The 56412-nt window shown below is 65.3% G+C and carries 53 protein-coding genes and 1 pseudogene (1 of these 54 only partly in view); 13 read left to right on the top strand and 41 right to left on the bottom strand.

The genetic code is table 11. From position 1 onward, the window contains the following. Window positions 1-2: 2 nt before the first annotated feature. From GPL20_RS19600 to GPL20_RS19635, 8 genes are all read right to left on the bottom strand, one after another. Complete coding sequence (locus tag GPL20_RS19600; protein ID WP_157331150.1) at window positions 3-1172, bottom strand: Gfo/Idh/MocA family protein; 1170 nt, start codon at window positions 1170-1172, stop codon at window positions 3-5. Between the two features lie 47 nt (window positions 1173-1219). Continuing rightward, entirely contained in the window at window positions 1220-1534 is a 315-nt protein-coding gene (locus GPL20_RS19605) for a septal ring lytic transglycosylase RlpA family protein (RefSeq protein ID WP_254125370.1), read from the bottom strand. 102 nt (window positions 1535-1636) lie between these two features. Beyond that, window positions 1637-2482 carry a CmcJ/NvfI family oxidoreductase gene (locus GPL20_RS19610; protein ID WP_157331151.1) on the bottom strand — a complete coding sequence of 282 codons (846 nt, stop codon included), beginning with the start codon at window positions 2480-2482 and terminating at the stop codon, window positions 1637-1639. Window positions 2483-2680: 198 nt separating this feature from the next. Further along, window positions 2681-3781 (bottom strand): LLM class flavin-dependent oxidoreductase, encoded by a 1101-nt coding sequence (locus tag GPL20_RS19615; protein WP_157331152.1) that lies wholly within the window; start codon window positions 3779-3781, stop codon window positions 2681-2683. A 30-nt stretch (window positions 3782-3811) separates the two neighbouring features. Beyond that, on the bottom strand, window positions 3812-4984 hold the full coding sequence (locus GPL20_RS19620) for an acyl-CoA dehydrogenase family protein (RefSeq protein WP_157331153.1): 1173 nt from the start codon (window positions 4982-4984) through the stop codon (window positions 3812-3814). Further along, window positions 4978-5778 carry an ABC transporter ATP-binding protein gene (locus GPL20_RS19625; RefSeq protein ID WP_157331154.1) on the bottom strand — a complete coding sequence of 267 codons (801 nt, stop codon included), beginning with the start codon at window positions 5776-5778 and terminating at the stop codon, window positions 4978-4980. The genes GPL20_RS19620 and GPL20_RS19625 overlap by 7 nt, the downstream gene beginning before the upstream one ends. Further along, on the bottom strand, window positions 5772-6794 hold the full coding sequence (locus GPL20_RS19630; RefSeq protein WP_157331155.1) for an ABC transporter permease: 1023 nt from the start codon (window positions 6792-6794) through the stop codon (window positions 5772-5774). Before GPL20_RS19630 ends, GPL20_RS19625 begins: the two co-directional genes overlap by 7 nt. Continuing rightward, complete coding sequence (locus tag GPL20_RS19635) at window positions 6772-7872, bottom strand: ABC transporter substrate-binding protein (RefSeq protein ID WP_157331156.1); 1101 nt, start codon at window positions 7870-7872, stop codon at window positions 6772-6774. The genes GPL20_RS19630 and GPL20_RS19635 overlap by 23 nt, the downstream gene beginning before the upstream one ends. A 134-nt stretch (window positions 7873-8006) precedes the next feature. Here GPL20_RS19635 and GPL20_RS19640 point away from each other — a divergent pair, with 134 nt between their 5' ends. Continuing rightward, window positions 8007-8216, top strand: a complete 210-nt coding sequence (locus GPL20_RS19640) for a hypothetical protein (protein ID WP_157331157.1) — start codon at window positions 8007-8009, stop codon at window positions 8214-8216. A gap of 130 nt (window positions 8217-8346) precedes the next feature. Then, complete coding sequence (locus GPL20_RS19645; protein WP_157331158.1) at window positions 8347-9327, top strand: ABC transporter substrate-binding protein; 981 nt, start codon at window positions 8347-8349, stop codon at window positions 9325-9327. A 134-nt stretch (window positions 9328-9461) separates the two neighbouring features. On the opposite strand, the gene GPL20_RS19650 is transcribed toward GPL20_RS19645, so the two are convergent. After that, a complete protein-coding gene (locus GPL20_RS19650; RefSeq protein WP_157331159.1) occupies window positions 9462-9902 on the bottom strand; it encodes a hypothetical protein in 441 nt (146 codons plus the stop codon). Between the two features lie 335 nt (window positions 9903-10237). Between GPL20_RS19650 and glgC the strand changes: the two genes are divergently transcribed. From glgC to GPL20_RS19665, 3 genes are all read left to right on the top strand, one after another. Further along, entirely contained in the window at window positions 10238-11500 is a 1263-nt protein-coding gene (gene glgC, locus GPL20_RS19655) for a glucose-1-phosphate adenylyltransferase (protein ID WP_157331160.1), read from the top strand. Further along, window positions 11497-12954 (top strand): glycogen synthase GlgA, encoded by a 1458-nt coding sequence (gene glgA, locus GPL20_RS19660; RefSeq protein ID WP_157331161.1) that lies wholly within the window; start codon window positions 11497-11499, stop codon window positions 12952-12954. The genes glgC and glgA overlap by 4 nt, the downstream gene beginning before the upstream one ends. 114 nt (window positions 12955-13068) lie before the next feature. Beyond that, window positions 13069-13329, top strand: a complete 261-nt coding sequence (locus GPL20_RS19665; protein ID WP_157331162.1) for a SemiSWEET transporter — start codon at window positions 13069-13071, stop codon at window positions 13327-13329. Between the two features lie 256 nt (window positions 13330-13585). Here the strand turns inward: GPL20_RS19665 and GPL20_RS19670 are convergent, their stop codons facing one another. Further along, a complete protein-coding gene (locus GPL20_RS19670; RefSeq protein ID WP_157331163.1) occupies window positions 13586-14383 on the bottom strand; it encodes a DODA-type extradiol aromatic ring-opening family dioxygenase in 798 nt (265 codons plus the stop codon). Between the two features lie 161 nt (window positions 14384-14544). Here GPL20_RS19670 and GPL20_RS19675 point away from each other — a divergent pair, with 161 nt between their 5' ends. Continuing rightward, window positions 14545-14724 carry a hypothetical protein gene (locus GPL20_RS19675; RefSeq protein WP_063688946.1) on the top strand — a complete coding sequence of 60 codons (180 nt, stop codon included), beginning with the start codon at window positions 14545-14547 and terminating at the stop codon, window positions 14722-14724. A gap of 118 nt (window positions 14725-14842) precedes the next feature. On the opposite strand, the gene GPL20_RS19680 is transcribed toward GPL20_RS19675, so the two are convergent. Both GPL20_RS19680 and GPL20_RS19685 read right to left on the bottom strand, forming a co-directional pair. After that, window positions 14843-16303 carry a carboxylesterase/lipase family protein gene (locus tag GPL20_RS19680; RefSeq protein WP_157331164.1) on the bottom strand — a complete coding sequence of 487 codons (1461 nt, stop codon included), beginning with the start codon at window positions 16301-16303 and terminating at the stop codon, window positions 14843-14845. Window positions 16304-16384: 81 nt separating this feature from the next. After that, window positions 16385-16633 carry a hypothetical protein gene (locus GPL20_RS19685; protein WP_157331165.1) on the bottom strand — a complete coding sequence of 83 codons (249 nt, stop codon included), beginning with the start codon at window positions 16631-16633 and terminating at the stop codon, window positions 16385-16387. 188 nt (window positions 16634-16821) lie between these two features. On the opposite strand from GPL20_RS19685, the gene GPL20_RS19690 reads away from it, so the two are divergent. From GPL20_RS19690 to GPL20_RS19700, 3 genes are all read left to right on the top strand, one after another. After that, window positions 16822-19512, top strand: a complete 2691-nt coding sequence (locus GPL20_RS19690) for a flavin-containing monooxygenase (RefSeq protein ID WP_157331166.1) — start codon at window positions 16822-16824, stop codon at window positions 19510-19512. Between the two features lie 131 nt (window positions 19513-19643). Further along, window positions 19644-19916 (top strand): hypothetical protein, encoded by a 273-nt coding sequence (locus tag GPL20_RS19695; protein WP_157331167.1) that lies wholly within the window; start codon window positions 19644-19646, stop codon window positions 19914-19916. An 83-nt stretch (window positions 19917-19999) separates the two neighbouring features. Next, the gene (locus tag GPL20_RS19700) at window positions 20000-20305 is read left to right on the top strand and encodes a hypothetical protein (protein ID WP_157331168.1); all 306 of its coding nucleotides are present in this window, start codon (window positions 20000-20002) and stop codon (window positions 20303-20305) included. A gap of 66 nt (window positions 20306-20371) precedes the next feature. Here the strand turns inward: GPL20_RS19700 and GPL20_RS38910 are convergent, their stop codons facing one another. From GPL20_RS38910 to GPL20_RS19785, 18 genes and pseudogenes are all read right to left on the bottom strand, one after another. Then, window positions 20372-20527: a hypothetical protein gene (locus GPL20_RS38910; RefSeq protein WP_164934324.1), complete on the bottom strand. Its 156-nt coding sequence runs from the start codon at window positions 20525-20527 to the stop codon at window positions 20372-20374. A gap of 102 nt (window positions 20528-20629) precedes the next feature. After that, the gene (locus tag GPL20_RS19705) at window positions 20630-21166 is read right to left on the bottom strand and encodes a septal ring lytic transglycosylase RlpA family protein (RefSeq protein WP_157331169.1); all 537 of its coding nucleotides are present in this window, start codon (window positions 21164-21166) and stop codon (window positions 20630-20632) included. A gap of 170 nt (window positions 21167-21336) precedes the next feature. Continuing rightward, window positions 21337-22329: a serine hydrolase domain-containing protein gene (locus GPL20_RS19710; protein ID WP_246250747.1), complete on the bottom strand. Its 993-nt coding sequence runs from the start codon at window positions 22327-22329 to the stop codon at window positions 21337-21339. 338 nt (window positions 22330-22667) lie between these two features. Beyond that, complete coding sequence (locus GPL20_RS19715) at window positions 22668-23918, bottom strand: DUF1501 domain-containing protein (RefSeq protein ID WP_157331171.1); 1251 nt, start codon at window positions 23916-23918, stop codon at window positions 22668-22670. A gap of 2 nt (window positions 23919-23920) precedes the next feature. Then, window positions 23921-25402, bottom strand: a complete 1482-nt coding sequence (locus GPL20_RS19720; protein ID WP_157331172.1) for a DUF1800 domain-containing protein — start codon at window positions 25400-25402, stop codon at window positions 23921-23923. A 171-nt stretch (window positions 25403-25573) separates the two neighbouring features. Continuing rightward, window positions 25574-28093 (bottom strand): M56 family metallopeptidase, encoded by a 2520-nt coding sequence (locus tag GPL20_RS19725; protein ID WP_157331173.1) that lies wholly within the window; start codon window positions 28091-28093, stop codon window positions 25574-25576. Then, on the bottom strand, window positions 28090-28482 hold the full coding sequence (locus tag GPL20_RS19730; protein WP_157331174.1) for a BlaI/MecI/CopY family transcriptional regulator: 393 nt from the start codon (window positions 28480-28482) through the stop codon (window positions 28090-28092). The genes GPL20_RS19725 and GPL20_RS19730 overlap by 4 nt, the downstream gene beginning before the upstream one ends. Window positions 28483-28800: 318 nt before the next feature. Next, entirely contained in the window at window positions 28801-30453 is a 1653-nt protein-coding gene (locus GPL20_RS19735) for an NAD-dependent malic enzyme (RefSeq protein ID WP_309143238.1), read from the bottom strand. A gap of 624 nt (window positions 30454-31077) precedes the next feature. After that, window positions 31078-33405: a mechanosensitive ion channel domain-containing protein gene (locus tag GPL20_RS19740; RefSeq protein WP_254126044.1), complete on the bottom strand. Its 2328-nt coding sequence runs from the start codon at window positions 33403-33405 to the stop codon at window positions 31078-31080. A gap of 855 nt (window positions 33406-34260) precedes the next feature. Then, a complete protein-coding gene (locus GPL20_RS19745; protein ID WP_254126046.1) occupies window positions 34261-35298 on the bottom strand; it encodes a patatin-like phospholipase family protein in 1038 nt (345 codons plus the stop codon). Beyond that, window positions 35295-36224 carry a polyphosphate kinase 2 family protein gene (locus GPL20_RS19750; protein ID WP_157331175.1) on the bottom strand — a complete coding sequence of 310 codons (930 nt, stop codon included), beginning with the start codon at window positions 36222-36224 and terminating at the stop codon, window positions 35295-35297. Before GPL20_RS19750 ends, GPL20_RS19745 begins: the two co-directional genes overlap by 4 nt. Continuing rightward, window positions 36184-37204, bottom strand: a pseudogene (locus GPL20_RS19755) (branched-chain amino acid ABC transporter permease). The gene GPL20_RS19750 and the pseudogene GPL20_RS19755 overlap by 41 nt, the downstream one beginning before the upstream one ends. Next, window positions 37201-38082, bottom strand: a complete 882-nt coding sequence (locus GPL20_RS19760) for a branched-chain amino acid ABC transporter permease (protein WP_157331176.1) — start codon at window positions 38080-38082, stop codon at window positions 37201-37203. The pseudogene GPL20_RS19755 and the gene GPL20_RS19760 overlap by 4 nt, the downstream one beginning before the upstream one ends. A gap of 13 nt (window positions 38083-38095) precedes the next feature. Continuing rightward, a complete protein-coding gene (locus tag GPL20_RS19765) occupies window positions 38096-38800 on the bottom strand; it encodes an ABC transporter ATP-binding protein (protein ID WP_157331177.1) in 705 nt (234 codons plus the stop codon). After that, complete coding sequence (locus GPL20_RS19770) at window positions 38800-39570, bottom strand: ABC transporter ATP-binding protein (protein WP_212434468.1); 771 nt, start codon at window positions 39568-39570, stop codon at window positions 38800-38802. The genes GPL20_RS19765 and GPL20_RS19770 overlap by 1 nt, the downstream gene beginning before the upstream one ends. Before the next feature lie 15 nt (window positions 39571-39585). Beyond that, on the bottom strand, window positions 39586-40908 hold the full coding sequence (locus tag GPL20_RS19775) for an ABC transporter substrate-binding protein (protein WP_157331178.1): 1323 nt from the start codon (window positions 40906-40908) through the stop codon (window positions 39586-39588). Between the two features lie 95 nt (window positions 40909-41003). Beyond that, the gene (locus GPL20_RS19780; protein WP_157331179.1) at window positions 41004-41708 is read right to left on the bottom strand and encodes an NUDIX hydrolase; all 705 of its coding nucleotides are present in this window, start codon (window positions 41706-41708) and stop codon (window positions 41004-41006) included. Window positions 41709-41737: 29 nt separating this feature from the next. After that, window positions 41738-42763: an ABC transporter substrate-binding protein gene (locus GPL20_RS19785; protein WP_167533114.1), complete on the bottom strand. Its 1026-nt coding sequence runs from the start codon at window positions 42761-42763 to the stop codon at window positions 41738-41740. Window positions 42764-42902: 139 nt separating this feature from the next. On the opposite strand from GPL20_RS19785, the gene GPL20_RS19790 reads away from it, so the two are divergent. Further along, on the top strand, window positions 42903-43352 hold the full coding sequence (locus GPL20_RS19790) for a cupin domain-containing protein (RefSeq protein ID WP_157331180.1): 450 nt from the start codon (window positions 42903-42905) through the stop codon (window positions 43350-43352). A gap of 47 nt (window positions 43353-43399) precedes the next feature. Here the strand turns inward: GPL20_RS19790 and GPL20_RS19795 are convergent, their stop codons facing one another. Next, window positions 43400-44188, bottom strand: coding sequence for an ABC transporter permease (locus GPL20_RS19795; protein WP_128918774.1), 789 nt, complete (start codon window positions 44186-44188; stop codon window positions 43400-43402). After that, window positions 44188-45006, bottom strand: a complete 819-nt coding sequence (locus tag GPL20_RS19800; RefSeq protein ID WP_157331181.1) for an ABC transporter ATP-binding protein — start codon at window positions 45004-45006, stop codon at window positions 44188-44190. The genes GPL20_RS19795 and GPL20_RS19800 overlap by 1 nt, the downstream gene beginning before the upstream one ends. A 142-nt stretch (window positions 45007-45148) precedes the next feature. Here GPL20_RS19800 and GPL20_RS19805 point away from each other — a divergent pair, with 142 nt between their 5' ends. Together GPL20_RS19805 and GPL20_RS19810 are read left to right on the top strand one after the other, a co-directional pair. Continuing rightward, on the top strand, window positions 45149-45931 hold the full coding sequence (locus GPL20_RS19805; RefSeq protein ID WP_157331182.1) for an ATP-binding cassette domain-containing protein: 783 nt from the start codon (window positions 45149-45151) through the stop codon (window positions 45929-45931). Continuing rightward, window positions 45928-47487: a glycine betaine ABC transporter substrate-binding protein gene (locus tag GPL20_RS19810; RefSeq protein ID WP_157331183.1), complete on the top strand. Its 1560-nt coding sequence runs from the start codon at window positions 45928-45930 to the stop codon at window positions 47485-47487. The genes GPL20_RS19805 and GPL20_RS19810 overlap by 4 nt, the downstream gene beginning before the upstream one ends. Window positions 47488-47657: 170 nt before the next feature. On the opposite strand, the gene GPL20_RS19815 is transcribed toward GPL20_RS19810, so the two are convergent. Continuing rightward, on the bottom strand, window positions 47658-49370 hold the full coding sequence (locus GPL20_RS19815) for a sulfatase-like hydrolase/transferase (protein WP_157331184.1): 1713 nt from the start codon (window positions 49368-49370) through the stop codon (window positions 47658-47660). Between the two features lie 215 nt (window positions 49371-49585). After that, window positions 49586-50236 (bottom strand): TetR/AcrR family transcriptional regulator, encoded by a 651-nt coding sequence (locus GPL20_RS19820; RefSeq protein WP_246250750.1) that lies wholly within the window; start codon window positions 50234-50236, stop codon window positions 49586-49588. A gap of 106 nt (window positions 50237-50342) precedes the next feature. On the opposite strand from GPL20_RS19820, the gene GPL20_RS19825 reads away from it, so the two are divergent. Continuing rightward, the gene (locus tag GPL20_RS19825) at window positions 50343-50963 is read left to right on the top strand and encodes a hypothetical protein (RefSeq protein ID WP_167533115.1); all 621 of its coding nucleotides are present in this window, start codon (window positions 50343-50345) and stop codon (window positions 50961-50963) included. Between the two features lie 10 nt (window positions 50964-50973). Here the strand turns inward: GPL20_RS19825 and GPL20_RS19830 are convergent, their stop codons facing one another. From GPL20_RS19830 to GPL20_RS19860, 7 genes are all read right to left on the bottom strand, one after another. Beyond that, a complete protein-coding gene (locus GPL20_RS19830) occupies window positions 50974-51822 on the bottom strand; it encodes an SDR family oxidoreductase (protein WP_157331187.1) in 849 nt (282 codons plus the stop codon). Window positions 51823-52408: 586 nt separating this feature from the next. Continuing rightward, window positions 52409-53428: a ketol-acid reductoisomerase gene (gene ilvC / locus GPL20_RS19835; protein ID WP_157331188.1), complete on the bottom strand. Its 1020-nt coding sequence runs from the start codon at window positions 53426-53428 to the stop codon at window positions 52409-52411. 132 nt (window positions 53429-53560) lie between these two features. Continuing rightward, on the bottom strand, window positions 53561-54163 hold the full coding sequence (locus tag GPL20_RS19840) for a LysE family translocator (RefSeq protein ID WP_157331189.1): 603 nt from the start codon (window positions 54161-54163) through the stop codon (window positions 53561-53563). Between the two features lie 7 nt (window positions 54164-54170). Then, a complete protein-coding gene (locus GPL20_RS19845; protein WP_157331190.1) occupies window positions 54171-55055 on the bottom strand; it encodes an EamA family transporter in 885 nt (294 codons plus the stop codon). Window positions 55056-55103: 48 nt separating this feature from the next. Beyond that, window positions 55104-55799, bottom strand: a complete 696-nt coding sequence (locus GPL20_RS19850; protein ID WP_157331191.1) for a class I SAM-dependent methyltransferase — start codon at window positions 55797-55799, stop codon at window positions 55104-55106. Between the two features lie 3 nt (window positions 55800-55802). Continuing rightward, window positions 55803-56345 carry an acetolactate synthase small subunit gene (gene ilvN / locus GPL20_RS19855; protein ID WP_130216172.1) on the bottom strand — a complete coding sequence of 181 codons (543 nt, stop codon included), beginning with the start codon at window positions 56343-56345 and terminating at the stop codon, window positions 55803-55805. A gap of 23 nt (window positions 56346-56368) precedes the next feature. After that, window positions 56369-56412: the 3' portion of a threonine dehydratase gene (locus tag GPL20_RS19860; RefSeq protein WP_157331192.1), read on the bottom strand. It continues 928 nt past the right edge of the window; only the last 44 of its 972 coding nucleotides appear in the window; the start codon falls outside the window, past its right edge — the gene reads right to left on this strand; the stop codon is at window positions 56369-56371.

Here is a 56412-nt window from a genome sequence, read left to right on the forward strand (position 1 = left end):
CCCTACAACACCACCCGCCGTCCCTCCTCCGCCGCCCAATACCCCGCGTAGTTCACCTTGATCGTCTCATAAGCCAGCGCGAGGTCCGAGAGCGGCTGGCGTCCGGTCGCGGCGCATTCCATGAAATCCTGGATCTCCTGCAAGTATCCGCGCGTCCATTCCTCCTCGAGGCAGACATATTGCCAGCCGGTCTTGCGATCGACTTTTTCGGTGATGTAGACGGAAGCGAGCTTCTCCTCGCTGGTCTGGTAGCTCATCAGATGTGTGTTCGGGGTGATGTTGGCGAACAACGAGCCGCCGGACGTGTACGTCTCGATCAGGTTGCGCACACCGCCCATGATCATGTCGCCGGAGAACACGGTGGCCTTGGTGCCATCGGAAAAGGTGGCCGTGAGCGTGCCCCAGTCTTCGACGTCGACGGGATTGGCTTTGATGTAAGTGCGCTCCTCGGGCTTCAGCACGGCGGTGACGTTGCCGACGTCGCAGGTCACGCTGGCGACGCGGATGCTCTCGCCGCGCGCCTTCGCCTCGACCTGCTTGAGATAGAGCACGGCCGAAAGCGGATGGCAGCCCATGCGGATCAACGAGCCGCCGCCGGTCATGGCCCATTGCGCGGCATGCGCCGCGTGCGATCCTGAATGGCTCTCCTCGCCTTTCATGAACAGGATCTTGTCCTTGGTCGCTCTTAGGATCTCGGCGGTCTTGGTCACCGCGGGCGCGTAGATCCAGTCCTCGGCATACATGAAGAGCTTGCCCGTGCGCTCGATCGCGGCCCGTGTCGCGTCCATCTCCTCCAGCACGCGCTCATACATCAGCGCCTTCGGCACGTGCTTGCCGATGGGTTGCGCATCACCCTCGCGGCCGAAATAGCCGGCGAACGGCTTTTCGCAGATGACATGCTTGCCGGCCTGCATGGCGCTAACGATCATCCCGGCATGAAGGTTGGGCGGCGTGCAGATGTCGATGATGTCGAGCTCGCCGTCCGCAATCGCTTCCGCGAAGCTGCGATAGACGCGCGGGATCTGGTGACGGGCGGCGAAGTCGACGACGCGATCGCCGCGCGCGGCCACCGCCGCGACCTCGACGTCCACACCATAGACGCGCCGGAACGCATACATATGCAGCTCCGACACGAAGCCGCAGCCGACGAGTCCCACCCTGATCCTTGCCATAGCGCCCTCACCCTTGCTTAGGGCGGCACTATAGCGCGCTGACGGACCTAATCCACCGAGACCGGCACCACGCCCGCGCTCATCATGCCGAGCGCGCGCGCGGCCGGCACCGACAGGTCGACGATACGCCCGCGGATGAACGGACCGCGATCATTGACGCGGCATTGAATCGTGCGCCCGCTGTAGGACACCTTGAGCACGCTCCCGAACGGACGCGTGCGGTGTGCGCAGGTCAACTCGCCGCCTTTGCCGGCTCTTCCATATCCGTAATAGGAGGCAAGCCCGCTCTCGGCATGTGCAACAGATAAAGCAGAAAGCGAGAAAATGGTCAGACAAACAAATAGCGTCGGCTGCGCTCGCACGGCTCCGCTCCCCGGTTGGCCCTGCCCGGCGCTGAAACGTCGCTTGTTCCCGCAAGTTCCAGGAACTGCGGGGCTGCAACCCGGCAGTTCCATCAAAGATTGTTACTGTTTGTGAAAGACCAGGGTGCGCATCTCGATGCTCTCGCGCGGCGGCGCGTCGGCCGGCGTGGTCGGATCGATGAAGGCGGTATGCGGCCCGAACCGCGTGCGGCCATCGGTTGCGGAATCATAGCACTTGAGCAGCAACGCCTCGTCCGGTGTCATCTCGGGGAAATAGAACCAGCGGTGGTTCGGATTGTACGTCACCGAATAGGTCTCACCGCGCCGGTTGGGATAGATCAGGTCGGAGGCGACGAGGTCGTCGGGCTTAACCGTCGTGCCGTCGGCCATCGCCAGCGGTGAATCGCGCAAGGGGCCGCGGATCGGCCGCCACAGATTGATCACCTGCACGCGGCCCTTGAGCAGTTCTTCGGCTTCATCCGGCAGGTGTTCGCGCACGCGGTTGGCGCCGGAGACGGCGGTCTGGTCGACATGGACGCGCGTTGCAGGCTGGCGCGGACCGCTCCCGCGAATATCGGCCGCGCCCTCGACGCGTCTGCGCACGGTGTGATCGAAGACGACGACGCGGTCGGCCTTCAGCATCGCCCGCAAGAAGACTTCGACGGCGGGATAGTAGACCGCCCTCACCTCCTCGTCGTTGTAGAAGTCCTTTACCTGCGTCGGGTGACGCACCAGTGCAAAGCCCTCGCGATCGAGCGAGAAATTATTGGCAATCAGGCGCGCGTCGAAGATCGGCACCTGATGCGGCTCGGGCAGCGCCGTGCTCTTCGGCTCGCCCGGCGGCGGATCGAAGGCGTAGGTGCGCGGCTTGCCCGCGGTCGGCGCGAGATAGTTGAGTTCGGCAGTGACGAAGGGAAGCGATTCGATTCTTGTTTCTTGCAGGCCCATGGCCGGTCTCCCGATGTGGTCGTCTACTTGATCTCTGACGGGGTGCGGTGCGCTGCAAGGGAGGCGCTGCAAATAGCAATGCGGATGTCGCGGAGTGCAGGAAATGCAGAACGAATGTTTTGGCGATGGCGATCGGGTTGGAAGCGTTCTTCTCGCCTCACGGATACTTGAGGTATCCGTGAGGTCTCGTGTCCCGGATTATTCAGCCGCCTCGCCGCGAACGGCCCGACGCTCGGCGATCAGCTTGCGCGTCAGCGGGATCAGCTCGCGACCGTATTCGATGGTGTCGATCAGCGGATCGAAACCGCGGATCAGGAAATGGGTGATGCCGAGGTCGTAATAGTCGCCGAAGACTTCGGCGACCTGCTCGGGCGTACCGACCAGCGCGGTGGTGTTGCTGTTGGCGCCGGTGAGCTTTGCGATCTCGGTCCACAGCCGCTTGTCGATGCGGCTGCCCTGGTCGGCGAGCGCGAGCAGGCGCCGCGCGCCGGCCGTGGCGTGGCCGTCGGCGGGCTTGCGATAGCCAGTCTTGTCCTGGAGCGCCGTGGCGCGTGCCAGAATCTCCTCCGCCTTCCCCCAGGCCTGCTTCTCGGTCGGGGCGATGATCGGCCGCACCGACAGGCTGAAGCGCGGCGTCGGCCGCCCCTGCCTGACGGCCGCGTTGTGAACGCGCGAGGTGACGTCGCGTACCTGCGCGTAGGATTCCCCCCATAGCGCAAACGTGTCGGCGTGCTTGCCGGCGACGTCGATCGCCGCGTCCGAGGCGCCGCCGAAATAGACGCGGATGCCCTCGGGGCGATACGGCTTCACCTGCGAGAAGGCGTTCTCGACCTGGTAGTACTTGCCTTTGTAGGTGAACGGCTGGTCGCTGGTCCATTCCAGCTTGAGCACATCGAGGAATTCGGAGGTCCGGGCATACCGCTCGTCCTTGTCGTCGAGCCTGTTGCCGTCCTGCCGCAGCTCGGTCGCATTGCCGCCAGTGATGACGTGAAGCGCGACGCGGCCGCGGGAGAACTGGTCGAGCGCCGCAAACTGGCGCGCCAGCAGCGTCGGCGCGGTGAAGCCGGGCCGCTGCGCGATCAGCACGTTGAGGCGGCTGGTCGTGTTGAGCACGTGCTGGGCAACCTGGAGCGCGTCCGGCGCCGTCGAATGAAACGCCAGCAGCGCGCGATCGAAGCCGGCGTTCTCATGCGCCTTCGCAACGGTCTCGATGTGGGTGGGGTTGAGAATCGGGCCTTCGCGGACGATCGTCTCGGACGAATTGTTGTTGCTGATGAAGCCGATGAACTCGATCGACATGACCGTCTCCCTGATTGTTTTCCGGAAAAGCTAGAGGCCCAATGCGGCGCGGCCGAGGCCGATGCGCGTGGAATCGTCCTGCGGCGTGTGCACGCGCCCGCACAGGACGTCGCGATAGTGCCGCTCCAACGGATTGGCGCGAGACAAGCCGTGATTGCCCGTCAGCGACAAGGCATCCTCGACTATCACCACCGCGTTGTTGGTCACCGTCAGTTTGATGACGTTGGATTCGCCGCTGGAGAGATCGACGCCGTCGTCGAAGTCGCGGGCGAACGTATCGATCAGCCGTGCATTGGCCGCGAGCCGCGCCTCGATCGCACCGACGATTTCCTGTGCGCGCGGCAAGCTCGCCAGCGGCGCGCCAAGGCTGGCCGGAACCCGCTGCTTCAGGAACGAGATCAGCCAATCGCGCGCGGCCCGCGCAACGCCGTCATAGATCGCGGCGACGAAGATCGTGTGGACGGCCGCCTGCGCGACGTCCGGTGCACGCCAATCGGCCGGCTTGCGCACGTCCACTTCGGCATCGAGCGGGATCACGACGTCGTCGAAGACGACGTCGTGGCTGCCGCTGGCACGCAGGCCGTGGTGATCCCAGGTCTCGACGATGCGGATGCCCGGCAGGCCCGCCCGCACCAGGAACTGTCCGACGCGCGGCTCGGCCTCGTCGGTCCGTGCCCAGACCAGATACCATTTCAGGATCGGCGAACCCGTCGAATAGATCTTGTGACCGGAAAGGCGCCAGCCAGTTTCGGTGCGCCGCGCGACCGTCGCCGGCAGGCCGCCGCGCGCTGGCGAGCCGAGCTCGGGCTCGACCCGCAGCGCGTTGACGAGCGCGACACCTTCGACGCTCTCGCGCGCAAGCTTGCGCGACAGCCGGGCCGGCCAGGTCGGGCTGCGCGCCATCACCAGGTGATTGATGGTGTGCATCGACAGCACGAGTGCGGTCGAGGAATCGGCCTTGGCGAGGATGCCGATGACGCGCGCGGCGTATCTTACGCCGGCGCCGGCCCCGCCGAAGGCCGCCGGTACCGTCAGCGACAACAGGCCCGCCTCGGAGAGCTCGCGAAAGTTTTCGAAGGGAAAGCTGCCGGTGCGGTCGTGCTCGGCCGCGCGCGCGGCAAAGCTCGTCGCAAGCGCCTCGGCACGCGCGATGTAGTCGGGCTCGCCATGGGCGGCCCGACCTTGGGCTGCGGAGGTCACCATGTCGCGTCGAGCCCCAGCAGGCCGAGAATCTGGCGGCGCAGGTCGGCGAGATATGGATCGCCGCGATGGCGCGGATACGGTCGGTCGACGCGGATGTCGGCCTTCACGCGTGCGGGGCGATCGCTGAAGACGATGACGCGGTTGGCGAGCACCAAGGCCTCCTCGGCGTCGTGCGTCACCAGCAGTGTGGTGAAGCCCTTGCGCTGCCACAGCGCGACGATCTCGGCCTGCATGGTGATGCGGGTGAGCGAGTCGAGCTTGCCCAATGGCTCGTCGAGGATGAGGATCTTCGGATCGTTGACCAGCGCCCGGGCCAGCGCGACGCGCTGCGCCATGCCGCCGGAGAGCTGGTGCGGATAGGCGTTGCGGAAGGACGTTAGACCAACGAGATCGAGGGCGTCGTCCACGCGATGCCGCTGGCTCTTCAGGATGCCCTGTGCTTCCAGCCCGAGCGCGACGTTGTCCCAGACCGTGCGCCAGGGAAACAGCGTCGGGTCCTGGAACACCACGACGCGCGAGGGATGCGGATTCCTGATACGGCGCTCGTCCTCGCGCAGCGTTCCGAAGCGGGGCTTGTCGAGCCCCGCGACGAGCCGCAGCAAGGTCGACTTGCCGCAACCGGAGGGGCCGAGCAGCGCGACGAACTCGCCCGGCTCGACCGCGATGTTGACCTCGCTCAGCACAGGAAGCTCGGCGCCGTCGATGTCGAAGGCGTGGCTGACCTGCTCGATGTCGAGGGCGGCACCGGCGGCGACCGGCGGGGCAATGTCGGCCAGTGCGACAGCTTCTACCATTTCACGGTTCCCTTCTGCCAGACCAGGAGACGGTCGCGAATGGTGAACAGCAGCGTGATCGCGCCGGAGCAGAGCAACGACATCACGATCAGCGCCGCATACATGTTGGCGTAGGCGGCCCAGCCCTGCGCCCATTGCAGGTACCAGCCGAGCCCGGCCTTGACGCCGATCATCTCGGCGACGACGAGCACGGCAAAGGACGAGCCGAGCCCCATGAACAGGCCCACGAACACATGCGGCAATGCCGCGGGGATCGCGACCTTCAGCACCAGGAACGAGGGCTTTGCCCCCAGCGTGCGCGCGACGTCGTAATACGCGTTGCTGACGCTTGCGACGCCCGACCAGGTCAGCACGGTCACGGGGAAGCCGGTCGCGAGCGCGATCAGGAAGGTCGAAGCGCTCCAGCTCGACGGGAAGGTGAAGAAAGCGATCGGCAGCCAGGCGGTCGCCGGCAGCGGGCCGATGAAACGCAGCACCGGATGCACCCAATAGCCGACCGCGCGCGACCAGCCGATCGAGACGCCGGTGAGGAAGCCGACCGTCGCGCCGATCAGGTAGCCGCCGAGCTGGAGCTTGACCGAGGCGAGCACGCTGTCGAGCAGCTTTGGCAGATCGTCGGTATAGACCTCGATGATCGCCTGCGGCGGTGGAAAGAACGGCAGCGGCAGCCAGGCGAACTTTGCGGTCGCGAGCTCCCACAAGGTCAGGAAGGCTCCGAGCGCGACGAGCCAGGGCGCGCGCTTGTGCAACGCCCTTCCCGCCGATCCCAGGTAGTCGGCACCGACGGTTCCGAACAGCGCGACGGCGGCGATGACGAAGGCGGCAATCCCCAGCGAATGGGTCCGCGACCAGTCGCCGACATCCTGCCACCACAGGCAGGAGAGACCAAAGGCGATCCACGCGATGCTGGCGAGAACCCCAACGCCGGACTCCCGAAGCCAGCTCGCAAGCAGCGGCGTGCGCGAGAGGCGCGGCGCGCCGGAGGCGAGGCCGTCAGACAGCGAATACGTCGACATAGATGCGCTCCGCGAATTTGGCCGTGTCAGTGCTCGGCTTGAAGACCTGCACGCTCTTCAGATCATCGGCATAGGCCTTCAGCTCGCGCTTCAGGACTTCGCCGACGGGATGATGATGATGGGTGTGGTAGCGCACCATGCCCTCGATGTCGGCAAGCGTTGCCGCCTTGGGCGCGTAGGGCTGGAACGACTTCGCCGCCACCGTCGCATTCTGCGCGGTGAACATCGCGGCATCGAGCAACGCCTGCGTAATGGCGCGCGCGACCTGCGGCTCCTCGCGCACCAGGCTGCCGCGCAGGCCGAGGATGCAGCAGCTCTTTTCGCGATATTCGCCGTCGAGATTGGAAGCGACCTCCTTGTACTGCGTATCCTTGAGCCAGAGATAGGCGAGCGGATCGGACGACAGGAAGGCCTGCACCTCGCCCTTCTCCACGGCGACGTTGAGCAAATTGCCGGGATAGGCGCGCCAGTCGACATCTTTGACCGGATCGATGCCGAGCTTTGCCAGCTGGATCGAGAAAAAATTCTTGTCGGGACCGGCGAGATCGCCGACCGCGACGATCTTGCCCTTGAGGTCCGCCAGCTTGCCGACGCCGGAATCGGCGCGCGACAGCACGCGCATGCAGCCGCCGTGGGTGCCGGCGGCGATCTTGACGTCAAACCCCTGCTCGAGCGGCTTCAGCCAGCGCAGCGCCATGCCGAGACCGGCGTCGCTCTTTCCCGTCGCAATCGCCTCGAGCAACTGGTCGGTCGAGCCGGAGTAATTGACGAGCTCGACGTCGAGATTGTGCTTCTGGAAGAAGCCGTGCTCGATGGCGACCGGCACGGGCGCGAGGCAGACCGCGCCGGCATTCCACGACAGCTTCAGCTTACGGGGCGCGCCGGCGAGCACGGGTGTATCGGACGCCGTCCGGCACAGCGGAAACTCCGAGAAGTCGACACCGGGCGCGATCCCGCGCGGCGCGAAGGCCTGCGCGCCCAGCGCGCCGAGCGGCGCGGCGAAAGCCGCCGCGAAGCCTGCCTGGAGCAGATGGCGCCGGTCGAGCCTCGATCCGGCGCTCTTGTTGTCGTTGTTCATCAGTCCCCGCTCCTGCGCTGGCACGGCTCCGCCATGCGCGCAACGTGTCGCGTTGCGCATGTTCCGTGCGGAGCTGCGTTGAGAGAATGTCTTCCTGCGGCGCTCACGCGCCGCGTTGATGCGATGCGCAAATCATGCGGCGCGCTCGCCGCATCGTCAATGAAATGGAATTTCGAATGTGGCGCGAAGCGAAGTCATTCTCTCCAGCGGCGCGTGCGGGAACGATGAAAGGATTTTCGCCGATGCATCTGTCGGCAGAGCGCGCCGCGCCTGCCGCTCCTGCTTCATTCCTGCGCAATTTCGCCTGCGCACACCGCTCGTTCTCGAAAGCGGCGCTTTGCTGAAACGCAATTGCCTGACGCATCTGTAATACGGATAGCCATTTCATTGACCGCGCGTCGCGCGATCATAGACTTGATCGTCTCGCTGCATCGTTCGCTCACGCGTCGTGAGCAAAGCAACAAGACAGGTCACATGCGCACCAACTCCCATCATCATCCCATCACCCGCCGTCTCGCCGCATCGCTGCTTGCCGCCGCGATCACCCTGTCGACGGCCGCCGCGTCGTTCGCGGCCGACACCGTCGTGCTGCGCGTCGGCGACCAGAAGGGCGGCAACCGCTCGCTGCTCGAAATCTCGGGCTATGCGAAGGACCTGCCCTACAAGATCGAGTGGTCGGAATTCCCCGCGGCCGCGCCGATCCTGGAAGCGCTCAACGCCGGCGCGCTCGACGTCGGTTACACCGGCGATCTCTCGTTCCTTTCGGTCTACGCGGCCGGCGCGCCGATCAAGGCGATCGGCGGCACGAGATCGGATGCGAAGACGCAAGCCATCCTCGTGCGCCAGGATTCACCGATCAAGTCGGCCGCCGACCTCAAGGGCAAGCGCCTCGCCGGCACCCGCGGCGGCTGGGGCCAGTTCCTGATCGACGCCACGCTGGAGAAGGCGCAGATCAAGCTGGAGGATGCGACCTTCGCGCCGCTCGGCCCTGTCGATGCCAAGATCGCGCTGGTCGCGGGTTCGATCGATGCATGGGCAGTGTGGGAGCCCTACGTCTCCTTCGCGACGCTGAAGGACAAGGCCCGCGTGATCGCCGACGGCGAAGGCCTGACGCCGACCATCACCTTCATCGTCGCTTCCGACAACGCCATCGCCACCAAGCGCGCGGCGGTGCAGGATCTCGTGCAGCGGCTGAACAAGGCGCGGCTATGGTCGCTTGATCACCTTGCCGAATATGCAAAGAATACGGCCGAACTGACCAAGCTGCCGGAAGACGTGCTGCTCTCGGCCTACACCGCGCAGCGCACCAGCCCGATCGTGATCGACGAGAATGTCGTGCAGGAGGTGCAGGCAGCCTCCGACCGCTCGACGCGCTACGGCATCCTGCCGAAGAAGCTTGACGTGAACAAGGCCGTTGACCGCAGCTTCACGGCCGCGGCCGCGGGATCGAACTAGAGCGTTTTCGAGAGAGCGGCGGCGGGATGCGCAAGTCCAGCCTCAAGGCCGGCCCGCTGCATCTCGCCGTGATCGTGCTCGCACATCTTGCCTGCATGAGCCTGATCGTATGGCTCTCGCTCTAGGCGCTGCGCTCACCAATAGGCGCGGTAGTACGGGCGCGCATACGGCCGATAATAGCCATAATATGGCCGGTAGTACCGGCGATAGCCATAGTAGCGGGGATAGGCGTAGGCCGGCCCGTAGCCGTAATAGGCCGGGGCGTAACCATAGCCATAGCCCGGATATCCATAGCCGCCATAGTATGGGCCGCCTCCATAATAGCCGTAGCCGTAAGGCGCACTGCTGGCGGCGATGGCGCCGCCGATGATCGCGCCGGCGGCAAGGCCGCCCAGGCCCCATCCCCAGCCGCCGCCCCAGCCGCCACGCCAGTGCACCTGCGTGACGTCATCGCCGACCGCGGCCTTCATGGTCGCGACATTGGTTGGCAGCGGCGCCGCTCCGGCCGGCTGCGTTTGGCTGGCCATGACCGCGCCCGCCAGCGAACAGGCAATTGCCACTTTCCAGATGCTCATCGTCTTTACTCCCTGTCTGACGTTTCACTTGGAAAAGGATCGCAGCGCCATGATCGGGCATCGTTGCGCCAAGTCAAAGCCTCGATTTAGCGTGCGACGCACAAGAGAGCCCGCGCATGCCTCCACCTTGGTCAGGCCGGCGCCGGCACGCGCCGATATGACACCGATGCGACGGCGCCACAGACCACGGGCAAAGCATTAAGCTTCCCGCGCGTTCGCAACCAACAACCACCTTTCCGATTTACTATTCGTACCGTTACTATCGGTTCCAATGATGCGCAGCCGAGAGATCTCTCGCGGAGACCCCGGCTTGCGCCAGAGCGTGGGAGGATGACATGAACGCCGTCGGTAGTGAGCCGCTTGCCCGCCAGGCACTGGCGTTCGTCCTCGCCGGTGGGCGCGGCAGCCGGCTCCTGGAACTGACCGACCGGCGCGCCAAGCCCGCGGTCTATTTCGGGGGCAAATCCCGCATCATCGATTTCGCGCTGTCCAACGCGGTGAACTCCGGCATCCGCCGCATCGCGGTCGCCACCCAGTACAAGGCGCACAGCCTGATCCGGCACCTCCAGATGGGCTGGAACTTCTTCCGCCCCGAACGCAACGAGAGCTTCGACATCCTCCCCGCCAGCCAGCGCGTCTCCGAGAACATGTGGTATGTCGGCACGGCGGATGCGGTCTACCAGAACATCGACATCATCGAATCCCACGCCTGCCGCTTCATCGTCGTGCTGGCCGGCGACCACATCTACAAGATGGACTACGAGGTGATGCTGCGCGAGCATGTCGAGAGCGGTGCCGACGTCACGGTCGGCTGCCTCGAAATGCCGCGCGCGGAATCCTCCGGCTTCGGCATCATGCATATCGACGAGAAGGGCTGGATCCAGTCGTTCCTGGAGAAGCCGAAGGATCCGCCGCCGATGCCCGGCAAGCCGGATGTATCGCTCGCCAGCATGGGCATCTACGTGTTCGACGCGAGATTCCTGTTCGACCAGCTCAAGCGCGACGCCGAGGATCCGAACTCGAACCACGATTTCGGCAAGGACATCATTCCGTATCTCGTCAAGAACGGCCGCGCGTTCGCGCACCAGTTCTCGACCTCCTGCGTGCGCTCCGGCAGTCACAATGGCTCCTATTGGCGCGACGTCGGCACCGTCGACGCCTATTGGTCCGCCAACATCGATCTCACTGACGTCGTGCCGGAACTCGACCTGTTCGACCGCGCCTGGCCGATCTGGTCCTATGCGGAGATCACGCCGCCGGCCAAATTCGTTCACGACGAGGAGAGCCGGCGCGGCCAGGCGGTGAGCTCGCTGGTTTCGGGCGGCTGCATCATCTCCGGTGCCGCGCTGCGACGCTCGCTGCTGTTCACCGGCGTGCGCATCAACTCCTACGCCAATGTCGAGAACGCCGTCATCATGCCTTACGTCAATGTCGGGCGCGGCGCGCGGCTGAAGAACGTCGTGATCGACCGCGGCGTCGAGATCCCCGAGGGTCTGGTCGTCGGCGAAGATCCCGAGTTCGACGCCAGGCACTTCCGCACCACCGAGCAGGGTATCTCGCTGATCACCCAACCGATGATCGACAGGCTCAATACATGACGCCTGTTCGCGTCCTCGCGGTCGCTTCTGAAGTCTATCCCATCGTCAAGACCGGCGGCCTCGCGGATGTCGCCGGCGCGCTGCCGATTGCGTTGAAGGCGCATGGCGTCGAGATGCGCACCTTGATGCCCGGCTATCCCGACGTGACGCGGATGCTCGCCGGCGCGGAGGAAATCCGGCGCTGGCCGGATTATTTCGGCGGGCCTGGACGCCTGCTCGCGGGCTCGCACGACGGGCTCGATCTGTTCGTGCTCGACGTGCCGCATCTCTATGCGCGCCCGGGCAACCCCTACGTCACCAGCGAGGGCGTCGATTGGCCGGACAACGGTCTCCGCTTCGCCGCGCTCTCCCGCGTGGCGGCCGATATCGGCCACGGCCTCGTTCCGGCCTTCGTGCCCGAAATCGTGCACGCCCATGACTGGCAGGCGGGGCTCGCGCCGGCCTATCTGCACTACGACAACCGTCCGCGGCCCGGCACCGTGATGACCATCCACAACATGGCCTATCAGGGCAAGTTCGCTCCAGATCTGATCGGCGCAATCGGCCTGCCCTGGGACTCCTACAACGTCCACGGCGTCGAATATTTCGGCGGCATCAGCTTCCTGAAAGCGGGGCTGCAACTCGCCGACCGCATCACCACGGTATCGCCGACCTACGCGCAGGAGATCCAGAGCGACGAGGGTGGCATGGGCCTCGGCGGCCTGCTGCGCGAACGCGCTGATGTCTTGAGCGGCATCCTCAACGGCATCGACATATCGGTGTGGAATCCGCAAGAAGATCCGCACATCGCCTACCGCTTCGGCGCCGAGGACCTGACGTTCCGGGCCGCGAACAAGGCCGTGCTTCAGCATCAGTTCAACCTCGATTCCTCGGACGAGGCGCCCCTGCTCGGCGTCATCAGCCGCCTGTCCTGGCAGAAGGGGCTCGATCTCCTGCTCGAGGCCATTCCTACCATGTTGGGCGAAGGCATGCAGCTCGCGCTGCTCGGCAGCGGCGATCGCGATCTCCAGGACCGCTACCAGGCCGCCGCACGCGCCAATCCCGGCCGGATCGGCGTCATGATCGGCTATGACGAGGTCCTGGCCCATCTCATGCAGGCCGGCTCGGACGCGCTCATCGTGCCCTCGCGCTTCGAGCCATGTGGACTGACCCAGCTCTGCGCGCTGCGCTATGGCGCCGTCCCGATCGTGTCGCGCGTCGGGGGGCTGGAGGACACCATCGTCGACATCGACGAGGCCGACGCGTCCGGCCGCGCTGCCACCGGCTTCAAGTTCGGCCCCGTGACGGCCGAGGCCCTCGCCGGCACGCTGCGCAAGGCCAACACCAGCTTCCACGACAAGCCGACCTGGCGCCGGCTGCAACGAAACGGCCTTGCGACCGACGTCTCCTGGCGCAACCGCGCCGGCGACTATGCCGCACTCTATCGCAACCTCATGGCATCCCGCCGCGTGTAGAGCGTTTTCGAGCGAAGTGGATACCGGTTCGCGCAGAGAAAACGCGCCAAAACCAGAATCTGGAGCCGCGTTCTCCAGGCATGGTTGTAACCGAATCCATGCTATAGAGCCGGCATGGACCCCTTCGCGATCAAGCTGCTCGGCTTTGCCGCCGCAACCTGCACCACCGTCGCCTACGCGCCGCAATTCATCAAGGTCTGGAAGACCCGCTCGGCACGAGACATCTCGCTCGGCATGTTTCTGGTCATGGTGCTGGGCCTCGCGCTCTGGCTCGTCTACGGCCTGCTCTCCGGCGACGCTCCGCTGGTCGCCGCCAATGCCGTGACCATGGTCCTCGCCGGCGGCATTTTGTTCATGAAGCTGAAATACGGGTGAGCTCTTCACCTCTCCCCTTGCAGCAGGGCTATCGCATTTGAGGGCGATTTCCCTGCGGCGCATCCTTCGAGACGCCCGCTTTGGGCGGGCTCCTCAGGATGAGGACGGAGCGTGCGGCAGCGGTTTCGACGGGCACCGATGTTGATTAGCCTCATCCTGAGGAGACCGCGAAGCGGTCGTCTCGAAGGACGAGGCGCGCGCTCAGGTCGCCCCAAAAGCCACATGCGATAACCGTACCGCGAGAGAGGGAGAAGACTCACCCGCCGAACACATACGACGCCATCGCCACATTGGCGACCTCGTCGACGAACAGGCGGCGGCCGACGTCGCTGCCGGCGGCACCCGCCGTCACCATCAGCGGCAGCAGATGGTCCTCGCGGGGATGCGCGAGCCGCGCGCTGGGAGCGCTCTCCCAGTTGACCAGCATCGCATTGCGGCGCGTCGCATCCTCGTGGCCGATCGCTTCGTTCAGATAGGCCTCGAAATCATACGAGACCGGCTTGGATTCCGACCGGCCGAAGCCGCGCATATTGTGATAGGTGAGCCCGCTGCCGACGATCAGGATGCCTTCGTCGCGGAGCGGCGCGATCGCCTGCCCCACCCGGATGTGCTCGGCCGGATCGTAGCTCGACTTCAACGACAACAGCACGATCGGCATGTCGGCGTCCGGATACATCAGGCCGAGCGGCACGAAGGTGCCGTGGTCGAAACCCTGATTGGCGTCCTCGCGGCAATCGAGACCGGCACGTGCGAGCAACGCCTTCACCTCGGCGGCCAGTTCGGGCTTGCCCGGCGCCGGATATTTCAGGTGGTAGGTGTGCTCGGGGAAACCGTAATAGTCGTACACCATCGGCGGATGCGCCGAGGTCGACACCGTGAATGCATCGGCCTCCCAATGTCCGGTGATGACGAGCACGGCCTTCGGCCTCTCGGGCAGAAGCTGCGGCAGGCGGCCGAACTCGGCGGCGGTCTTCGCATATTGCACCCGCCTGTCCTCCATGAACGGCCAGGGACCGCCGCCATGCGACAGGAAGAAGATCGGAAATCGCGTCATGGGCTCGTCTCGTTGGGCATGCGCGCGCAAGCTGCCCGCGCGACCGGCGGCGAGCATAGGCAAACCGCGATGGTTAGCAAGCCATTAACGATTCGCCTTCCAGAATCCCTGATGTGGCCGAAGGAGTCGGCCAGGAGACTAGTACGTGACGAGGACGTGAGATGAGGAAGTTTTCGCTGGGGGACGTCGTCAACAGTGACAAGGGCCGCCGCGGCGTCGTCCGCGCCGCCTACAGGTCCAGGGAAGGCCAGCAGTTCTATGCCGTCGAGAAGGACGGCGCGATGGACTATCTCGAGGAAGACCGGCTGAGCCCGGCGCCGCGCGTCGAACTCGCGGCTTGATCCAATTCATCCAGCTCTAGAGCATGATCCGGAAAAGTGTGAAGCGGTTTTCCGAAAAGATCATGCTCAAAACAACAACCTAAAGCGCGATGACGTTTCATCCCAATCTCATCGCGCTTTAGCGCGCAAGCCGGTCGAGACGCTCCGACCAGGGATCGTCGCCGCTCGCCATGCGATCGTTCGTGATCAGCAGCAGGCGATCGCGGCCTGCCGCGGCGTCCCAGCGTGGCAGGCCGGGACCGTTGGGATCGCCGCGCTTTGCAAAGTTGATCCAGTAGGCGCGCATGCGGTTGGCGACCTCGCGGTCGCCTCGTGAGAAGATGCCTGCACCGGGCACGCCCTCCACGCCGAAGATGAACTGCAATTCCCGCGCCTGACCGCCCTCGGGGTTTGCGCGCCGCGCTTCGGGCACATAGGCGAAGCGATAGCGATAGGTCGGCGCGCCGGTTGCTGCATGCAGGCGCGCCAGCAGCCTCACCGGCTCGGAGAAGACCTTGTCGGTGTAGAACCTCGCGGCGAGAGCCGACGGCCTGACGAGGTCGGGATAGAGCCTGCGCAACTCGTCGATGGTCACGCCCGAAGATGCAAGCTCAGCCTTGATGTCGAGCTCGCTGTCGAAGCCCGTCTCGTCATCGTTCGAACCGATGATCAGGGGAATTCGCCCTTGATGCCCGGATGCAAAGCCTGCGGCAACGTCCTCGGTCGCCAGGCCGTCATCCATCGTCGGTGCGAAGCGGCGCGGCGATTGATCCAGCAGATGTTGTTCGGCGGCAAGCAGACGCAGCGGCTCGGCTGCGCGCAAATCTGCCCGCTCTCCAAGCGCGGCCACGAATTGCCCGCCCACGGCTTCCGCCTCCTGCGCCGAACGCAGGCGCGCGCGACCGGGCACCGATTGCAGGATGGCCTTCTGAAACAGATCGCGCGATTGCGCCGACAGCATCAGGAGCGCGATCGAAGTCGCGCCCGAGCCGGCGCCGAACAGGGTGACGTTGCGCGGATCGCCGCCGAACGCTGCGATGTTGTCGTGCACCCAATGCAGCGCCGCGAGCTGGTCCATCAACCCGTAGTTTCCGGAGCCATCCGACAACGCAGGGTGAGCGAGCCAGCCGAGCGCGCCGAGGCGGTAATTGACGGTGACCACGATGAGGCCGGCCTGCGCGAGCTTCGCGCCGTCGAGCAGCGGATCGTTCGCGGTGCCGCTGACGAAGGCGCCGCCATGGATGAACACCATCACGGGCAGCGGGCCGTCGACCCCGAAGGGACGGAACACGTTCAGCGTGAGGCAGTCCTCACGCGCGTTTGGCATCGACGGCTGCAGGCACGGCGCACCGTACTCATAGGCCGTGTGCATCTCCGACGAGTTCTCTACCGTCGCCTGCGGCGGGCGCCAGCGCAGCGGGCCGACCGGCGCAGCCGCGTAGGCCAGTCCCTTGAAGGACGCCACCTCGCCTTCGACGGCGCCAAGCATCTGTCCTTCACGCGTCAGTGCGAATGGAAACTGCCCGACCGACTGCGCCTCGGCCGGGCCGGCGCAACACAGGGCTGCTGAAGCCGCAACAAGCGCAAGCAAGGACCGCATCTTCGACAGATCTCGATGCGCGGAATGGATCCCGGGAGGTTATGTCGGCGACCGGCGGCGAGGCAAGCCTCGCGGCCGCGCCTAACCGCTCTTGGCGATGAGCTCCGACAGCGCACGGCGCGCGATGATGCCGAGCTCACCAAGCGTGGAATGGCCGGACTGTGCCGCCTCGATCAGGCGCTCGGCGATGAACCTGCGGCTGTCGTGATCGCCGCCATGCGGCAATTGCCGGCACGTCTCCTCCAGGACGACGTCCATGTTCGCTTTGGTTCGTTCACTCAACTCTGTCATGACGCCCGGTCGGTACGCGTGGCTTGTAAGCGCAAGCATACACAGAAGGATGTGGCCTGATTACCCCGGACAATCCCGGCGATTGTGCATCGCGGTGCGTGTATCGCCGCAACCTTCGCGCGGCCACGATCACGCCGCAAACGACTACCGAAGATTGCACTTGTCCTGATGACAAGCCGAGCCTGCAGCGATAGCCTGCCGGCAAAACAAGATAAGGGAGGAATGCCATGCCTGACGCAATGGTCGCCGCACCTGGTTCCAATACGGCGAGCCGAACGGTCCAGCAGGTCGACGTCGCCGTGGTCGGCGCCGGATTTGCCGGCCTCTATCTCCTGCATCGGCTGCGCAAGGCCGGCTTCAAGGCGATCGCCCTCGAAGAGGCCGGCGATGTCGGCGGCACCTGGTACTGGAACCGCTATCCCGGCGCGCGTTGCGACATCCAGACCATCGACTACAGCTACACCTTCGATCCGGAGCTCGAGGCGGCCTGGACCTGGTCGGAGAAATACGCGACCCAGCCGGAAATCCTGCGCTATCTCGGCTTCGTCGCCGACCGCTACGATCTCAGGCGCGACATCCGCTTCGGGACCAAGGTCACCGAAGCCAAATGGGACGAGGCCACCGAGCGCTGGCAGCTCATCACCGACAACGGCGCACCCGTCTCCTGCCGCCATTACATCATGGCTACCGGCTGCCTTTCGGCGCCCAAGCCGCCGGAGATCGACGGCGTCAAGGATTTCGAGGGCAAGGTCTATTTCACCGGACGCTGGCCGCATGACGGCGTCGATCTCGCCGGCAAGCGCGTCGCGGTGATCGGCACGGGCTCGTCGGCGATTCAATCGATCCCGCTGATCGCCGAGCAGGCGGCGCATCTGCCCGTGTTCCAGCGCACGCCCAACTTCGCCCGGCCGGCGCATAACGGCCCGGCGCCGTCGGACCGCATGAGCCTGCTGCAAGGCGATCGCGCTGCCTATCGCGAGCAGGCGCGCCAGTCGATGGCCGGCGTGCCCTACCCGCAGCAGACCGTCGTGAGCTGGCAGCTTAGCGATGCCGAGCGTCGTGAGCGGTTCGAACGCGCTTGGGCGGCCGGCGACCTCGTCCACATCCTGACCCAGCTCTGGGCCGACCAGGCCGTCGACGTCGACGGCAACAAGATCGTCCAGGACCTGATCCGTGAGAAGATCCGTGCCGCCGTGAAGGATCCCGAGGTCGCTGCGGCGCTCACGCCGCACGATCATCCCTTTGGCGCAAAACGTCCCTGCCTCGACACCAACTACTACGCCACCTACAACCGGCCGAACGTCGCGCTGGTCAATCTGCGGCAGGAGCCGATCAAGGCGATCACCGCAAGCGGCATCACGACGGCCAAGCGCAACGTCGATGTCGACGTCATCGTGTTCGCGACCGGTTTCGACGCTATGACCGGCGCGATCCGTGCCGTGCATCCGATCACCGGGCGCGGCGGCAAGTCACTTACCGACGTCTGGGCGCAGGGGCCGCAGACTTATCTCGGCCTCACGGTCGAGGGCTTCCCGAACTTCTTCATGATCACCGGCCCCGGCAGCCCGTCGGTGCTGTCGAACATGGCGGTGTCGATCGAGCAGCATGTCGACTGGGTCGTCGACCGTCTTGCCGCATTGCGCGATGCCGGCTTCACAACGATCGAGCCGACCGAGACGGCGCAGGCTGCCTGGGGCCGGCACATGGCCGACTGCTCGATGCTGACGCTGCACCGGCTCGCCAACACCTGGTACACGGGCGCCAACGTGCCTGGAAAGGTCCACGCGCTGATGCCCTATACCGGTGGGGTCGGCCCCTATCGCAGCATCTGCGACGAGGTCGTCAGCCAGGGCATGCTCGGCTTCAGGCTCACCGGCCCCGATGGCGCCGCGCAGTGCAATGACGGCGAGGTGGTGCGCCTTCAGCCGGACGTGCGGCTGGTGCTGAACCTGCTCACGTCGCTGAACCTGCCGCCGATCGAGTCGATGGGCGCGCTCGGCGCCCGCGAGTTCGTGAACGAGTTCAACAAGGGCCGTCCCGCGGGGCGGCCGATCGGCGACATCGTCGACGGCACCCTGCCTGTTACCGACGGCACACTGCGCTACCGCGTCTACAAGCCGGCGACGCCGGGACCACATCCGGTCGTGGTCTATTTCCACGGCGGCGGATGGGTGCTCGGCGACGAGCAGTCGGACGAACCGTTCTGCCGCGACATGGTGCGGCGGACCGGCATGATGTTCGTCAGCGTCGGCTATCGCCACGCGCCGGAGCATCGTTTCCCGACGGCGGCCGAGGACGGCTATGCCGCGACGCGCTGGATCGCCGAGCACGCCGCCGAGCTCGGCGGCAAGCCGGGCCCGGTGCTGGTCGCCGGCTGGAGCGCCGGCGGCAACATCGCCGCCGTCACCTGCCAGCTCGCGCGCGACCGGGGCGGGCCGGAGATCGCCGGCCAGCTCCTGGTCTGTCCGGTCACCGACTGCACCTTCGATCGTGCCTCCTACAACGACAACGCGATCGGCTATTTCCTGACGCGCTCGCTGATGTACTGGTTCTGGGACCTCTACTGCTCGCCGGCCGACCGCACCGATCCGCGGGTTTCGCCGCTGCGCGGCAAGGTCGCCGGCCTGCCGCCGGCCTTTGTCGTCACCTGCGAGTTCGATCCCCTGCGCGACGAAGGCATCGCCTATGCCGAGGCGATGGCCGCCGCCGGTGTCCCGGTCGAGCAGCTCAAGGCCCACGGCCATTTCCACTCGTCCTTCGCGATGGTGGACGTGGTGATCACCGGCGTGCCCGGGCGGGTGCAGATGGCGGAGGCCTTGCGGCGCTTCGCCGGGCTTCCTCCGAAGACCAGCCGCGATGACGAGACCGGCCAAGGCCAGACCAGTCCGGGGCACAAGATCGCGGCGGCCGCGAGCTGATCACGATGCGGCGGCCGGGAACTTTTTCCCGGCCGCCGCGTTGGATGCTGGTGGCATTGAGATGCAGCGATAGTTGTGGACCCCGGCACGCAAATCCGCGTGCTGGGGTCTTTTTTGCGTGAGGCGGTGCGATGGGTGGCGTGGTTGCGGAGTCAAAGGTCGATTTCGGTGCGCTCGCGGTGCTGCATAAGTGGCCATCGCTCGCAAACCAGCGGAGACCGGACAGAGCTTCCTACCAGGTGAGCGAAGGCACGCTCGACGCGTGCATCTCCGCCTTCATGGAAAAGCCGGCGGCAACCCGGCACCTCTACGAGATTCGCACGGCGCCGCAGCCGCCACTCGTCACGGAGATCCTCTCGCCCGAGCACGTCACCGAGCTTGCGCGGCTGAGAGAATTTCTCTGACAGCGCTTCACAATCACGCGCAGGAACCTTCTTCCAGTTTTTCCCGTTGTCAGGGATCGGAAGCCAAGACGTGAGCGCCTCACATGTTTGAAGCTGGCGTAGCATCTCCGGTCGTGCCCTACGGCGCAGACCAGACCCTGTTCGTGGTGGTCGATCGCCTCGACAGGGCGACCGAAATCCGCATCGAGCGGAGCGATCTCGAAGCCATGATCGGCGAACTCGTCGCCGGTTGCTACAATGACCCGATCAGGGTGATTTCGTTCAACACGCTCGAGCATTGGATGAAGGACATCTCGACCGACGTGGCCGGCGAGATAAAGGCGCGCTGCGACATCGATGGCGTGACGCTGCCCGACTATCTCAGCGACTTCGTCGCGAGCCATAGCTGAGCGCGCGTTGTTTCAAGCGCGCAAGCAAGGAAGCGAGGGCACCCCTCAAGGGCATGGTTCACGGAGTTAGGCGCGCCGGTGCTTGCCGGCGATGACCTCGATCTCGCGGCGGCGCTCGCCCGCGAAGGTCAGCAGCTTTTCGATCGTCAGCGTATCCGTGATCCGTTTGGCCAGCCGCTCGGCGCGCGCGGCCTGATCTTCGAGATACTGGATCGTGTTCAAGCGCCGTCTCCCCGAAAGCCCCGAATTGTTGGGCAGCCATGGTGCTCGAGAAGCGGCTAACAGCCGGTTAAGCGCGGCGTCCTGCGACCGATGAATCGCGCCCTATCGCACGACGTCGAGCCGGACATTGGTGATGCCCTTGTCGACCATGCCGAGCGCCTCGGCCGCAGACGGCGAGATGTCGACGACGCGGCCGCGAACATAGGGTCCGCGATCGTTGACCCTGACGGTGACGAAGCGGCCGGAGGAAACGTCGGTCACGCGCAGCTTCGTACCGAACGGCAGGCTCGGATGCGCCGCCGTCAATTCGTTCTTGTCGAACTTCTCGCCGCTTGCGGTCTCGGTGTCCGAATAGAAGCTGGCAACGCCATGCGAGGTTGCTTTCGCGGTGCTCGCCGTATCACCGGACGCGCGCGCCCGCCTGATCGGGCGTGGATGCAGCGCCGCCACCCGGTGCGGGCGCTCGACCGCGGCCTGCCGGCCGGTAGCGGCGAGATCGGCCTTCTGACGGCCGACCGGCGATTGCGCGCAGGCGGCGAGCGAAGCGGCACCGATGATGGCAACCAGCAACCGGGCCGGTCGGCCGCACGGGGTGACGAGGGAAATCCGGGCACTTTCGATACGTGCAAAGCGAGACATGGTACGCCCCTCCGAACAACCGGGAGTTTCGGCGGGGAATGAGGGCAGAACCTTGTCGGAACAAAAGCAGGCCTGAGGCCACGGCTGTTTGACGCCAGCTGTGACGATTCCACCACAGTGGCTGTCCTGAATCAGGACAGAGGCGGCCTCCCAAGGGCGGCGGCCCCAGCTCAGGCCGGAGGCGGGATCGCGCGCAACACGTCCCTGAATACGCTGAACTGCAATCGAGACGCTTGCGGGCTGTAATCCTGATAGTAACCCGCGGTCACCGCGACAACGAGATCGAGCTCCCGGACGATGCGGATCGACTGCCCGCCGCGCCCCAGCGCGCCGATCCAGTTGACCTTCCGGCCATTGAGCCGCGCTTGGCCGCGCCACCACAGATATCCGTAGGACTGATCGTCCGTCCCCTTGATCATCTCTGCCGTCGAGGCGTCGATCCATGCCTTGGAAACGACCTGGCGATCGTTCCAGCGGCCACCCGCAAGGACCAGCTGGCCGATCTTGGCCATGTCGCGTGGTCGCAAGCGCAATCCCGCTCCGGCATCGGTATCCCCTCTGTACCGACCCCACGCCGTGCTGGTGATCCCCAGAGGCTCGAACAACGTCTCGCGCGCAAATTCATCGAGGGGGCGCCCGGTCGCCTTGCGTATGATGGCCGACACGAGCGTCAGCGCGCCGGTGTTATAGAGGAACTCCTGCCCCGCCGCGGCAGTCACCGGAAGACCGAGAACGTAACGGCACGGATCCCATGCCATATGCATGCGCGTCTCGTCGTTGTCGTAGTCTCCCGTTGCGGGCGTCGCTTCGACCCACTTCAGGCCCATCGACATGGTGAGCACGTGCGCGAGCCGGATGCGGTCCTTTTCAGGGGAACGCAAGTCGGCCAGCTCGGGGAAGAAGCTGAAGATCGGTTCGTCGACGCTGCGTATCAGCCCGCGATCGATCGCGATCCCGACAGCGAGTGACGCAACGCTCTTCGACACCGATTTCATGTCGTGCAACGTATCGGCATCGAAGGCGACGGTTTCCACCCGGCGGCCGTAAATGCGGCCGGGTATCTCGTCGGCTCCCTTGAAGTAGCGCTCGAACGCCAGCTTGCCATCGCGGGCGACGAGGACGGCATGAATATTGGCATCGCTCGAGGCGAGCCGGTCGACCATCCCGCACAGCGCCTCGCGGCTGACGAGACCGTTGCCAGTAACGGAGCCGACCGGCCAGCCGTCGTCCCGCTCGAGCGGAACACCGCAGCCGTCGGCTGCGTTCGCGCAAAGCGGCGCCAGTACGGCTCCGCCGAGAAATGAAATGAATTGGCGCCGCCTCATGAGAACCCTCTCCGTCACCCCTGTTGCGGCGCCGAGCAGGCTTCGGCGCAGCCGTGTCCGGCTTGCGCATTCTCTTTGAGGATACGCGCGAATTCACGCCAATAGAGCCTTCGCCAGTTTGTCTTCAAGCTGGCGAGAAAATCGAGCTCTCGTTGCGTCAGCGTGCACATCGCGCTTCAGGCCACAAGGCCCCCCATGGGCTTGACGTCTGCGCTGCCGGGAAAGACAGCGTCAGCCAGCACCGCCTCCTCGACGCGTAAGTGATCCCTGAGCAGGCCCTTCAGCACGGAACGCAAGTCCGTGGTCGGCTTGAGGTCGCGATCCTCGAACAGCTGCGCCGGCTTCAGGCCCGGCCAGTCCGCGATCACGCGGCCGCCCGAGAGTGCGCCGCCGATGAGGAAGGCGACCGTGCCGGTGCCGTGGTCCGTGCCTTGCGTGCCGTTGATGCGCGCGGTGCGCCCGAACTCGGTGACGACGGCGACGACCGTCTCGCGCCATGCCTCGCCCATGTTGCTCTCGATCGCCGCGAAGGCGCCGTCGAGCGCGCCGAGCAGATTGTAGAGCTGCCCCGAGGCCGCGCCTTCGGCAATGTGCGTGTCCCAGCCGACGAAGCCCATGGCGCCGACACGCGGGCCGTCGGCCTTGGCGAGATAGCGCGCCGCGGTGCCGGCCGCCTCGGCAAAGTAGGCGCGCACGCGCGCGATGCCCGGTGGCGCCAGCGTCGGATCGTCCGACATCGGATCGCCCGTGCCCATCGCGCCGTCGAGCGAGGCGAGTTTCATGCGCGCCTGGAGCACGGTTGCAAGCTTCGGATCGGTGTGCTGGTAGAGATCGAGCAGACGGTTCTGCGTGTCCTCGCTCGCCGGCAGCAGCTTCCGCGGCACCCATGTCATCACAGGCGCGGCGCCCCGCACCACCAGCGGCGTCACCGAGCCGATGCCGAGCGCGCGGCTGCCACGTGGATCGACGCGGCCACCCGACTCCAGCGCGAGCAGCGCGCGGTTGAGCCATCCCGAGGCGGTCACGCCGGGCTTGGACATGCCGCTTTCGAGCACGTCCTGGCCGTCGAAATGCGAGCGATCGCGATAGGGCGTCGCGACGGCGTGGACGATCGCGGCCTTGCCGGTCCTGTAGAGCCGGTGCAGGTTCGGCATCGCCGGATTGAGCGCGAAGAAGGAATCGAGCGGCAGCGCCGGCGGCTTGCCGTCCAGCACCAGCGCGCGATCGCCGCGCAGGGAGATCCAGTCGGGATCGCCGACCGGCGCGACCGCACCCAGCCCATCGAGCGCGCCGCGCAGAACGATGGCGAGCAGGCGCGGATCGCGTCCTTCGGCGCGCGCGATCCGCGGCATCTGGCTCCATGCGAACAGCGCGCCAGAGCCGACCAGAAGCTCGCGCCGTGTGGGCAGGTGATCGACGAAGCCCATGCTCACCTCCTCTGAAAATCCGCCGACATGAACAGAAGCGCGAGCGCCTGCTGCCGGCTCTCGGCGCGGCCGACCGCCTGCTTCACCTCGGGCGCGACCTGCGATGCGAAGACATCCTCGATGATGACTTGCGGATCGGCCATGCCGGTGATGCGCTCGGCGAAATAGTTGGCGACGTCGAGCCGTCGGCCGACGCCGTCGATCCAGCTGGCCTCGTCATCCGGGTAGCCCTTTGGCGCCGGCGGACGCCACAGCGCTTCGCCAAGCAGTTCCTGGCCGCCGGTGAAGCGCACCGGATCGACCTGAGTGATGCCCGTCGCGCGCACCATGCCGACGACCCATTCGCCGGGACGCTTGAGCTTCGACGGCGGCCCGCGCCAGGCGTCGTCCGAGGACACCATGGTGATCGCGACCTGCTTGAGATCGCCTTCGGTGTCGCGAAAGGTCTTCGCCATCTGCTCGACGAGGGCCGGCGGCGGCTCGTCGGCGACGAAATGGCGCGCGAGCTTGGTCGCGACATGGGTTGCGGTCGCCGGATGCGCGGCGAGGTCGCGCAGCACGGCGCGGCCCTGCTCGGCGTCGTCCTGCTCGTAGCGCTTGCCGAGCACGGTCTGGCCGCCGGGCTCGTGCAGGCGCGGATTGAAGGTGAACTCGCCGCCGTGCTGGGGATCGGCGCCCGGCGGCACCAGCGTCCAGCCGGTCAGAACGTTGGCGAAGCTGATGACGTCGTCCTGCGTATAACCGGTGCGCACGCCGAGCGTATGCAGCTCCATGATCTCGCGCGCAAAGTTCTCGTTGAGGCCGCGGCTGCGGTTGATGCCGGCCGTCGAGTTGGCGCCCATCGATTCCAGATGGTCGAGATAGAACAGCATCGCCGGATGGCCTTCGACGGCCTGGAGCAGGTCGACGAAACGGCCGAGCGCATTGGCACGAACGGCTTCGCGTTCATAGGCACCGGACATGCTCTGGATCCGGTTGGCCGACACGCAAAAATGGTTCGACCAGAACCACACCAGTCGCTCGGCAAAGCCGATGTCGGCGGCAAGCGCAGCTTCCGTGCGCAGCTTGGCTTCCTGCAAATAGATCGGACGGCCGGGATCGGGAATGGCGTCGGCGGCCTGCTTCGCCGCCATTTCGGCGGCGTCCTTCTGCTCGCTGTAACCCTGCGCCTGTCCCTCGGTCTGCGCCTGAGCCTGACCCTGGTCGCTCGAGGCAGCCGGCGCTGCAGCCATCTGCTGCTTCTTGGCCTGCTGCTGCGCCTGCTTGGCGCGCGCGGTTCGCCGCGCGTTGGCATCGGCGACGGTGCGATAGGCCTTTGCGCTGGTGGGAAGACTGGCCGCAGCGCTCAACACCAGCGGCCGGTCGAGCTCCGCGATCAGCGCGCCGCGCGGATCGGTCCCGACGGCGGCGATCGATCCCGGTCGCGGCCCCATCCCGAAGCGATGCAGCGTCAGCACGGCTTCGGTCTTTGCAGAATTGCTCATGGCGAATGCCCAATTCCTTCAAGCCTGCCCTACGGCGCGCCGTTCGAGGCTACGAACCGTAATGCTACAAACCGTAGCATTCGCGACGGAAGCCCGCAAGCGGAGATTGAACGCTCGCCGTCACATGATCGGGAGCCGCCGGTCTGGCAGACCGGCAGCGGGATGTCGTCGCTAGAAGTTCGGCCCGAGCGCGATCTTGGTGATCGTGCCGTTCCTGACGCCGATGCGCCATTCCGCCGAACCATTGGCGAACTGGGCGACATAGATGTCGCTGTCGAGCGCGGTGACGCCGCGGAAGGAAACCGCTCGCAGCGCGCCAAGCCGCGCCAGGATCGCCTGGTCGAACGGAAGCTGCTGACGCGTGATGTCGGCCACCTCCGACGTCATATACCCGTAGTCCGGCCGTCCCTTGCTAACGCCCTCGATGTAACGGCGCAGCATCTCCTCGCCGTTGGCGATCGGAACGGCACGGCGGGCGGCGCGGCCCGGCCTTGCGCCGAGGTTTGAAGCCTCGACATTGTGGAAGCGCGTCTGCCGGCCCGGCATCAGCACCTCGAGGCATCGCCCCGCCTTGTCGGCAATGACCCAGGCATTGTTCACGGTGGTCGTGGCAAGCCAGGTCATGTTGGGTCTGACGACGCTCTGGCTCTTGCGGCTGCCGTCGGCAGCGAGATTGAAGATACGGATGTCGTCGCCGAGCTCGTTGTAGACCATGATCCGGATCGGCGAGGTGCCGGCGCGGCCGCGCACATTCGCCTCTTCCGAGCAAGGCAGGATGCCGCCCAGCTCGTCATTGCCGTCGGCCCGGAAGATGACGTCGCCGGCCTTGCCGTCGGGCTCAAGCAGCAGGCGGAATTCCGCCGTGCCGTTCTCGAACTTCGCGCCATAGATGTCGTAGCCGCCGGGGCCGACGCCGCGGAAGAAGATCGACTCGAGGGCGCCGAGCGCCACGAACGTCGCCTGCGTCTCATTGAGCTGACGGTGGACCTTCGCAGCCAGCGGTGCGCTCATCCGATCGTAGTTCGGCGTGCCGTGGCGCAGATCCTCGATCCCGCGCAGGATCATCTCCTTGCCGCCGGCGACGGGGACCTGTTCGCGGAACCGATCCGGCACCTCCGCAACGCGGCGCGCGAAGTCGGCCTCGATCGCCTGCGCCGTGGCCGCATCGATCCGCGGCGCGAGACGCGCGCCGAACACTGCATTCTGCACCAGCACGCGTGAGACCTTGGCCTGTTCGTCGCGCAGGAAGATCAGGAGGTTGTCGCCATGGATCGAGAAGACGTCGGCACCTTCGGCGAGAGGCGCTGCCGGGCCCCGCACGGTTTCCTGCACCTGGAGACGATCCCCGTCGCGGCGCACGGTGAGCACACGGCTCGGCGTGACCCTGTACCAGCCGACATATTGATCGAGCGCAGCGGAATCGGCCGCCGCCGTCGGCATCTCGGCGACGCGAACCGCGCGGATGTCGCGGCCATTCATGCGCAAGGTCAGCTCAGCCGAGCGACGCTCGGCATCGACCGGGAACGTGATCTCGCCGGACGAGGCCGGGTAGGATGCGATGCCATCACTCCCGACCGTCAGACGCAATTTGCGCTGCCCGGTGAGCTGGCCGTAGATCTCGTCGCCCTCGCGGAAGATGGCGAACACCGAGGCCGGGCCCATGGCGTAGAAATTGACGAAGGGACGGTAATGCTGGGCCGGCACCTCGCCGAGATCGGCGGTGACGGGCGCAAGGTCCGGCGTGCGATAGGCGATCATCCCTGCGGACACGATCACGACCGGTGCGATCGCGGCCGCGATCCACAGCCGCTTGCGCCAGCCGACCGCAACGGGCATCGCGGCGGCCGCGATGATGCGCTCGACACGGGCGCGCACGGTCGAGGCCCGCGCCATCGCAAGCTCGACCGGCCGCGGCTTCATGCTGGTGGCGACGTCGAGCAGGATTTCCGCATAGGACAGCCGGTCGTCGATCACCTCGATCGCGCGGGCGTCGCTGATGATCTCGGCGAGCTCGGCAAGACGCGCGAGCTGCCACCACGAGAACGGGCTGAACCAGAACACCGCGCGATTGATCGAGGCCAGCAGCAGGACGTAGAAATCGCGATTGGCGACATGCGCGCTCTCATGCGCGAGCACGGCGAGGCGCTTCTTCGCATCCCAGCCGGCAAATTGCGGCGGCACCAGAATGGTCGAGCCGAAGGTGACGGGACCACCGACGTCGCGGCTGACGCGTACGTCGGCAGCGATCATCTGCGCACCCGCTATCGGCTTCGCCGCCCGTGCCATGCGCCAGGTCAGGCAGAGGCCGATCATCAGCCGCAACAGCAGGCAAGCCGTGACGCCGGCATAGACGATGGTGGCCACCAGCCACCAATTGATCGAGAACCCGCCTCTGGCCGGCGCGACGATCGCCGCGCCCGATGCGACCGGCAGCGCCGGCTGCGACATCTCCAGCATCGAGAGGTCAGCCGGCAGAAAATCGTCCGGCGCGGGCATCGGCACAGCCAGCCGGGTGATCGTGAGCGTCGGCCAGTGCATCACGAAGGGCATCGCCAGCGATGCCAGCAGCACGACGACCCACGCCGTCATATGGACGTGCGGATTGCGCACACGAAACAGGTTGAGACCGAACCAGACGACGCCTCCCAGCACAAAGGAGCGCAGCGCCGCCTCCGCCAGAGTTGCGATCATTCTTTCTTCACTCCCCTCGCCTTCTTCGCCCTGGCCACCTGGTCGGCCAGCGTGCGCAGCTGTTGCTGATCGAGCATCGCATTGTCCACCATGCCGACGAGGACTTCCTCGACCGAGCCGTTGCAGAACCAGTCGACGATGCGCTGCACCGCCTTGGCCGCGACACGCGAGCGCGGTTCGGCGGCCTGGTAGACGTAGGTGCGGCCGTCCACGGTGTGGTTGGCATAGCCCTTTTCTTCCAGCCGGCGCAGCACCGTGCGGACCGTCGATTCCTTCAGCCGCCGCGGCAACCGCTCACGCACGACCTCGGCCGTGACAGGACCATGGGCCCAAACCAATTGCATGACCTCGCGCTCGAGGTCGCCCAGTTCGGGCAAACGATCGTCCATGGCACCTGACCTTCGCATTTTCTTGTAACGCTACAGATCGTCGCACACAGGACCGCGCCACGCAACGGCGATTCCACCTGAAATGGTATCGCCGTGCTGACCTAACCGCCGGGACAACGCTCGCGAGTCGGATGGATTTTCGACCTGGCTCGCAGTGTGCCTTGCCCCTCACCCGGATCGCTAACGCGATCCGACCTCTACCCGCCCAAGAGCGGGGAGAGGTTAGGAAGGCAAGCTCTCTCACTCCCTCTCCCCGTTCTTACGGGGAGAGGGTGGGGTGAGGGGCTGCGTTCGCGGGTTCGATCTAAATTGTAAGCGTCAATACTGCGGCACGTACATCTGCGACTGGACCAGGTCCTTCACGTCATTGGGCGCGGGTCCGTCCGCGAGGCCGCGCTGATGGGCCACGTCCGCGACGGCCGCGGCGATGCGGACCGAGACCTCGCGAATGCGCGGCAGCGCCGGATAGAGGCTGCCCTGCGCGAGGTCCTCCTTGCCGACGCAATCGGCCAGCGTATGGGCGGCCGCCATGAACATCTCGTCAGTCACCAGCCGCGAGCGGCTGGCGATGACACCGAGGCCGACGCCGGGGAAGATGTAGGAGTTGTTGCCCTGGCGCGGCACGAAGGTGCGGCCGTTGAGCGTCACGGGATCATAGGGACTGCCGCAGGCGAACAGCGCACGGCCCTCGGTGTAGCGGTAGGCATCCTCTGCCGAGCACTCCGCCTTCGAGGTCGGATTGGAGAGCGCGAACACGATCGGCTGCTCGTTGAGCTCCGCCATCGCCTTGAGCACGTCGGGCGTGAAGGCGCCGCCGACCGCGGCGACGCCGATGATCGCCGTCGGCTTCAGCGTCTTGATCGCGGTGAGGAAGTCGGCGATCGGTGCCTGATCGGAATGTGCATAGCGGAGCTTGTGGCCAGAGAGGCCTTCACGCCCGCTGACGACGAGGCCGCGGGAATCCACCAGCCAGTTGCGCCGGAGCGCTTCGGCTTCGGAAAGCCCCTCCGCCATCATGGCGGAGACCACGAGATCGGCGATGCCGGTCGCCGCCTCGCCTGCGCCGAGGAACAGGATGCGCTGATCCCTGAGCTTGCCGCCGGAGACGCGCAACGCCGAAAACAGGCCGGCAAGCGCCACCGCCGCGGTACCCTGGATGTCGTCGTTGAAGACGCAGGCCTCGTCGCGATATTTGTGCAGCAGCTTGAACGCAGAATGGTTGGCGAAATCCTCGAACTGGATCAGCACGCCCGGAAACGTCTTTCGCGCGGCCTGCATGAACTCGTCGACGAAGCTGTCATAGGCCTCGCCCGTCAGCCGCCGCTCGCGCAGGCCGAGATAATAGGGATCGGCCAGCAGCTCCTCGTTGTTGGTGCCGACGTCGAGCACGATCGGCAGGCAGAGCTCGGGATGCACGCCGGCACAAGCCGAATAGAGCGAGAGCTTGCCGACCGGAATCCCCATGCCGTTGGCGCCGAGATCGCCGAGGCCGAGGATGCGCTCGCCGTCGGTGACGACGATGAGCCTGGCCTGATAGGGCCAGTTCTTCAGGATCTCCGCGATCTGGCCGCGATCGCGCGAGGAGATGAACATGCCGCGCGGCCGCTGGAAGATCAGGCCGTATTTCTGGCAGGCGAGTCCGACCGTCGGCGTATAGATGATCGGCTGGATCTCGTCGATGTTGTCGACGACGACGCGGAAGAACAGCGCCTCGTTGCGGTCATGCAGTGCATTCAGCGCGACGTATTTCTCGAGATCGGTCGGCAGCGTGCGCAGATTGGTGAGCACGCGCTGGGCCTGCGTCTCCATCGTCAGCACGCAGGGCGGCAGCAGGCCACGCAGACCCAGCGTCTCTCGCTCCGCTTCGGTGAAGGCAGTGCCTTTGTTGAGCAGGGGATCGCGCAGCAATGTCATGCCGTGCGGCGGATGGGACGATGTCGACTGGGCCGCGACCCGAGCAGGTCTATTCACGAATTCCCCCAAGGAGTTTCTTATTGAACCGCGGGCATTGTCGGCCACCGCTCCGCGGAGATCAAGAACGTTGGGACTCGTGCATCGATTGTGATCTCGCACCGCAGCGAGATTTCATGCGAGAGCGACGCCCGCGTGACAAAAGGTTAACGCGGCAATGCGCTCCTCATGACGACAGATTGAGAGCGGGCCTTTCTCTCTCCTCTCGTCATTCCGGGGCGCGCGTCAGCGCGAACCCGGAATCCATTGCACGGCCGCCTCTGCGCCCGATGGGATTCCGGGCTTGCGACTTCGTCGCGCCCCCTCATTCCGCAGGGCAATCGCATATGGCATTTTGCGCGACCTGAGCGCGCGCCTCGTCCTTCGAGACGACCGCTTCGCGGTCTCCTCAGGATGAAGCTAAGCAAGCATCGGTGCTCGTTGAAACTACAGCCGCGCACTCAATCCTCATCCTGAGGGCCCGCCAACGGCGGGCGTCTCGAAGGATGGCCACAGGCGAAATCGCTCCCATATGCGATTGCCCTGCGGCACGAGGGGAGAGCCTCACAATCTTCAGGGTGAGGCGTTAGGGTGAGAGAGGCCGCTGCCTGACGCGCGGAGGCAAGCCGGAAGATTGTCGGGCCGCTAGCCGGCCGCCCGACGCGGCGTCAGGTTGGCGGCGTTGTCGGCCGGCGGCGCGACATGCATCAGGATCGTTTGCGTCGCGGATGCGATCTCGATCCCGTTCTGCTGGAAGCGCAGCTTCATGCGGCGGTTGAACTCGCGCTGCACCGGCCAGCGGCCGGCCTCGGTGCAGCGGATCTGGCCGACGATCGACACCATCGCGCCATCGACCTTGTCGATGCCCCAGAGCTCGAGGTCGCCGCGGATCAGCGGGCGGAAGTCCGGCTCGCGCCGCATCTCGTCGACAATGTCCTTGAGGATCTGGCCGGCGCGGTCGGTGTCCTCCTTGTAGGCGACGTTGACGCTGACCGAAGCGTTGCCGGCGCCGCGGCTCGCATTGGTGATGGTCGTCACCGCGCTGAACGGCACGATGTGCACGGCGCCATCGCCGGCGCGCAGGCGGATGGTGCGGATCGAGACGTTCTCGACCACGCCCGTCAGCCCCGACACGCTGACGGTGTCGCCGACCTGGACGGTGTTCTCCAGCAGCAGAAACAGGCCGGTGATGAGATCCTGCACCAGCTTCTGCGAGCCGAAGCCGATGGCGATGCCGACGATGCCGGCGCCTGCGAGCAGCGGGGCGACATTGACGCCGATCTCGCTGAGCGTCGTGAGGCCGACGACGGTGGCGATCAGGCAGAGCAGCGCCGTGCGCAGCATCGGCTGGAAGGTGCGCAAGCGCGCGGCGCGGGCATAGTGCCCGTCCCGCGACAGTGCATTGATCTGACGATCCAGCAGCGCGTTGCTGGCTTCCCAGATCGCCGCCGCGATGAACACGGCGAGGCCGATCGTCACGACGGCCGAGATCAGCCGGCTGCCGATCTGGCCGCCATAGAACCAGACGATAGCATCCACGCCCCAGACCTCCAGCACGGCGACGAAGCCGATGAAGGCGATGACGCCGGATACGATCTTGCGCAGCAGCGGCAGATAGCGGTTGGCACGGGTCTCCAGGCCCGGAAAGCGCTGAAGGATCTCCGGCTTGATGCGAAAGCCGCGGTCGATCAGGCCCAGCGTCAGCATGATGACGACGCGCGTGATCAGCGCCACCGCGATGGTGCCAACGAAATATTGCAGCAGCAGCGAATAGCCGTTGCGGATGTTCAGCGCCCACACCGCCCACAGCGCGAGGTCGAGCGCGATGGCAAGATAATGCCAGCCGCCGGCGATGCGGTTGCGCAGGCGGGCGCCGATCCCCTGGCGGTCGGCCGGCGCGCGAATGGCCTCGGCGACCTGCCGGCGGCATTGCAGGATGATGACGACGATGAAGAGGTGCACGACCAGCATCACCATACGGAGCAGCGCCGCGTAGCCGGCGCGATGCAGCCCGAGCAGCAGCGCCACGTTGGCGAAGGCAATGCCGGTGACGCCGACGCCGACGATCCGGCGCGCCCAGATCTCGATATAGGCCGCGGTCTCGGCGCGAACCGGCAACAGGCCGAACGGCCCCGCCAGCGCACGGACCAGGCAGATGAGTCCGCGTGAGAAAGCATAGGCGTTGACGACTGCGAGGATCACGAGGCGCACGGTGGTGGGCTCGCCGATTTGCGTTCCGAGCAGCGCCGTGGCGACGCCCACAAAGACGAACACGGGAAGCAGTTCGAGCACGAAGCGCCCCAGCACGAAGGGCAGCCGCAGCATGACCTGCCAGATCCGCGCTAGGCTATGGCGGCGCTTGTGCAACTCCGGCTCGGGCGTGACATCGGTAACGGATGACGGCGGGTCGGCAATGGGCAGCACCTGCGCCGGCAGGCGCGCGGCCTGCGGCACGCGTCCTTCCAGGAACGCGACCGGACGCCGGATCAGACGGAAGATCACCCATTCGGCCGATAGGGCGCAGCCGAGCACCAGCGCGAGCTTCCAGGCGATCTCGATCAGCAGATTGTAGGCCGCAGGATCGTTGGCTGTCCGCATGATCCAGTAGTAGAACGCCGGAAAATGCGTGAGCGTCCGCGCCATGCTGGTGATCTCGCTCGAGATCTCGCCGATCTGTTCCGACACCGTGAGCAGGAGCTGCGCGCCGAGGCCGTCGGCCGAGAGAGGGATTGGCGACTTCTGCTCGGGCGCAGGCTGCCGCTGACCGGACGCCTGGGCGATCGCGCGCAAGGTGTCGATCATCTGCGCGCGCTTCTGGTCGTCCTGGAGCGTCTCCAGCGCGCGCCTGGCTTCATCGGGCGAGAGCGTGGTCGCAGCGTTGCCGGCGGGCGCAGGCGGCGCGGCGCGGACGCCGGCGAGAGAGGAGATTGCGAGGAAGAAGGTGACGAAAAGCGGGATGAGCCTATGCGACACGCGGATTCCCTGAAAAAAATAGATGCGCCGTCGGCGTCTTGGTCGCCGAAGCGCATGCGTCATGTCGGATGGAGTTATTCGCCCCGAACCTGTGTCGGAAGTTTGCCAACCCGGCGACATTCTCTTGGCATTTGCCGCAGCGCAGGATCGGGAACCGCTGCATCAGTGCGGCCGCGCGCTAATCGGGATACGGCGCAAGCAAAAACCTCTCCCGTCATTCCGGGATTTGGCCCGGAATGACGGCGAGGAGGAAGAGGAGAGAAGAAGCAGGATTTCAAGAACGGCCGGTGGGGCGACCTCATCTCGGCCATCCAGCGCGGCGCTTCATAAAATACAGCGCCGGGCAGGTAGGGGCTTTGCCTCACTGATGCAGCCCACTAAACCTTGACCCGGCGTGCCGTTCGCGGTTTCCGCCGCTATGCGATAGTCCGAACGAGCTCCATCGCACTTAACGCGGCTGGATTTGCGGAGGTGGCGTCATAGACCTCCCCTTGCTCATGAGGTGGACGTTGCGCGTCGCGTTTTCGCGACCTTGAAGATGCTCCTCCTGCGACACAAAACTGTCAAGCGGGATCAATGGTCTGAAGGATCACATTTGAGCGCGCCGGTTCCGCACGCCGCCATGCACGCCTTCGTCAATTGCCGATGCTTCTGCGCGCGTTCGGGATTATCGAGGGCCGATGGTGCGATGGTGATATCGTGCCCCTGTTTTGCCCGACGTGTCAAACGGTTTCGTAAAATCCGCAAATCATTTGCATTAGCTGTCAAGCCATTGATTCAGCTGCCCTCGGCTACTGTGCATGGGGTTGTATTCGCAGTTCTTGTTCGTGACCATGCGCGCACGGGCCCGGGCGCCTAGAGAAACATGTCCGTCAGATCGACGGTCGAGGCGTTTCCGATCCGGTCAAAGTTTATCGCCAGCCAGGTTCGCGCCGCCGCGCGGCCTTCATCGCGCAGGCGGCGCAAGAGGCTCCATTCGGGATGGAATTGCGTGGCCGTGCCGAGCTGCGACATCAGCTGGTCGTTGCCGATCCAGTGCATGTACATGCGGCTGTGCCGGTCGCTGTCGAGCTCGCCATTGTCGATCAGCCGCGTGGCGAAGGCGATCGCGCGCATCTCGCGCATCAAGGACGAATTGAAGCTGATCTCGTTGATGCGGTGGAGGACGTCGGCTGCACTGGCCGGCAGCTCGTCGCGCCGGATCGCCGTGACCTGCACGATGATGACGTCGTGGCTGCCCTTGCGGTAGATCAGCGGATAGATCGCGGGATTGCCGAGATAGCCGCCGTCCCAATAATGCTCGCCGTCGATCTCGACGGCCTGGAAATAGGGTGGCAGGCAGGCCGAGGCGAGCACCGTGTCCGCGGTGAGAAGCGGGCTTTGGAACACCTTGATCTTGCCGGTGCGGACATTGGTGGCGTTGAGGAACAGCTGCGGCGCCTCCGGCGAGGAATTGAGCCGGTCGAAATCGACCACGCGCTGCAGCAGCGACCGGAGCGGATTGAACTGGAACGGATTGAGCAGGTTCGGCGGCAGCGTGTGCGTCAGCGTGTGGATGAAGGCGTGGACCGGATGATATTCCGGCGGCAGCTTCAGGGCCTGGATCCACTGGTTGAGCGGCGAGAACAGGTCGTACGCCATGTCCATGCGCGACACTTCCTGCCAGAACGCGTGCAGGTTCTGCCGCGCGGCCTCCGCGCCTCCGTTCGCCATCCCTGAGGCCATCACCACCGCATTCATCGCGCCGGCGCTGGTGGCGCTGATCGCCTCGATCGCGAGCCTGCCATCCTCGAGCACCTGGTCGAGCACGCCCCAGACGAAGGCGCCGTGCGCGCCGCCGCCCTGGAGCGCGAAGTTGACGTTCTTTCGGTTCGCGGTCTCGCTGACTGTCACTTGGCTCGCTTCCTGCCTCCCTTCCCCTCTTTCTCCAGCGCCTTGCGCACCTGCTCGAATTCCTCCAGCGAGGCCTTGTCGGCGCGCGGAAAGCGCAGGTCCAGCTTTTCCAGCGCAGCATTGATCACGGAGCCGATCACCACGCGCGCGAACCATTTGTGGTCGGCGGGCACGACGTACCATGGCGCATGTGGCGTCGACGTGTGCCGCACGATGTCCTGATAGACCGCCTGGTAGCGCGGCCACAGCGCGCGCTCCTTGATGTCGTCCATGGAGAACTTCCACTGCTTGGCCGGCTGTTCCAGCCGGTCGAGGAAGCGCTGGCGCTGCTCCTCCCTGGAGAGGTTGAGAAAGAATTTCAGCACCACGGTGCCGCTGCGGCAGAGATAGCGCTCGAAGGCGGAGATGTCCTCGAACCGCTCCTTCCAGATGTTCTTGGTCACGAGCCTCGGCGGCAGCTTCTCCTTGGCGAGGATTTCCGGATGCACGCGCGCCACCAGGCATTCCTCGTAGTGGGAGCGGTTGAAGATGCCGATATGGCCGCGCTCCGGCAGCGCCAGCACATGGCGCCAGAGGAAGTCGTGGTCGAGCTCCTTGTTGCTCGGCGCCTTGAAGGCATGGACCTCGCAGCCCTGCGGGTTGATGCCCTCGAAGATCGCCTTGATCGCACTGTCCTTGCCGCCGGCATCCATGGCCTGGAACACGATGAGGAGCGACCAGCGGTCCTGGGCGTAAAGCTTCTCCTGAAACCCGATCAGCCGCTTCTTGTTGGCATCGAGGATCTCCTGCGCCTGCTCCTTGTCGAGATCGCCCTTCTCGTCGGTCTTGTAGTCCTTGAGGTGAAACTTCCCCGATCCGTCGTAGCGGAACGGCGTAATGTAGCGGTCAAGTTCCTGGGCGATCGATTTGGACGGCTTCTTGCTCATGAGTTCGGGGACACCTTGCGTTGCGGCTTCAGCCGGTCGAGCACGCTACCAAGGATGCCCTTGGGAAGGAATATGATGAAGAGGACGAGCAGCACGCCATAAACGAGGTTGTCCCAGCCGACCGCCTTGGTGCCGAAGCCGATGCGCAGGGTCTCCGCAAGCAGGATGGTGATGATGGCACCGACCGTCGGGCCGAGCGAGACGAACAGGCCGCCGACGATGGCGGCGAACACCATCTGGAGCGACACCGCAATGCCGCTGATGGTGTCGGGCGTGATGAACATCTGGTACTGGCAGTAGATCGCGCCGGCCAGCGCCGTCATCAGGGCGCTGAGCAGCGTGATCTTCAATTTCTCCGCGGTGACGTTGACGCCGGCGGCGGCCGCAGCGTCCTCGTCTTCCGAGATCGCCTCCAGCGCATAGCGGGCCATGCTGCGGTCGACCAGGTGCCAGACCACGAGGCCGGCAAGCCAGACCGCGAGCGCGATCAGGTACCAGGTTGTCTTGTCGTCGAACTGCAGGGCCAGCAGCCTGTTCGTCGCCGCCCGGTTCGGCGTATAGCCGAGCGAGCCGCCGGTATAGTCGCGCGTCGCCGTGATGACCTGGAGCACGATGCCGGACAGCGCCAGCGTCACCAGCACGAAATAATGCCCGGTGATGCGGAAGCGGAAGCAGGGATAGCCGACGATCAGCGCCAGCGCGCCGGCGGCAACCATGCTGATGGGAATGCCGATCCACGGCGTCAGGCCGAGATGATTCCAGAGCAGTGCGGTGACATAGGCGCCGATCCCCATGAAGCCGCCGTGTCCGAGCGAGACCAGGCCGAAGCGCCCCATCATCGACCAGGACGTATAGGCGAACGACCAGATCAGGATCAGCACCAGGATGTGCAGGTGATAGGGATCGCGATAGACGAAGGGCAGCGCGACCAGCGCCGCCAGCCCTATCCCCCAGGCTGCAAGCCGCCCCTGCCCCATCATCGCCGCCTCGCCAGGAGGCCCGCGGGCCGGATGAACATCATGACGATGAAGAAGGCGAAGGCGAGCACGTAGCCCCATTCGAGGTCGGAGAACAGGCCGCCGAGCGAGATGATCTCGGCGAACACGAAGGCGGCGATGAAGCCGCCGATGAAATTGCCCAGGCCCCCGAGCACGCAGATCAGGAAGGTGATCGGCCCGAAGGAGAGGCCGACGAAGGGGTGCACGTCGTATTGCAGCACCAGGAGGCAGGCGGCGAGGCCGGCGAGCGCGCCACCGAGCGCGGAGGTGATGAGATAGATCCGCCTGGCGTCGACGCCCATCAGCGCCATGATCTGCCGGTCCTGCGAGATGGCGCGGATCGCGGTTCCGGTGAAGGTCCGTGTCATGAACAGATAGACCGCGACCATGCCCACCAGCGCCGCGACGAAAGACAGCAGCCGTGCATAGCTGAAGTTCATGTCACCGAAGGCAAGCACCGGCAGGCGGATGCCGAGATTGCGGAAGTCGATGCCGAAGGCGACGGTGGCAAAGCTCTGGAGCACGAACAGCACGCCACCGGTCGCGAGCAGCTGGTTGATCGGCGGCGCGGTCAGCAGCGGCGCGATCACGAGGTAGTGCAGCGCCGCACCGAGCACCGCAACCAGCAGGATGGTGAGCGGCGCGGCAACGAAATAGCTGACGCCGTAAAACTGCACCATGAAGTACATGGCGTACATGCCGATCATCACCAACTCGGCGTAGCAGATCCAGGTCACGTCGATGACGCCGAAGATCAGGTTGAGGCCGAGCGCGAGCAGCGCCAGCACGCCGCCGAGCAGGATGCCGTTGATCACGGCCTCCAGCAGGTAGATGTCGAATACGTCGAAAAATGCTTGCATGCCTGCACGAACCTCACACCCCGAGATATGCTTCCTTGACCGTGTCGCTCGCCAGCATCTCGGCCGAGGTGCCCGACGCCCTGATCGTGCCCGCCTCGATCAGATAAGCGCGATCGACCACTTTCAGCACCTGCTGCACGTTCTGCTCGACGATCAGCACCGTCAGGCCGCTGGCGCGGATCCGCTTCACCAGCTCGAACACCTGCTGCACCACGACCGGCGCCAGCCCCGCCGAGGGTTCGTCGAGCAGCAGCAGTTTCGGATTCGACATCATCGCGCGGCCGATCGCGCACATCTGCTGCTCGCCGCCGGACATGGTGCCGGCCATCTGGTGCCGGCGCTCCTTCAGGCGCGGAAACAGGTCGAACACGACATCGAGCCGCTCGGCATAGTGGCCGCGCGCCTCCTTCATGAAGGCGCCCATCTTGAGATTGTCGTCGACCGTGAGCTGCGGAAACAGCCGCCGGTTCTCCGGCACATGGGCGATGCCGAGGCTGACGATCTTGTGCGGCGGCGTCGCCTTGAGGTCGACGCCTTCCATGGCGATCGAGCCGCGCGAGGGCCGTATCAGGCCGGAGATGACACGCATCAGCGTGGTCTTGCCGGCGCCGTTCGGGCCGATGACGCCGACGGCCTCGCCGGCCTTGACCTCGAGATCGACGTCGAACAGCGCCTGGAACGTGCCGTAGCCGGCATTGACGGCGCGGAGCTCCAGCATCACTGCCCTCCCGCGCGGCGGCGCGCTTCGGCGGCCGCGGCCTGCGTGGTCTCGGCATCGGTGCCGAGATAGACCTCGATCACGCGCGGATCGCCGGCTACCGCGCTCGGCAGGCCTTCCGAGATCTTCTCACCGTGATCGAGCACCATGACGCGGTCGACGACGCGCATCAGCACGCCCATGATGTGCTCGACCCAGATGATGGTGATGCCGAGCTCGTCGCGGATGTTGCGCAGCATGTCGGCGGCCTGGTCCATCTCGGCCTCGTCGAGACCGCCGAGGCTCTCGTCGGCCAGCAGAAGTTTTGGCGCGGTGGCGAGCGCTTTGGCAAGCTCGAGCTTCTTCAGGCCGGCTGCACCCAGGCCATCGACGCTGGCATGGCGATCGGTCGGCAGGCCGACCATGGCGAGCGAGCGCTCCGCCGCCTCCTCGGCCTTGACTCGACTGTGGCGGCCCTGACCGTAGAAGCCGGCGAGCGCGACATTCTCGAAGATGGTCAGCCGGCGGAACGGGCGCGGGATCTGGAAGGTGCGGCCGATGCCGCTATTGATGATCCGGTGCGGCGCGAGGCCCGCGATCTCATGACCGGCGAACAGGATCGAGCCGGAGCTCGGCGCCAGCGTGCCGGAGAGCATGTTGAAGATCGTGCTCTTGCCCGAGCCGTTGGGTCCGATCAGGCCGAGGATCTCGCCCTGATCGACCCTGAACGAGACGTTGTTCACGGCCGTGAAGCCGCCAAACCGCTTCACCAGCCCGCTGACTTCCAACACCGGAGCACTCCGCCGCTATTGGTTGCTGTAGGTGGTGCCCTTCGGCAGCGGCAGCACCGCCTCGCGCTGCGCCTGGCTCTTGGGCCACACCACGGAGGATTTGTCGTCGATGTACTGGATCACGACTGGGAACGAGCGCTCGTTCTGGCCCGCCATCGGCGTGCCCTCGCCATAGAACTTGACGCCGAAGCCGAGCATCGTGCCGCCTTCGGGTATGTCGGTGTCGAGCGCCGCCTTGCGCAGCGCGTCGGGATCGACACCGCCATATTTCTTGATCGCGCGCGGCAGCACGTCGGCCATGAAGATATAGGTGTTGGAGGCGCCGATGCCGACATGGGCCGAGCGGATGGCAACACCCGGCCTGATCCTGTCGAACTCCTCGCCGACCATCTTGATCACGGGCGAGAGCTTCGGGTCCATGGTCTTCTGGTTGGCGAGCCAGATCGAGATCGGGTCGGCGTTGAAGATGTAGGTGGCGTCCGGGCCCATGCCCTCCTTCAGCTTCTCATAGACGCCGTACCCGGCGCCATGCCCCATCAGCGCGCCGAACTTCAGCCCCTGCTCGCGGGCCTGGCGCAGCAGCAGCGTGATGTCGGGATTGTAGCCGGTGTGGAAGATCACGTCGGGCTTGGCGCGCTTCAGCTTGGTCACCAGCGCGGAGAGATCGGGCGCGGTCGCCGAGTAGCCTTCCTTCAGGACGACATTGAATCCGGCCTTCTTCGCGCCGGCCTCGTTGCCCTTGGAGACGTCGACGCCATAGGCGCCGTCCTCGTGGATGATGGCGACGCGCAGATCCTTCGGCTCCTTGCCGAACTTCTCCTTGGCATTCTGCGCGATGAAATCCATCGTCATCATGCCGAACTGGTCGCCGCTCGCTTGCGGGCGGAACACGTATTTGTAGCCCTTCTCGTTGAACACCGCCGACGAGATGCAGGTCGTCATCCACATGAACTTCCTGAGCTGCTCGACGCGGGCGGCCACCGGTACGCATTGCGCCGAGGAGAAGAAGCCGAGCACCATGTCGACCTTCTCCTGCTCGAGCAGGCGAACGGATTCATTGATGGCAATGTCGGGCTTGCTCTGCGCGTCGGCGTAGACCGCCTCGACCTTGTAGCCCTCGACGCCGGACTTGGCGAAATGGTCAAGGATGATCTTTGCGCCGACATAGTTCAGCTCGGAGCCGCCGCCCGCGAGAGGCCCGGTCAAATCAAAAACGACGCCGATCTTGATCTTCTTCTCTTTGCCTTGATCTTGGGCCTGGGCGGATGCCGCCAAACCCGTCGCGGCAATCGCGACCAACAGCCCACGTACCAAACGGGCAGCCATGCGCAGGCGCATCAAAACCTCCCTGGGCGATTGTGCATCGCATTCTTGTTGCTATTGCTTTTTCGCCCATCACACGGGTTGAGCGAAGCGATGTCAAGTCTCGCGCATCAGCGGGAGGCGAACTGCTGCGCAATAAAGGCCGTGACAAATCGCGGCATGGTCGGCGTGAGATCGCTCATCCCGCGCACGAGATGAATGGCCGACAATTCGGGCTCGGCCTCGCGCGCGAGATTGGCTTCGATCCGGGCGCGGACGACATCGCCCGGCATGTCCAGGTTGAGGACCTGAATCATCGCAATCGCAGGGCCGGAGACGACGCAGTGCCAGTCCGCCTCCGCCGCATAGTCGGCCACGGTCAGCCCGGTCTCTTCCGCGACCTCGCGGATGACGCTGCCGGGAATGTCGAGTGCGTCGTCCCTGACATCGTCGAGGTCTGGCGTGCCCGAAGGGAAATAGATGCGGCCCGCATTGACGGTGTGCTGTGCCATCTCGCCCATCACGAAGGCACCGTCGGAGCTGCGCAGCGCGCCCATGCCGAAACCGTTGAACACGGCCGCATCAGGGAAGCCCCAGTCGCGCCAGGCGAGGAAGCTCGCGAAATCGGTCTCGAAATAGGTCGCGGTGAGATGGCCGTCCGCGAACACGGCGTCGCGCCCGAGCAGGACGCGACCGTTCCAGATTTTTGGCCGCTCGCGCTGCTTCTCGGCGAAATGCGCCGCGATTTCGGCGCGGTGCTCCTCGGCGAACGGCCACGCGATCGGCCGCACGGCAAGATCAAGCGTCGTGACGCGATGAATGTCTGGTGACGTCATGACGCCTGACTACAACGCCTTCGCGTCAGTTATTTGGCATTCCCCGTCGTCTTCTTGGCCTGGTCGACGAATTTGTTGGTGAAGGTCTTGCTGACGTCGATCTTGGCGTTGGCGACTTCGGGCGAACCGACGCTGAACACTGCGAGCACGGCGTCCGCACCTTTCGGATCCATCTTGCCGGTCTCCGAGAACATCGGAATCGTGTTCTTCAGCGCGGCGAGATAGAGATCCTTGTTCTTGCCCACGGTTTCCTCCGGCATCTTCGCCATGATTTCCTCGGGCGTGTGCGAATGGATCCAGGCGAGCGTGGCGAGGATCGCATTGGTGAGCGCCTGCGTCTCCTTCTCGTGGCCGTTGACCCAGGCCGCCGTCGAGTACAGCGCGCCGCCCGGATATTCGCCGCCGAACGTCTCGAGCGTGTCCTTCTGGGTGCGGGTGTCCGAGAGGATGCGCAGATCCTTGTGGCTGCCCTGGAGCACGGTGACGGAGGGATCGAGCATCACGGCCGCGTCGATCTGGCCCTGCTGCATGGCGGCGACCGCAGTGGCGCCGAGACCGACGCCGATCACGGCGGCGCTGGTGGGATCGAGGCCGTTCTTCTTGAGCATGTATTTGAGGAAGAAGTCGGTGGAGGAGCCCGGCGCGCTGACGCCGACCTTCTTGCCGGCGAGGTCCTTGACCGACTTGATGTCGTTGGTGCGCGAGGGCGCAACCACCAGCACGAGGCCGGGATAGCGGTCATAGACCACGAAGGCCTGGAGCTCCTGCTTCTTGGCGGCGAGATTGACGCAATGGTCGAAATAGCCGGAGACCACGTCGGCGCTGCCACCGAGCACGGCTTTCAGCGCGTCGGACCCGCCCTTGAGGTCGACCAGCTCGACATTGAGGCCGGCCTTCTCGTACTCGCCGAGCTGCTTGGCCAGCACCGTCGGCAGATAGCACAGGCAAGAGCCGCCGCCGACCGCGATGGTGACCTTGCTCTGCGCCGTGGCAAGCGAGGTGGTGAGCATCAGCGCGAGCAGCGCGGTAGCGAGCCTGGCAATCGTGTTCTTCATTGGTTTCCTCCGTTCGGCCGGCGGCACCATAGAGCAGCGGGACCGGCTTGAGAAGCACTGCCTAAGCGGGCTGGCCATCGGCGTTCCAGCGCAATAGCATGCGGGACACAACAACAATTTTCGAAGGGGAGGATCATCCATGAATCGCCTTGCTGCCGGACTGTCGATCGCCGCCGCCTTTGCCGCCGGAAGCGGCGCAACCCACCTGCTCCGGCCGGCGCTCGCCGCCGAGAACATCACCGCACAGATCATCCACACCGGCGAGATGGAGGGCGATGCGCTCGGGCCCGCCAACAATGTCGGCTACCGCTCCAAGATGTTCGCGAGCGCCGACGGCGCCACCATCTCGATCCAGGTCGGCAATGTGCCCAAGCACATGCATCCCAACACCAACGAGATCCAGTACATCCTTGACGGCACCGGGACGATCTGGCTCGGCGACAAGGAGGTGACGGTGAAGCCCGGCGACCTCGTCATCATTCCGAAGGGCACGCCGCATGGCGGCACCAAGCCGATCAGCGGTCAGGTCAAGGCGATCGCGATCAAGACGCCGCCGCAGGCACCCGACGACACCAAGCTGCTGGATTGAGCCTTCGCGATCGGGGAGCGCCGATGCGCGGGCCCCGATCACACGCGCTAGCCGCGCCCGTCCGACGCGGTCGGCCGCCACACCAACAGTCTCCGCTCAACCAGCGTGACGCCGAAATCGATCAGGATGACGAAGGCGGACAGCACGAACATGCCGGCGAACACGCCAGCGACGTCGAATACGCCTTCGGCCTGCTGGATCAGATAGCCGAGGCCCGCCGCCGATCCCAGATATTCGCCGACGACCGCGCCGACCACGGCGAAGCCGACCGAGGTATGCAGCGAGGAGAACATCCACGAGAGCGCCGACGGCCAATAGACGTGCTGCATCAACTGCCGCTCGCTCATGCCGAGCATGCGGCCATTGTCGAGCACGGTGCGGCTGACCTCCTTGACGCCCTGGTAGACGTTGAAGAACACGATGAAGAACACCAGCGTCACGCCGAGCGCGACCTTGGACCAGATGCCGAGGCCGAGCCACAGCGCGAAGATCGGCGCGAGCACGACGCGCGGCAGCGCGTTGACCATCTTCACGTAAGGATCGAACACGGCCGCGACCAGCGGCTGGCGCGCGAACCAGAAGCCGACCAGGACGCCCCCGAGCGATCCGATCACGAAGGCGAGGATCGATTCGGCCAATGTGATGCCGAGATGCTTCCAGATCACGCCCGAAGCGAACCACTTCACGATCTGGCTGAACACGTCGAACGGATTGGAGAAGAAGAACGGCGGCAGCAGGATCTTGCCGAACACGGGGACGGTCGACAGCACCTGCCACAGCACGATGCAAACGACCGCGACCAGGACCTGCAGCGCAAACAGCGTCGGGCGCGACATCAGACCGCCTCCGCTGCTTGGGTGGACTGCGCGTAACCCTTCATCACCTCGTCCTTGAGCACGCTCCAGATTTCGCGATGGAGCGCATGGAACTCCTTGTCCAGCCGCACCTCGAAGATGTCGCGGGGACGCGGCAGGCTCACGCGCCAGTCGCCGATGATGCGCGAGGACGGTCCGGCCGACATGATCACGACACGGTCGGCGAGCGCGATCGCCTCTTCGAGGTCATGGGTCACGAACAGCACGGCCTTGCGGTCGGCGTTCCAGAGATCAAGCAGCAGGTTGCCCATGACCTGGCGCGTCTGCGCATCGAGCGGCCCGAACGGCTCGTCCATCAGCAGGATCTTTGGATCGCGGATCAGCACCTGCGCCAGCGCCACGCGCTTGCGCTGGCCGCCGGACAGCATGTGCGGATAGCGGCCAGCGAAGGCGCCGAGGCCCACGGAGGTCAGCCATTTCTGCGCCCGCGGCAGCGCCTCGGCCCGCGGCGTACCCTTGATCTCGAGCCCGATCGCGACGTTGTCGAGCGCGGTCTTCCAGGGGAACAGGGCGTCGGCCTGGAACAGGTAGCCGGCGTCCCGGTTGAGGCCCGCAAGGGGCCGGTCGAATATCTTCACGTTGCCGGCGGCCGGCTTGAGCAGACCGGCCGCGACGTTGAGCAGCGTCGATTTCCCGCAGCCGGTCGGGCCGACAATGGCAACGAACTCGCCCTGCGCAACCGCGAGATGGGCCTTCTCCACCGCCGTATAGACCCGCCCGTCCCCGAGGCGGAACGCGACCTTGGCATCTTCCAGCGCCACCGCCGTGGGCATTGACATGTGTCTCCTCCGAACTTGGCCCGATGCCTTAGCCTCTCGCGCAGCCAAGTTCAATCAACCGGCCAAGCGTGCTACGCATGGGGCTGGCCGCGCCCTTACCCTCCATTGGAGGGGGAGGGTAAGGAAGAGTGAGCCCGCATCTATGCCCTCCAAGCTGGCGATCAGCTATGCCCGCGTCACCAAGAGCTTCGGCTCGCTCAGGGCCGTCGACGATGTGTCGCTCGACGTCGCCGACGGCGAGTTTGTGGCCATCGTCGGCGGCTCAGGCTCCGGCAAGACCACGCTGCTGCGGCTCGCCAACCGGCTGATCGAGGCGGATAGCGGCACGATCACGGTCGAGGGCCAGAACGTGCGGGACGTCGATCCGGTCGCGCTGCGGCGGCGGATCGGCTACGTCTTCCAGGCCGGCGGGCTGTTTCCACATTTGAGCGTTGCCGACAACATCGGGATCACACCAAATCTGCTGGGCGTGTCGGCCGCGGATATCGCCTCACGGGTCGATGAGCTGCTCGATCTGGTGCAGCTCGACCGCGCCGCGCATCGCGACCGGCTGCCGGAAGCGCTCTCTGGCGGCCAGCGCCAGCGCGTCGGCGTGGCGCGGGCGCTCGCGGCACGCCCGCGCATCATGCTGATGGACGAGCCGTTCGGTGCGCTCGATCCGCTCACCCGCGACGCACTCGGCGAGGATTTTCGCGGCCTGCACCGCAAGCTCGGCCTGACCACCGTGATGATCACGCATGACATGACGGAGGCAATTTTGCTGGCCGATCGCATTGCGGTGATGCGCGCTGGAAAGCTGCTCGCGCTGGGTACGCCCGCAGAGCTGTCGAAAAGCAGCGATGCCTATGTGCTGGAGCTGTTGCGCACGCCCCGGCGCCAGGTCGAGCGATTGAACGCGCTGCTGCCAACGAGCGGTGCGGCATGAGCTTCTTCACCGATCCGCGCTGGGGCGAGGCGCTGTCGCATTTGCCCGATTATCTCGGCAATCATGTCCGGGTGAGCCTTGCCGCGCTCGCGCTTGGCCTTGCCGTCAGCCTGCCGCTGGCGATCCTCACGCGCAACCGCCCGGCGCCGCGCGGCATCCTGCTCGCGCTTGCCAGCATCGTGCAGACGGTCCCGGGACTGGCGCTGCTCGCACTGTTCTATCCGCTGTTGCTGCTGGCCGCCTCGGTGACGCTCGCCTGGTTCGGCGTCTCCTTCTCCGCCTTCGGCTTCCTGCCGGCGATGCTGGCGCTGGCGCTCTATTCGATGCTGCCGGTGCTGCGCAACGGCATCACCGGCCTCAACGGCATCGACCCGGCGTTGCTCGAAGCCGCCAAAGGCGTCGGCATGACCGCGCGGCAGTCGCTGGTCATGGTCGAGCTGCCGCTGGCGCTGCCGGTGATGATGGCGGGCATCCGCACCGCCGCAGTCTGGGTGATCGGCACCGCCACGCTCTCGACGCCGATCGGGCAGACCAGCCTCGGCAATTACATCTTCGCCGGCCTTCAGACCCAGAACTGGGTGTTCGTGCTGTTCGGCTGCGTTGCTTCGGCCCTGCTGGCGCTCGCCGTCGATCAGTTGCTTGGCCTGATCGAAGGCGGCTTGCGCCAGCGCAGCCGCGCGCGCGCTGCGCTCGGCGGCATCGGAATCGCGGCCCTCGTCGCCGCGACGCTGGTGCCGACCATGGGGCGCTCGTCGCAGAGTTACGTCGTCGGCGCCAAGACATTTGCCGAGCAATATGTGCTATCGGCCCTGCTCAGGGACCGCCTCCAGGCCGCCGGTCTTCCGGCCACGGCGCGATCGGGCCTCGGCTCGAGCGTGATCTTCGAGGCTCTGAAGGCCGGCGACATCGATCTCTGTGTCGATTATTCCGGCACGCTCTGGGCCAACCAGCTGCACCGCACCGACATCAAGCCACGCGCGGAACTGATCGCGGATCTCAAGGCGGCGCTCGCCAAGGACAATATCACCCTGCTCGGCGAACTCGGCTTCGAGAATGCCTATGCGCTGGTGATGCCGCGGAAGCGCGCAGAAGCGCTCGGTGTCCGCACCATCGCCGATCTGGCCGCGCACACATCGACGATGTCGATTGCCGGCGACTACGAGTTCTTCTCCCGGCCGGAGTGGGCCGCGCTGCAAAAGGCCTATGGCCTTTCGTTCCGCGCGCAGCGCCAGATGCAGCCGGACTTCATGTATGCGGCGGTCGCCAGCGGCGAGGTCGACGTGATCGCCGGCTACACCAGCGACGGCCTGATCGCGAAATACGATCTCGTCGCGCTCGATGATCCCAGGCACGCGATCCCGCCCTATGATGCGATCCTGCTGCTGGCGCCGAAGCGCGCCGGCGACGAGCGATTGCAGGCGGCGCTGACGCCGCTGCTCGGCAAGATCGATATCACCACGATGCGCGAGGCCAATCTGCGCGCCAGCGGCAATGACGCGAATTCGTCGCCGGATGCGGTGGCGAAGTGGCTGTGGGAGAAGGTCGGCAAGCGGTAGCTCGCATGCCCAGTCGGATCTCAAGCTCCGTCATCCTGAGGCGCGAGCCGCGCGGTGCGCGGCACCGTGCGGCGAGCCTCGAAGGATGATCGGCCCCGATACAGCCGGGCCGTCGCCCTTCGGCGCTTTTGCGCCGCAGGCCTCGCCCCTCAGGGTGACGGTGATGGAAACTAAAGCCCCCGGATCATCCCCGCGTTGATCAGCAGCCGGTTCAGCCGCCGCGACTCCGCGCCGTCCTTGCAGCCGTAGAACATGCCCTTGCAGCGGAGCATGATCGCTTTCTGCTCGGCGAAGGATGGATCGAGTGGAATGCCGGCGGCTTCCTGGATGACCAGCGGCAGATAGGGGCCGTCGATCGTGTCCATCACGGCGTCGCTCTTCACCGGCTCGAAATTGACGGCGTCGATCGCGTAGTAGGTCCCGTAGAGACGCGGGTCATAAGCGTCGAGCTTCTTGCCGAGAGCGCCCTCGTCGAGCCCGGGCTCGAGCAGCTTCGGCGCAAACTCCGGCTGGTGATCGCCATAACGAACAATCAGGAAGGGCTCGCCCGGAAACGTCTTCTTCAGGCCCGCGACGAAAGCCTTGTACTGTTCGGCGCTCATCGCCTGCCGGCGCAGATATTCGTCGATGGACGGCATGTTGCCCGGCGCGCGCCAGTTCGGCAGCAGATCGGGACGGAAGCGGGTTTCCCAGGGGAAATGATTGGCGCCGAGATAGATGAAGGTGAACAGCGGCTTGTTGGGCGGCTGCTGACCCATCAGCTGAAGCGCCTTGTCGTAGAAGAAGCTATCGGGCTCGACGTCCCTGGCGCCGAGATCCTTCGAATCGAGGAAGCGCTCGATGCCGGTCGTCATCTGGAAGCTGCGCGCGGCCATGAAGCCGCCATGGGCGGGATAGAGCGACAGGGTGTCGTAGCCGCAGCGGCGCAGCGCCAGCGGCAGGCCGCGCTCGACACGGTTCGAGGCGATACGGGTCACGAAATAGGCGAAGCGGCCGAACGAGCGCGAGGAGAGCCCGGCGAGCACGTTGTATTCGGTGAACCAGCTCGGCCCGCCATTGCTCTCGGCCAGGAACGTGCGCTGCTTGCCGTCCCAGGACTTGAAGTGGCTGCCATAGCCTTGCGGCACCTTGATGCCCTGCGCGGCGCGGATGTCGAAGCTCGATTCATCATGGATCATGATGATGTTCGGCCGGCGGCCGGCGGGATGGCAGGCATCGACCAGCGGCATGTTGAGCCGCTCGTTGGTCGAAGCGGCCGATTCCATGAAGCCGTATTGCACGAAGTCGGAAACCGAACTGACGCCGGAGCGGAAGAATTTCGAGAGATAGCCGTCGTCGTAATAGCCGCGCCAGGCCTCGTCAGGATGGTAGAGCGAATAGCCGACCAGCGCGGCGAGGCAGGCAAGCTTGCAGGCGAGCGCCGGCAGGCGGCGGATGCGGAACGGATCGAGCCACCACAGCGCATACATCAGCGGCAGCGTGACGAGGCAGGCCAGGATCACCGACCAGCGCAGGTTCGGGAAGATCGTGAACAGGAACGCGACGGTGTCGCGGTCGATCATCATCAGGTCGATGAAGTTGACCGTCATCTGCACGACGTCGTGCTTGAGCCGCGACAGCAGCACCAGCACGACGACCATGGTCAACGACAGCGCGCCCGACAGCGCCGGCCGCCGCAGCAGCGTGATCCAGAAGAAATTGAGGATGCCCCAGGCCAGTGCGAAGGAGAAGCGTGAGGCGAAATCGGTTTCGGTCTCGTACATCAGCGCGAGCGCAGCCAGGTGCGGCGCTGCTACCGCGAGCAGACGCCAGATGCCGAGCGCGGCGACGCTCGCCAGCACGGCGGTTGTGGCAGAGGGACCTGGATTGGGCGCGGACGCCATCGACAACACGCAACAGCTGGTCCGGCGCGGTGATGCCAAGCCGTCTGGCCGGCTTGACGACGGCTAGGGCGCCCGGCGCAGCCGGAAGCCTGCACCGTGTCATAAAAATGTAATGGAACAGTCACGGTCAGGCAACGCGTCCGCCGATCCGACCTTCGCTTAATGTTAGCGGCAGGCGAAGCGCCGCGGGCGGGCGGGCACAGCCGCTCGCCGCGTCAGGGCTTGGCGATCCCTGCGATGAACAGGTCGATCACCCCCTCCGCCATCCGCTCGATCTCGCCTTCCGCCACGCCCCAGCGCGGAAAGTGGCCGTCGAGATTCATCCGGGCAAATCCGTAGACCAGGGCGCGGCCGGCAATCTGGATGCGCTTGAGGTCCGCCGAGAGCAGCAGGCCCTGCTGCGCCGCCTCAGCCAGCATCTGCTCCGACAGCGCGATCAGCTCGGCATTGTCGCGGGTCAGCGCGGCCGAACTGCCATGGGCAAAGTAGCGCCCGGTGGAGATGATCTCGAAATGGGTGGGATTGCGCATGGCCCAGCGCAGGTAAGCGAGCCCGAAGGCGCGGAAGCGGCCGAGCGGATCGGTGGCCGGCGCCTGGCTCAGCGCCGCCTCGATCTCGGCGCGGAAACGACGCTGCGCCTCCTCGGCCACCGCCACCATCAAGGCATCGCGATTGGGAAAGTGCCGGAACGGCGCCCCCGGCGACACCGCAGCCCGGCGCGCGGCCTCGCGGACCGAGACCTCGGCGCCTTCGGCCGCCAGGTGCAGCGCAGCGTCGATCAGCACGCGGCGAAGGTCGCCGTGGTGATACGGCCGGACCTCGGGTGCTTGGCGGCGGGCACGCGGCTTGGGCGTCTTTGGTGTCATGGCGCCTTCTAGCATCACCCGAACGTGAATGTAAGCAGTGATTACACCATTGACGGTCGCTTCGATCCAAAATGTAATCGGCGATTACATGCAGGAGGCGATTGTCATGACGCAACGTCAAAGCTGGCTCGAAGGCTGGCGGCTGCTAGCCGTCCTTGCGCTCAGTCTGATCGCACTGAGCCTGTGGATCGCCTCGATGCGGCTGTTCGAGGTCGAGGGCGTGCGCATGGTGATCCGCTTCACGGCGCGAAGCTCACTGCTGCTGTTCTGCCTCGCCTTCAGTGCTGCGGCGCTGGCGCGGCTCTGGCCCAATGCCTGGACGCGTTGGCAGCGCCGCAACCGCCGCTATCTCGGCCTGAGTTTTGCGGCGTCCCACGCCATCCACGCGGTTGCGATCGTGGCGTTCGCCAGGATGGATCCGGCGGGATTTGCGCAAGCCACCTCGACCGCCTCCTTCATCTTCGGCGGCATCGGCTATGGCTTCATCATCGCCATGAGCGCGACCTCGTTCGACCGCACCGCCGGGCTGATCGGGCCGCGCACCTGGCGTGCGCTGCATGTTGCAGGCGGCTATTATCTCTGGTTCCAGTTCATGGTGTCGTTCGGCAAGCGCGTGCCGGCGATGCCGCTCTACGCCGCGTTCCTCGTTCCGCTCCTGATCGTGATGACGCTGCGCATGATCGCGATGGCCCGCCACCCGCGCGGGCAGACCGTCGCGGCGGGCTGAAACGCCCGCATCACTGCGGCAGCAATCCGAGCCGCTTGGCGATGATGCGGTCAAGCGTCCGTTTCGGCAGCAGGGCCCCGATCAGATGCCGCATCGGGTCCGGTGTGATCTGGTAGCGCACCTTGGGGCTTGCGGCGGTCAGCGCCTCGAACGCCACTTCGGCGATGCGCTCGGCGGGCAGGCCCTTCGCGCCGAGCTCCATCATGAACGCCATCACCTTGTTCAGCGCCGGCAGATAGGGCGAGTTCTGGTAGACGGAGAGATCGATCTCTTCGGCCTTGCTCCAGATCGGCGTCTTGACCGCGCCGGGCGCAATGATGATGACGTCGATGCCGAACAGCATCAATTCGCGGCGCAGGCTCTCCGACAGGCCCTCGATCGCATGCTTTGAGGTGCTGTAAGGCGCCGACAGCGGATTGCCGTTCTTGCCCGCCACCGAGCTGATCATCACGATCCGCCCCCGCGGCCCCTTCAGCGATCGGTCTGCGCCGAGCAGCGGACCGAACGCCTGCGTCGCGATGACAGGGCCGATGACGTTGACGTCCATCTGGCGGCGGAAGTCGTCGGCCGACAATTCGAGGACAGGACCGGCGACTGCGATGCCGGCATTGTTGACGAGACCGGCCAGCGTGTCGCCACCGAGCGCCTCGCGCACCTGGCGTGCGGCGGCCAGCACGGCGGCCTCGTCGGTGACGTCGAACAGCAGCGGCGTGAAGTTCGCACCGAACTCATCCTTGAGCCGGCCGGCATCGACCTGCTTGCGGACGCTGCCGAAGACGCGATAGCCGCGCCCGATCAGGAATTTCGCAATGGCCCAGCCGATGCCGGTGGACGCACCCGTAACGACGACAGATCGCATGATCCCCTCCCCTTCGAGTTCCCGCGATCATGCAGGAGGAGGCCGCGCCAGCGCAACGGATCGCGGTTCTCAAGCCGCGCAACGACAGCAATTTCGCGCGAGCAACGCGCGGCAAGAAGGCACAGCAGATGTCGGTTCTTGGAATCGAGGGAAAGTAAACGTCGCGCAGCAGGATGGATCGCACGATGAGAATACGAATGAAGAGTAGATTCCTAGACTCTGAGGTTGCTGAAGTTTCGGCGTTCGGGAGATTGCACGAAATTGCCAGAAACGAGGCGAGATCAAGAATGTGGTTTAAACGTCAGTTCTTGGTGCTCGGTGAGCACTTCAACTCGCGAAGAATTTGAATGAAGCAGCAATGCTTGGCGCGAGATGAAGAGAGCGAGACCGCTGGTTGCGATCTCGCTCGAATCTAGCCGCGAAGGTTTAAGATTTGGTTTGGCGAGCGAAGCTTGTGTTTCACTCGTCATTCCGGGGCGCGACAAAGTCGCGAGCCTCAGATGCGCAATTGCGCATCGGGGAATCCAGAAGTCGTTGATCGAGAATCCGGATTGCGCTTCGCGCCCCCGGAATGACGGCACAGCCGTCAGTTCTTCGACTTGTCGACCAGCGCGCCCTTCTTGATCCAGGGCATCATGTCGCGCAGCTTCGCGCCGACTTCCTCGATCGGGTGCGCGGCAAGCTTGGCACGGGTCGCCTTGAACGAGGTCTGGTTGACCTTGTTCTCGAGCATCCAGTCGCGGGCGAACTTGCCGCCCTGGATGTCGGCCAGAACCTTCCGCATCTCCTTCTTGGTCTCATCGGTGATGATGCGCGGACCGGTGACGTACTCGCCGTACTCGGCGGTGTTGGAGATCGAGTAGTTCATGTTGGCGATGCCGCCTTCATAGATCAGGTCGACGATCAGCTTCACTTCGTGGAGACACTCGAAATAGGCCATCTCCGGGGCGTAGCCGGCTTCGACCAGGGTCTCGTAGCCGCCCTTGATCAGCTCGACCAGGCCGCCGCAGAGCACCACCTGCTCGCCGAAAAGGTCGGTCTCGCACTCTTCCTTGAAGGTGGTCTCGATGATGCCGGCGCGACCGCCGCCGATTGCAGAGGCGTAGGACAGGCCGAGATCATGGGCGTTGCCCGAGACGTCCTTGGCGATCGCGATCAAGCAGGGCACGCCGCCGCCGCGCTGATACTCCGAGCGCACGGTGTGGCCGGGGCCCTTCGGGGCGATCATCAGCACGTCGAGGTCGGCGCGCGGGTCGAGCAGGTTGAAGTGGACGTTGAGGCCGTGCGCGAACACGAGGGCGGCGCCCTTCTTCATGTTGTCGTGCAGGTGCTCGCGGTAGATGTCGCCCTGGAGCTCGTCCGGGGTCAGCATCATGACGAGGTCGGCCCATTTGGCGGCTTCGGCGACTTCCATCACCTTGAAGCCGGCGGCTTCCGCCTTCTTGGCCGAGGCCGAACCCTTGCGCAGCGCAATGGCGACTTCCTTGACGCCGGAGTCCTTCAGGTTCAGCGCATGGGCGTGGCCCTGGCTGCCATAGCCGACGATGACGACCTTCTTGCCCTTGATCAGGTTCAGGTCGGCGTCGCGATCATAATAAACACGCATAGTCGTTTCCTCGTTCGGGGGCCGGAATCGGCCGATGGTCAGTCTTTCGAAGGCGAATTGACGGATTTCGGGGGCTGTCTAGAGCATTTTAGGGCCCCTGGGAAACCCGTTTCTGCATGGAAATCTGCGGCATCATGCATCCATGAAGACGGGGTAGAGGGAAGCCAGCAACAGGACCGCCATCAGGATGTTGAAGGCGCGGACCAGCCCCTCGGAAGTCAGAACCGGGCGCAGCGCGGTGCCGAACAGGGCCCAGACCACGGTCGAGACCGTGCCGATGATCAGGCTGATCACGGTCTGGATCGCGATATTGAGCGGGAATTGGGCGATCGCCGCATAGGCCGTGATGGTGCCGATCACGATCACCCAGCCCTTGGCGTTGATCCACTGGAACATGGCCGCGCCCCAGAAGGTCATCGGACCGCGGCCATCCCCCTCGCCCGACTTGGTCGGGCCGGCCATGGCGATCGCGGCGGCAAGATAGATCAGGTAGACCGCACCGGCATATTTCAGGATGGTCTGAAGGATCGGGTAGGCCAGGAACACGGTGCCGAGCCCGAGGCCGACGGCGGCGACCATGAAGGCAAAGCCGATGACGATGCCGGCGATGTGCGGGATGGTCCGGCGGAAGCCGTAGGTCAGGCCCGAGGACAGCAGCATGATGTTGTTCGGCCCGGGCGTGAAATACATCACCGCCATGAAGGCCAGGAAGGCATAGAACAGCGACTGGGACATGCTCACCTCACGCGGTCTTCGGCAGCGGCTCTTTAGGCAACGGCCGCTTGGCCAGCACCATCACCGCGATGCCTCCGATCACGGTGAGCATGCCGGCGAGGCGCAAGGGTCCGAACCGCTCGCCGAACACAATGCTGGAGGCGGCCGAGCCGACGAACGGCACCAGCAGCGCGAACGGCACGACCTGCGCAGCCGGATAGTCACGGAGCAGCCGTCCCCACAGCCAGTAGGCGATGCTGGTGGAGATGGCGCCGAGCATCAGCACGCACAGCGCAGTGGTCAACGACACGTGCAGCAGCGATGTCCAGGTCGGCGCCGGACCGTTGGCGATCAGCGCCAGCACGAACAGCGGCACGGCTGAGGCGAGGCAAAGCCAGGCGAACAGATCGAACATCGGCACGCCGCGGGCGCCGCGCAGTAACAGATTGCCGACGGCAAAGCTGACCGGCGCGATCATCAGCACCGCGAAGGCGCCGACGCTGAAGTCATAGCCGACGGTACCGCAGATCATCAAAAGGCCGGCTGCTGCGATGACGACGCCGAGCGCCTGCGCCGGCGTCGGCCGCTCGCCGAAAGCGGCCGCGGCAAAGCCGATCGTGAACAGCGCCTGGCTCTGCACGACCACGCTGGTCAGCCCCACCGGCACGCCATGGGCGATGCCATAGGCCTGGGACAGGAACTGGCCAAGGAACAGCGTGAAGCTGATCGCAATCAGCAGCGACCAGGTGATCTCAGGTTTACGGATGAACAGGCACGGCACCGCGGCAATGGTGAAGCGCATCGCCGTCATCAGCTCCGGCGAAAGCTCGTCGAGCGCGATCCGGCTTGCCACGAAGGCGAGCCCCCAGATGATCGCGACCAGGATGGCGATGAAGATATCGGCCGGCTTCATTGTTGTTCCCGGTTCTGCACTGTCGTGCAGCCCTGTTTATTTTTCTGTCTAGCCTTGCTCGCCGGCTTTCGGTTTCCGCAGCAGATAAGTGCCGTGCATGGGGGCGTGGTAGTCGGCCGAGACCAGCGTGAAGCCGACGTCAGTCAGCATCCGCTCCATCACCCAGCCGAAGGTGGAATATTCGTCGCGCATGTGCGTGACGACGCCTTCGCGCGAAAAGTCGTGGTTCTTGATCTGGAATTCGGCCCATTGCTCGACATCGCGCTCGATCGCGTCAGGCATCGAAGCGTAGACGATGTCGCGCAGGTAGAAGCTCGCGCCCGGCTTCAGCGCGCGATAGATCCGCGACATCGCCACCGCCTTCCAGAAGTCCGGCAAATGATGCAGCGTGAACTCGCTGACGATCAGATCGTAGGACCCCGGGCGGTAGGAAAAGCTCAGCAGGCCGGCCGATTGAGTGCGGACCGGCGCCTTGCGGTCGCGCGCGTAGATCTCCGCGAGCGCCAGCATCGCCGGCGAGATGTCGATGGCGTCGACCTCGGCGCCCATCAGGGCAGCTTCGGTGGCCAGCACGCCGTTGCCGCAGCCGATGTCGGCGATGCGCCAGCCGCGCTGGACCCCGAGCATTTTCAGCGCGGCGCGCGCCCGCAGATCGGCATCCTCGTGGTTGTCGTAGATCGACGCCACCGCGGGCTCGATGCCCATCCGGTTCCGCTCGTTATAGTACCAGTCGCGCGCCAGCATGGTTCACATCCCTTCAGGCCCGCGACCGATCGCGGCAACGCCCGTGCGCGACACCTCGACGAGGCCGAGCGGGCGCATCAGGTCGATATATTGATTGATCTTGTCCGTATTGCCTGTGATCTCGAACACAAAGCTCTCGGTGGTTGCATCGATCACGCGGGCACGGAACGCATCCGCCAGCCGCAGCGCCTCGACCCGGTGCTCGCCCTGCCCGCGCACCTTCACCATCGCGAGCTCCCGCTCGATCGAGCGCTTGGTCTGGGTCATGTCGACGACGCGGTAGACCGGGATCATGCGGTCGAGCTGATGCTTGATCTGCTCGATCACCATCGGCGTTCCCGTGGTGACGATGGTGATGCGCGACAGATGCTTCTGGGCCTCGGTCTCCGAGACCGTGAGGCTCTCGATGTTGTAGCCGCGGCCCGAGAACAGGCCGATCACGCGCGCGAGCACGCCGGGCTCGTTCTGCACGAGCACAGCGAGCGTGTGCGTCTCGTTGGGATCGTGACGGTCCTCGATGAAGTAGGCGGATGCCGGCTGGTTCATTGTCGTCCCCTCTTGTCTCTTCGTCACGCCATCGCTGGCGCGCCCGTCCCGACCCAACGGCGGAACA

This window comes from Bradyrhizobium cajani (assembly GCF_009759665.1).
Classification (GTDB): Bacteria; Pseudomonadota; Alphaproteobacteria; order Rhizobiales; family Xanthobacteraceae; genus Bradyrhizobium; species Bradyrhizobium cajani.

What these genes read in the sequence shown, in the direction of transcription:
- GPL20_RS19780 (WP_157331179.1), bottom strand. Translation starts at nt 41,708, where the DNA reads ATGACGTCACCAGACATTCATCGCGTCACGACGCTTGATCTTGCCGTG.
- ilvN (WP_130216172.1), bottom strand. Translation starts at nt 56,345, where the DNA reads ATGAACCAGCCGGCATCCGCCTACTTCATCGAGGACCGTCACGATCCC.
- GPL20_RS19705 (WP_157331169.1), bottom strand. Translation starts at nt 21,166, where the DNA reads ATGTCTCGCTTTGCACGTATCGAAAGTGCCCGGATTTCCCTCGTCACC.
- GPL20_RS19635 (WP_157331156.1), bottom strand. Translation starts at nt 7,872, where the DNA reads ATGAACAACGACAACAAGAGCGCCGGATCGAGGCTCGACCGGCGCCAT.
- GPL20_RS19685 (WP_157331165.1), bottom strand. Translation starts at nt 16,633, where the DNA reads ATGCTTGCGCTTACAAGCCACGCGTACCGACCGGGCGTCATGACAGAG.
- GPL20_RS19760 (WP_157331176.1), bottom strand. Translation starts at nt 38,082, where the DNA reads ATGCAAGCATTTTTCGACGTATTCGACATCTACCTGCTGGAGGCCGTG.
- GPL20_RS19710 (WP_246250747.1), bottom strand. Translation starts at nt 22,329, where the DNA reads ATGGTCGACCGGCTCGCCTCGAGCGATGCCAATATTCATGCCGTCCTC.
- GPL20_RS19630 (WP_157331155.1), bottom strand. Translation starts at nt 6,794, where the DNA reads ATGTCGACGTATTCGCTGTCTGACGGCCTCGCCTCCGGCGCGCCGCGC.
- GPL20_RS19750 (WP_157331175.1), bottom strand. Translation starts at nt 36,224, where the DNA reads ATGAGCAAGAAGCCGTCCAAATCGATCGCCCAGGAACTTGACCGCTAC.
- GPL20_RS19775 (WP_157331178.1), bottom strand. Translation starts at nt 40,908, where the DNA reads ATGCGCCTGCGCATGGCTGCCCGTTTGGTACGTGGGCTGTTGGTCGCG.
- GPL20_RS19815 (WP_157331184.1), bottom strand. Translation starts at nt 49,370, where the DNA reads ATGGCGTCCGCGCCCAATCCAGGTCCCTCTGCCACAACCGCCGTGCTG.
- GPL20_RS19765 (WP_157331177.1), bottom strand. Translation starts at nt 38,800, where the DNA reads ATGCTGGAGCTCCGCGCCGTCAATGCCGGCTACGGCACGTTCCAGGCG.
- GPL20_RS19730 (WP_157331174.1), bottom strand. Translation starts at nt 28,482, where the DNA reads ATGGACGATCGTTTGCCCGAACTGGGCGACCTCGAGCGCGAGGTCATG.
- GPL20_RS19700 (WP_157331168.1), top strand. Translation starts at nt 20,000, where the DNA reads ATGTTTGAAGCTGGCGTAGCATCTCCGGTCGTGCCCTACGGCGCAGAC.
- GPL20_RS19830 (WP_157331187.1), bottom strand. Translation starts at nt 51,822, where the DNA reads ATGCGATCTGTCGTCGTTACGGGTGCGTCCACCGGCATCGGCTGGGCC.
- GPL20_RS19800 (WP_157331181.1), bottom strand. Translation starts at nt 45,006, where the DNA reads ATGTCAATGCCCACGGCGGTGGCGCTGGAAGATGCCAAGGTCGCGTTC.
- GPL20_RS19615 (WP_157331152.1), bottom strand. Translation starts at nt 3,781, where the DNA reads ATGTCGATCGAGTTCATCGGCTTCATCAGCAACAACAATTCGTCCGAG.
- GPL20_RS19715 (WP_157331171.1), bottom strand. Translation starts at nt 23,918, where the DNA reads ATGGGCTTCGTCGATCACCTGCCCACACGGCGCGAGCTTCTGGTCGGC.
- glgA (WP_157331161.1), top strand. Translation starts at nt 11,497, where the DNA reads ATGACGCCTGTTCGCGTCCTCGCGGTCGCTTCTGAAGTCTATCCCATC.
- GPL20_RS19620 (WP_157331153.1), bottom strand. Translation starts at nt 4,984, where the DNA reads ATGGTGACCTCCGCAGCCCAAGGTCGGGCCGCCCATGGCGAGCCCGAC.
- GPL20_RS19720 (WP_157331172.1), bottom strand. Translation starts at nt 25,402, where the DNA reads ATGAGCAATTCTGCAAAGACCGAAGCCGTGCTGACGCTGCATCGCTTC.
- GPL20_RS19680 (WP_157331164.1), bottom strand. Translation starts at nt 16,303, where the DNA reads ATGCGGTCCTTGCTTGCGCTTGTTGCGGCTTCAGCAGCCCTGTGTTGC.
- GPL20_RS19845 (WP_157331190.1), bottom strand. Translation starts at nt 55,055, where the DNA reads ATGAAGCCGGCCGATATCTTCATCGCCATCCTGGTCGCGATCATCTGG.
- GPL20_RS19790 (WP_157331180.1), top strand. Translation starts at nt 42,903, where the DNA reads ATGAATCGCCTTGCTGCCGGACTGTCGATCGCCGCCGCCTTTGCCGCC.
- GPL20_RS19840 (WP_157331189.1), bottom strand. Translation starts at nt 54,163, where the DNA reads ATGTCCCAGTCGCTGTTCTATGCCTTCCTGGCCTTCATGGCGGTGATG.
- GPL20_RS19600 (WP_157331150.1), bottom strand. Translation starts at nt 1,172, where the DNA reads ATGGCAAGGATCAGGGTGGGACTCGTCGGCTGCGGCTTCGTGTCGGAG.
- GPL20_RS19625 (WP_157331154.1), bottom strand. Translation starts at nt 5,778, where the DNA reads ATGGTAGAAGCTGTCGCACTGGCCGACATTGCCCCGCCGGTCGCCGCC.
- GPL20_RS19640 (WP_157331157.1), top strand. Translation starts at nt 8,007, where the DNA reads ATGCGGCGCGCTCGCCGCATCGTCAATGAAATGGAATTTCGAATGTGG.
- GPL20_RS19825 (WP_167533115.1), top strand. Translation starts at nt 50,343, where the DNA reads ATGACGCAACGTCAAAGCTGGCTCGAAGGCTGGCGGCTGCTAGCCGTC.
- GPL20_RS19650 (WP_157331159.1), bottom strand. Translation starts at nt 9,902, where the DNA reads ATGAGCATCTGGAAAGTGGCAATTGCCTGTTCGCTGGCGGGCGCGGTC.
- GPL20_RS19665 (WP_157331162.1), top strand. Translation starts at nt 13,069, where the DNA reads ATGGACCCCTTCGCGATCAAGCTGCTCGGCTTTGCCGCCGCAACCTGC.
- GPL20_RS19795 (WP_128918774.1), bottom strand. Translation starts at nt 44,188, where the DNA reads ATGTCGCGCCCGACGCTGTTTGCGCTGCAGGTCCTGGTCGCGGTCGTT.
- GPL20_RS19675 (WP_063688946.1), top strand. Translation starts at nt 14,545, where the DNA reads ATGAGGAAGTTTTCGCTGGGGGACGTCGTCAACAGTGACAAGGGCCGC.
- GPL20_RS19820 (WP_246250750.1), bottom strand. Translation starts at nt 50,236, where the DNA reads ATGACACCAAAGACGCCCAAGCCGCGTGCCCGCCGCCAAGCACCCGAG.
- GPL20_RS19810 (WP_157331183.1), top strand. Translation starts at nt 45,928, where the DNA reads ATGAGCTTCTTCACCGATCCGCGCTGGGGCGAGGCGCTGTCGCATTTG.
- GPL20_RS19690 (WP_157331166.1), top strand. Translation starts at nt 16,822, where the DNA reads ATGCCTGACGCAATGGTCGCCGCACCTGGTTCCAATACGGCGAGCCGA.
- ilvC (WP_157331188.1), bottom strand. Translation starts at nt 53,428, where the DNA reads ATGCGTGTTTATTATGATCGCGACGCCGACCTGAACCTGATCAAGGGC.
- glgC (WP_157331160.1), top strand. Translation starts at nt 10,238, where the DNA reads ATGAACGCCGTCGGTAGTGAGCCGCTTGCCCGCCAGGCACTGGCGTTC.
- GPL20_RS19695 (WP_157331167.1), top strand. Translation starts at nt 19,644, where the DNA reads ATGGGTGGCGTGGTTGCGGAGTCAAAGGTCGATTTCGGTGCGCTCGCG.
- GPL20_RS19670 (WP_157331163.1), bottom strand. Translation starts at nt 14,383, where the DNA reads ATGACGCGATTTCCGATCTTCTTCCTGTCGCATGGCGGCGGTCCCTGG.
- GPL20_RS19850 (WP_157331191.1), bottom strand. Translation starts at nt 55,799, where the DNA reads ATGCTGGCGCGCGACTGGTACTATAACGAGCGGAACCGGATGGGCATC.
- GPL20_RS19725 (WP_157331173.1), bottom strand. Translation starts at nt 28,093, where the DNA reads ATGATCGCAACTCTGGCGGAGGCGGCGCTGCGCTCCTTTGTGCTGGGA.
- GPL20_RS19610 (WP_157331151.1), bottom strand. Translation starts at nt 2,482, where the DNA reads ATGGGCCTGCAAGAAACAAGAATCGAATCGCTTCCCTTCGTCACTGCC.
- GPL20_RS19645 (WP_157331158.1), top strand. Translation starts at nt 8,347, where the DNA reads ATGCGCACCAACTCCCATCATCATCCCATCACCCGCCGTCTCGCCGCA.
- GPL20_RS19785 (WP_167533114.1), bottom strand. Translation starts at nt 42,763, where the DNA reads ATGAAGAACACGATTGCCAGGCTCGCTACCGCGCTGCTCGCGCTGATG.
- GPL20_RS19805 (WP_157331182.1), top strand. Translation starts at nt 45,149, where the DNA reads ATGCCCTCCAAGCTGGCGATCAGCTATGCCCGCGTCACCAAGAGCTTC.